Origin of the sequence: Clostridium sp. CX1 (assembly GCF_025398335.1) — a bacterium.
Taxonomy (GTDB): Bacteria; Bacillota; Clostridia; order Clostridiales; family Clostridiaceae; genus Clostridium_AM; species Clostridium_AM tanneri.
Genome location: NZ_JAODOO010000015.1, coordinates 57,672 through 107,313, shown reverse-complemented (window position 1 = coordinate 107,313; position 49,642 = coordinate 57,672). Strand labels below are relative to the sequence as shown.

Here is a 49,642-nt window from a genome sequence, read left to right as displayed (position 1 = left end):
CCTGAGCCAGGATCAAACTCTCAATTTAAAAGTTTGTGACTCATTACTGTTTTGTTACTCTAAGAGTAACTCAAAGAATTGCTGGTTTATTTTAAAAACAAGTTTTACTTATCTTTACCTCTGTTTAATTTTCAAGGATCATGCCGCTTATCTTAGCGACTTTTACAGTTTAACATTTGAATTAAAGTTTGTCAAGAAGTTTTTTCATTTACTATATTGTTCCTGACAGCTTTATTATATTACTACAAATGATTATTAGTTGTCAACACATTCTGTTTTCAACCTTTTGCCGCTTGCCTCAGCGACATGTGTTATCATACCACTATTATTTCTACTACACAGATATAATTTGCTTTCTTATTTAAAATTATACTTATATTATTAACTTTTTCTCATAATTACTTTAACTTTATTATATTGACACTCCAGACTCAGTTTTCCTTGTAATTAAGATGAGAAATACATTTTAAGCTTTGTTCTGTCAAATAACTTTAGTAAAAAGAAGGCAGTAATCCTGCAAACTGCCATTCTCCTTTTCTGTTTTTAATACACTATTAAATTAATTTGTAAGTTGTTAACGCTCTATATTATTTGAAATAAAACACTAATGGCTAACAGCTATAACCCTTATGATTCATTCTGCAGCATTTTTAAGTAAACTATTAAAGTTTACTGTTGCTTTCTCTAATTTCCTGACGCATTATTACATTAGTTATTATTTGCAACCAGTGTTAGCTCTAGATATATATATCAGAGAACTCAATATTTATTCTTTCTACTTTGCTAGTATTTTCTATATTGTTTTCTTTTTGATTTTTATGATCTAAAACCTTGGCAGGGAGTTCAACATAAAAACAACTTCCTTTTCCAGCTTCACTTTCTACCCACATCTTTCCCTTATGTAGTTCCACTAAAGACTTAATTAAAGCGAGTCCTATACCACTGCCTTCTCTATTTCTTTTAAAGGATTTATCCACTTGAACAAACCTTTCAAATATTAATTCCTGTTTTTCTTTTGGTATGCCAACCCCAGTATCCCTTACTAAAATAACTATCTTATCCCCCTTATCATGTATATCAACATAAATAGTTCCTTTTTCTTGAGTAAATTTTACTGCATTAGAAAGTAGGTTAAGCATTATTCTTTCTATGCTATTTGGGTCGCAACTTATAACTTTTTCCTCAATATCAGTATCAAAAATAAGTTCTATTCCCTTATTTTGAACATATTCACCTACAGAAAGTGTTATGTCTTCAACAATGCTTATAATGTTATAGTTTCCAAAAGTCACATCAAAGTGACCAGAATCAATTTTAGTTATATCTATAAGATTATTTACTAGTCTTATTAGCCTATACACATTTTGATACATTAATGATATGTAGTGTTTTAACTTAGAACTATTCATACTCTCATCGCTGCTAATAACTAATTTGCACATCTGTAGTGCAGTAAATATTATATTTAGTGGTGTTCTAAATTCATGAGATAAATTAGCAAAAAATTCTGTTCTTAGGCTCTCATACTCAATAGCATCCTTTAATAACTTAGTCTTTTCTGCAATATCTCTACTAAGTTCTTCCGCCTTTCTTCTTTCTGATATATCTCTTGATACCACTAGTATAGAATCTTCTCCGTCATAGGGGTATATTGCAGCGGTAGTTTCTATATCTAATAATTCATTATTATATTTTTTTATAAACTTTTCTTCAGTTAAAGGCATACTTCCCTTTTCATATATCAAATCAAACTTTTTATCAAATTTTTCTTTATAATCTGGATGAACTTCTAAAAAATCAGAAACACTCTTTCCTATTAAGTCGTCTACACTACTTGCACCTAAACTCCTTGCCCCTGCCGGATTAGCGTATAAAAACTTCTCTCTAGTTCTTATGTATATTGAATCTGGAATAAGTTCTACGAGACCTTTATACTTTTGTTCACTTTCTCTCAGCTGGTTTTCAACTGCTCTCCTTTTATTCATATCCCTTATAAGAGTTTTATTTATATCCGTCAATTCCTTTGTTCTGCTTCTAACTATATACTCTAAGTACTCATTATTTTTTTGAAGAGCTGCTTCTGTAGCCATTTGTTTAAGCCTGCTAACTGCCATATCTGACATTAGCTCTGTTAAACACCTAAAGTAATCCAGATAATCTTTAATTTTTTCTTCTGTTACAATTGGTATTTCCTCAACAGCATCCAAATAATCTTTTTTATTAACTCCTAATTCATCAGCTTGTCTTTCAAAATATTCTAAATCAGGTTTACACTTAAGAAACTGACCAAAACTTAAGTTACCTATATACTCTCCCCTTATCATTATAGGGGTACAAGCTTCTACTAGTCCATTTCCACAGATGTATTCCGTATAGCTGCCTTCACTATAATTACAATCTACAGCTTTTTTATTTCTCAAACAATTCATTAAAGCCTTTGGATTTGATGAATGAAAACAAGTGCAAATTCTAGTTTGCCCTGAACTTATGATGGTATTGCCATTTGCATCTAATATTGCATATGGAACCTTAGTCAAATTGTAGAACTTATCCATAAGCTTTTGTAACTTTTCCATATCTAGTAAATTATCTAATTTATACATCAACTTGCCCCCAATCTCTATAAAAGCAGTTTGTATTCTATTTTTTAGTGTCTCATCATTGCTTATAAGTATATTGTTTATCATCACCTGACTTTATTCAACCTTTTTAAGAAAATATCCTTCAATTTTTTATACAAATTATAAATCAATTTATTGTCACAGCCTAATGATAAATTGATAAACTAAATATATAAAGATAAATAGGGTGTGGTTCAATGGAAGATATTAATAATTCAAATAACAGTAATACTAGTTCAAATATAATCAATAACAACATTGACAATACTCATAAAAATATACAAAACATTAATAACATCATAAAGACTAGTAGCAACAGCGATACTAGTGGTGAAGATAATAACAGTAGCGATACGTCCAATAGTGATAAATGTAGTAGTGATGATACAAAGCCCTGTCAGAGATCACCAGATAATGATTCTAATAATAATAATAATAATAATAATAATAATAATAGCCCTTCCAGTATCTCCAACGAAAACACCGTTAAAGATACTAATACAAATTTACAAAACATAAATACTATCATATTATCTGGTATCGAAAGTGCAAAAAATCTTCAAAATGGAATCTCACAAGGAACTTCAGAAGATCAAACTTCTCAATCCCCTGATACTTCTATTAGCGATAGCATTGATAAAGCTTCCTCAACTCTTCAAAATATCAATAATATTAAAGAGCAACTAGCTAAATTAGATTTAAATCCTAGAGAATCTCTTTACTTTGACAATTGCATTAATCCATTGCTAACAGTGTTAAATCAGCTTAGCAGCACTTCCGTTAATCTGGCTACTAGCTCTTATTACTTATCAACCTCTATAATTACACATGGTAAAGAGTCAAAACTTAAAGATACTATACACCTAGTTTATGATATTAATAAAGAATGTGAGGATGTTTATGACGTTCTGGAAAAAAGAATAGATGCGCTATTAGAATTGGCTAAAAAATGCTCATGCTTAGATCACTTTTAAGCATGAGCATTTTCAACCTTTTTTAAACTCATTTTTAATATACATCCTAATTTATTTTTTAGTTGTTATATTCTCTGCTTTATACTCCTAAATATGCCCTTTTTACCTCTTCACTTTCCTTCAATTCTTCTGTAGTTCCCTGGAGCGTAATTTTTCCAGTCTCTAAAACATATCCTCTATCCGCTATAGCTAGTGCCATTTTTGCATTCTGCTCCACTAGAAAAACTGTAGTTCTTAATTCTTGATTTATTTTTTTAATAACCTGAAATATCTCCTTCACAACTATAGGTGCCACCCCCATAGAAGGCTCATCTAAAAGCAGCAACTTAGGCTTTGCCATAAGCCCTCTTCCTATTGCAAGCATCTGCTGTTCCCCACCACTTAAAGTTCCTGCATACTGTTTTTTTCTTTCTTCAAGTCTAGGGAATATATTGTATATTTCTTTTATTTCATTTACCAGTTTGTTCTTTTTTTCCTTTCTGCAATAAGCTCCTATCTGCAGATTTTCCTCTACTGTAAGCTTAGAAAAAACTCTTCTTCCTTCTGGCACTAAAACAACTGATTCTGAAACCACCTTATGGGCAGGAATTCCTGTTATATCCTTCGAATTAAAGATTATTTTTCCCTCTCTTGGTCTTAACAGTCCTGCTATAGTCTTTAGTGTAGTGGTCTTCCCTGCTCCATTTCCACCTATCAGTGTGACAATTTCTCCCTCTCTAATTTCTAAAGATACTTCCTTTAGTGCCTGTATATTCCCATAGTAAGTTTTAACATTCTGAACTAAAAGCACTTTCATCTACCTCCTTGCCTAGATAGGCTTCTATAACTTCTGGATTACCTGCTACTTCTTCTGGTTTTCCATCTGCAATCTTAATGCCGTGATTTAAAACCACTACCCTATCAGATACATTCATAACCAAATTCATATTGTGCTCTATAACTAATACAGAAATACCTCCACTTCTTATAGCACGAATTAAGTTCATCATTCCCTTAGTTTCTTCTATGTTCATTCCAGCAGTAGGCTCGTCGAGTAATAAAAGACTAGGTTCGTTAGCTAATGCTCTTGCTATCTCAAGCTTTCTTTGGTTTCCATAGGAAAGGTTTTTTGATATTTCATCCTTATACTGTTCAAGTCCTACAAATTTTAAAAGTTCTATACTCTTATCTGTAATATCCTCCTCCTCCTTAATTACCCACTTGGGCTTTAATATAGCATTCCAAACACCGGCCTTTGATCTTGTATATCTTGCCATCTTCACGTTATCAAGCACAGATACATTGCCAAAAAGCTTAATATTTTGAAAGGTTCTAGCTACACCCTTATAAGCTATTTTATAGGGCTTAATACCAGTAGTTTTTTCTCCATTGATAAAAACTTCTCCAGAAGTAGGTGTATACAAGCCGGAAATAATATTAAAAAAAGTGGTCTTTCCTGCACCATTAGGTCCTATAAGGCCTACAATTTCCTTTTCATCTATATGAAAATCTACCTCCGATACCGCACATAAACCACCAAAACTCTTAGTAACATTTTTTGTTTCTAATATAGCCATTAAATCACCTCTAAATATTAATTAGAAACTCTGAGCTGGCTTTAAAATAGAGTTTCTTTCTTCATTTAACTCTACATTTCCTTACTAACATTGCCACTAACCTTTTTTCTCTTTAACTTAAATAATGAATTATCTCCAAAAAGTCCTTGAGGCCTATATCTCATCATCATAACCATAAGCAAGCCATAAATAAGTATTCTATAATCCTTAAGTCCTCTCAAAAGTTCTGGTGCCATACTTAAAATTACCGCTCCAATTATAGAACCTTTTATACTTCCTAAGCCACCTATCACCACCATACTCAATATTGTTGCTGACTCCATGAATCCAAAGCTGTCTGGACTTACATAAGTAAAATAATGAGCAAAAAGAGTACCTGCAATTCCTGCATACATAGCACCTATTGCAAAGGCTAAAACCTTATATTTAGTGGTATTAATTCCAAGGGTATCTGCTACAGTTTCATCCTCTCTTATAGCAATTAGTGCCCTTCCAAATCTAGAGTTAACCATTCTCTTCATAACAAAGATAAGAATTACTATAAGAGCAACTTCAAAAACAAAAAATCCAAACATTCCCAAGCTATGATTAAATAATGACACTGGCTTTATGTTTCCAATTCCCATTGGTCCTCCAGTTATTTTTAAATTTAACACTAGAGATTGAATTATGAGACCAAGTCCCATTGTTACTACTGCCAGAAAATCTTCTTTAACTCTGAGACTTGGCAAGCCTAATAATGCACCAATAACCCAGGTAACCACTGCTGCAATAGGAAGAGTCATCCATATGGAATAACCAAACTTAGAAGATAATATAGCTGCAGTATAAGCACCGATAGCATAAAAGGCTGCGTGTCCTAAAGAAACTTGTCCCGCAAAACCTATGGTTAGGTTTAATCCTAATGATAGTATTACGTATATTCCTGCTACCACTAATACATTGATAAAGTAAGAGTTAAGTATATCCATGAATTGTCACCTACACTTTCTCTATCTTCTTACCAAAGATCCCTGATGGTTTAATAAGAAGAACTAGAATCAAAATAATGAAGGCAAAAGCATCCTTGCCTACAATAAAGTTTCCTAGATATCCATCTGCAAAGGATTCAACTATACCAAGAAAAAGTCCACCGATAATTGTTCCTGGTATACTTCCAAGTCCGCCTAGTACAACGATAGCAAAAGCCTTCATTCCAGGCATAGAGCCCATGGAAGGATACACTGCATTAAAATACAAAGCAACTAAGGTTCCAGCAACTCCAGCTAAAGCAGAGCCTATTATAAAGGTTACAGATATGACCTTATTTACACTTATGCCCATTAAGCTAGAAGCATCAAAATCCATGGATACAGCCCTCATTGCTATTCCACTTTTGGTCTTTTTTAAGTATAGATGAAGAATAATAACAAGTACTGCTGCAACTACCATTATGTATATTTGATAGTTTGTTATAGAAACCCACTGTGAAATATTATAGGTTTTTATGGGAGCTATCCCCTCTTGTGGAAAGGCTCTTGTTTGAGATCCATAAATAATTCTATATACATTTTCCAAAACTATAGCCATTCCAATACCGCTTATCAATGCAGTAATCTTAGGTGAATTTCTTACCGGTTTATATGCAAAAAATTCTATTAGCCATCCAAAAAAGGCTGATACAATCATAGCAGCAATTACTGCAATAAATATGCTGCTGTGAAGTAAAGTAATGCAGCTTACTGCTGCAAAGGCTCCAGCCATGTAAACTACACCATGAGCAAAATGGAGCAATTCTAATACCCCATAGATCATTGTGAGACCTATAGCTATTAGTACGTAAACACTACCAACGGTTATTCCATTAAAAAGCTGCTGAAAAAACATATACTCCCCCCTTTTTAATGGGGAATAAAGTATGAAAAATCTCCTTCATTCCCCATTAAACTATACCTGTAAAATCAACCTTTATTTCTAAGCATATATCCTATCTGTACTCTATTTAGTGTATTCCTGACTCTTTACATAAACAAATTTTCCATTTTCTACTCTGCTAAGTATAACTGGTTTGATAACTTCGTTCTTTTCATCAAAAGAAATTTTTCCTGTAACTCCTTCAAAACCCTTTGTTTCTGAAAGAGCTTTTCTTATAGCTTCTTTATCTGTACTATTTGCTCTCTTTATAGCATCTGCAAGCACAAGTACTGAATCATAAGCTTGAGCTGAAAGCATATCTGGCTCTTTATCAAACTTTTCCTTATAAGCCTTTATAAAATCCTGTACCATAGGTCTTGGCTCTTCTCTAAAGAATGGAGTTGTAAATACTACACCTTCTACATTCTTTCCGCCAAGTTCAGTTAACTTTGGAGAATCAAATCCATCAGAACCAAAGATAGGTACTGCTATTCCTAACTGCTTTGCCTGAGTACAAATTTGAGCAGCCTCATTATAATAGGAACCTATATATATTGCTTCTGGGTTCTTTTCCTTTACTGCTGTAAGCAATGCCTTAAAATCTTTTGTTCCATCTACAAAATTTCTACTGATAACTACCTCTCCACCAAGTTTCTTAATCTGATTCGTAAAACCTTCTGCATTTGTATTACCGTAGTCATTATTTACATTAAGTACTGCTACTTTCTTTAGATTTTTTTCTTTAACTGCATATTCTGCCATAGCAGCTCCCTGTGCTGGTCCTGCATATATAGTTCTAAATATATAGTTTCCGCCCTCAGTTATTGCAGGATTTACAGCATATGCAACAACCATAGGTATTTTATTTTGTTGTACTACCGGTGCCACCGTTTTACTTGGAGTGCTATAAGAACCACTTACTAATGCAGATACCTTTTCCTGCTGTATCATCTTAGTAACCACATTCATTGCCTCAGGCGCCTTAGCTTGATCATCCATTGCAACTAGCTTGATTTGCTTTCCAATTACTCCACCTTTTTTATTTATTTGTTCTACTGCAAGCATTGCTCCATCCCGTGCTTGGGTACCATCTGTAGCAGCGTCTCCGGTGTATGGGCCAAAGGTTCCTATCTTTATCTCCCCTCCTCCACCGGCTGAGGAACTTGTACTAGTTGAACATCCTGCAAAAGTGCTTGCCAAACCTGTGATTGCTAAAACTGCAATCACCTTTAATAGATTTTTTTTCATTAAAATCCCCCCTATTTTCAATCCATTATATATATTCTAAAGGAATCAGAATAATACTTAAGATATACTATAAATTCTATATATTACTTAATTTTCCTCCAGTTATTTTAAAAATATTTCAAATTATCAAAAAACTTTTAAAAAATTATTATAATAATTTAATCACCAAAAATCTGATTTTTCATATACTAAATATATAAAGAAATAATTTTAGGTTATTAGTGGAAGACTAACTTAAGCATTAATATTTTATTTGCAATACTCTATTATTTTGTATATATTACCCCCACATAGCTTTTCTTAATTTTCCCTATCACCTCCAAGCTTTAAGTACTGTATAGTACTTAAAACCCTATTCTAAATAATTTAGCCTGTATTCTCTCCCCAGTGAATACAGGCTAAGTTTTTTAATTATTATTTATCACTAACTTTTTCTTCAATCTTCTGCCATATCTCTTCATCACTTTTTTCATTCAGAACCCTATACTTATTACCCCTGATGGATGTATCAAACTGACATATGGCTGAATATACACAGTACTTACAAGAATCTCTATTTTTACTCTTGCAAGGACTTAAATCTATGTTTCCTTCTAGTATCTCTTCGCAAAGAGAAGCAATAGTATCTTTAACATACTTTCTTAAAAGCTGAAACTGTTCTAAGGTAGCCACAGAAGATTTAGATTTTGAAATTGTCCCATCTTTTTTTACTGTTACCGGTATAATATCTGAACTTTTTTCTAGCTCCTTATCCATTTCTCTTATAACCTCTAGGTTATCTAGCAAAAGACCGTTCATCTTTAAACTTTTCATTATTCTTTCTTCTATTTCATTATCTGATAACTCCCCATTTACTTTTAGTATTGGATCATCTAGCTTAAAGTAAAAAATCCCCCCTGGTAGAGCTTCCTTATCTATTCTTTCTTCAAGTTCTGTAAGTATAGCATCTAAATATATCAAGAGTTGCATTTGGAAACCATAGTATACATCAGATAGCTTAAATTCTTTAGCTCCTGATTTATAGTCTATTATTCTTAAGTAGGTAGCGGCTTCTTCCTTCATATTATCAACTCGATCCACTCTACCAATAAGACTAACAACTTCTCCTGAGTGAAGTTCTACAGAAATAGGAGGAAAGTCCCCTGAGTTACCAAAGGATAGCTCATAGCCAACAGGTGTAAACCCTCCTCTTTTTATGTGCTCTGTAATAAGCCATACTGACCTAGTAAGTATTCTTTTTAAACCATTAGTAACATGACCGTATCTTTTTGAACTATTAAGTATTGACCCTGGAATTTTTCTTAAACTTTCATTTACAATTACTGAAACTTTCTCTTCACACCATTGCCTATTTATATCATTCCAGTCTAATTCCTCTTCTTTAAGCTGAGATGAGAAATTCTGAAGTATGTTATGCATGAAACTTCCTAAATCTGGTGACGTTAAACTATAGACCTTTCTCTCCTTTGCCTTAAGTCCGTATTGTATAAAATATTCAAAGGGACATTCTACAAATTTTTCAAGTCTCGAAACACTTATATTCATATGTTTGCCGTAAAGTTTTCTCACCTTTTTAGTATCTGAGATCTCTGCTTCGTTTTTGTAATTAAAGCCACTTAATACCCTTTGAAGGTTATCACTCCATTCCTCATGATTTCTATACCATCTATAAACCTCAAGCCATAGAGGGGTTATATAACTTCCCTCTCTATTCTTCCTAAGGCTTGACACAAACTGACTAAAGGTAGCTTTCGGACCAGCTATAGCTCTCATAATATCGTAGTCATCATTTTTTTCCATTAAGCTGCTTTCCTCTTTTAAGTCTGGAAATATCTTTTTTAGTCTTGATATTACAATGGATGGTCTTTTAGTTTTACCGTCTTCGTCTCCTATTGGATAACTTAACTTTAAATATTTACTGCTCATTGTTAATGTGGTATAAACTAAAAATTGTTCTTCAAAAGCTCTGCTTTTTGTATCCTTTACAATTTCCAATCCTCTTTCTCTTAAGCCCTCTCTATCACTGTCTGAAAGCACTCCTTCTGCAGGAATTACTGCTGGAAAAACTCCATCATTTACTCCAATTATATAAAGAGCATTTATCTCATGACTTTTTAACCTTGTAACACTTCCTACAAGAACCTGATCAATAGCAGGTGGAATTACGCCTATCTCATATTCTTTAAAGCCTGTAGAAAGAATTTTTGAAAATAGATCAACACTTACAATTTCATCTCCAACAATCTCCACTATTTGATCCAGCATATCAACTACTATATCCCATATTTGGTTATATTCATTTGCCTTATCAAGCTCTCCAGCTTCCTTAAATTCTTCAATCCAACCTTGAACCTTTTCCGGAATGCCTAGGTTACATAAAAATCTATATAAACCTTCACAACTCTCTCTGCCTCTTTTTCTGCCCTTTATACTGAGACCTAGATTTATAAGAGGCTCTCTTACTTTTTCTCTTATAGTATTTATTCTTGCTAAAAATTCCTCTTCAGACTGAGATAGTTCATCATCTTCAAAACCATAATTCAATCTAAAATCCCATTTTTCCTCCAAGGTCCATCTGTTACCTTTAATACCATTGGAAAGCACATAGTTCTCCAAAATGTCTATTTCTTCATTTTCTAAGTTTAATAGTCCAGTTTTAAGGTATCTAAATACAGATTCATAAGACCAGTTTCTAGCTAATATTTCTACAGCTGATATTATTAGCACTACAATTGGGTTATGGTCTATTTCCCTTTTTTTATCTATAAAGTAGGGTATATTGTATTCTCTAAATACTGCTCTAACTAAACTCTCATAGCCATCTAGGTCACCACTTACCACTGCAATGTCTTTAAATCTAAATCCTTTATCCCTGCAAAGAGTAACTATATCCCTTGCTGTTTCCTCTATCTCAACATATTTATTTAAAGCTTTAAGGATATGTATATCCGCAGTTTCTCCTTTGCAAGCTTTATAAGGATAAGAAAATAGGTGAGCTTCTAAATGCTGAAGTTCATTGCTATCTTTAAATCTATAACAAGGACTACATTTTAAAGCTAAGGGTTTTTCATATTTTACATTATTATTTTTCACTAGTTCTAAAAGCCTTTTTTCAGTGATTTTAGTTTGAGAAAATACATCAGTGTTATCTACTACACCATCCTTTGTTAAATCATCTTCACATAGAGTTATGCTAACTCTCTTAGCCTTCCTTAAAAGTTTTTCCAAAATACAATATTGTTGTGGTGTAAAGCTAGAAAACTCATCTACCCAAATTTCTGCTTCATCAAATATAGGACACTTATCCAACTTCTCTATTAGCATGGTTAACTCGTCTTCTTCATCTATGTATTTTTCATGCAGTGTTTTTTCAAACTGATTAAAGATTAAAGTTATATCCTCAAGCTTATTTCTCAAATATTGATTTTCTATCCTCTCTGCAGTGCTCTTTAGAGTATCTGTGGTTATATTGTATCTTTTAAATTCAGTTATAATATCAGAAACTGTAGTAATAAACCCTTGCTTTTTAGCTGCCTTTGAAAAAACTTTAAATTTATCATTGTTTTGCTCCATTATTCTATGAATAAGCATACTTTTCCCTGCATTGTTTATATGCTGTCTAGTTAGTCCTCCTACCTCGTTGAAGACAATGTGAGCCATTCTTTTAAAACTCAGAACCTGCGCTTTAAGCATTCCTTCTTCTCCAACGGCCTTTATAAGGTTTTTCTGAGCTTGAAAGGAGAACTGCTCCGGCACTAAGAGTATTAGAGGATCAGTACACCCCTCTTCTATTCTCTTTTTTATACTATTTAAACAATAATGGCTTTTACCACTGCCTGCTCTTCCGTATATAAATTTTAATCCCACCTGTTTTGCCTCCCAACAATCTTGTTTCTATAAGTATTAATAATATTATACTCTAAAATTCACCACAGCACTTTTATTAATTTATAAGTAAACTAAAACATCATTCTTTTGTTAAGCACAAAAGCAGAGCATGTAATTTTTGCTCTGCTTTTTTCATTAAACACTACTTTTCTCTTCTTCAGTTATTATTTCTATTCTTTCTAAAAGTTCTTCTGTGAGTTTCATCAATTCATCTGAATCCTTTGACTCCGCATAAACCCTGCAAAGCGGCTCCTCTGCATCTGGTAAAACTAGAGCCCATCCCCCTTCATAATTCAGTTTAACACCTTCTATTAAATCTACTGACTTAGAATTATTCTCCTCTATCAGATTTCTCATTAATCTTCCCTTCATGTTCCATGGACATTTTACTTCTTTTTTAGCTATATGGTACTTAGGAATTTGTGCTAGTATACTTGAAAGAGGAAGATTACTTGAAGCCATTAAATTAAGGATTAATGCACATACGCTTATGCTGTCTAAGGTCATTAAATAAGCAGTAATTATTTCCCTTTTACTTATATTTTTTTCATTCTTTAGTAAAGTATCAATGATACATTTTTGTGATGTTTTAGTTCTTATAAACTTACACCCGCACATTTCAGCTACTTGCTCCATTGTTGACGAAGCGGTAACGGGCACGACTAAAGTTTTAATATTTGAAGACTTTAACATAACAAGGGCATTTACTGCATCAAATAGCTCATCCTTTATTATATTACCTTTCTCATCTACTAACACTGCCTCTTCACACTGATCATCAATTTTTATTCCCAGATTAGCATTGTTCTCAACTACTTCTCTTTTCAATCCTAAAAGATTATTATATTCATCATAAACCTTAACATTTACCCTAAGCTCCTGGAGCAGGTCTTTAACTATTCCTAGTACCATAGGATTTTTAATACTTAGAATAACTTTATATTTTTGATTTCTTATATTGTGAACTCCTAATATATTTATAAGCTGTCTTGTATAGTACTCTAAGCAATTGTACATATGGTTTATCTGTTTAAAAGTATCTGTTTTCACTCTTCTGAAATCTTCTCTTATAAAACTATTTTCAATTTTTCTTTTTAAATTTTTATCTATATCAAGCCCTTTTCCGTCCATAAATACTATATGAACCTTTTCAGCATTATCACTATCTATTGAAACATGAATGCCGCCTTGTGCTCCAAAGAACATAGTAGCCTGCCTGGTTAAAGCTCTCGGCATTCTCTTTAAATCAAGAACCTCCATTCCCATAGACTGCAGTCCTGTAGCAAGAGAATATTTAAACATCTGGGAAGCACCATTATCACAACAAGCTATAGCAACCTTTGAATCTGCTTTTAACAAAGATCCATAGGCAGATCCAAGCTTTGACACAAATTCTGGTGTTATATCTACGTTAACCTCTCCAGTTATGCCTCTCTTACCAAATAAAGAACTTGATAACTTTTCACCCCAAATTACATTTTCTTTAACCACAGTACTAGCTTCAATCACTTTATTAGGCCATATTTTAATACCTGGTTTGATAAGAGCCCTTTCCTTTACCAGAGTATCATCTCCAACTGTTGCTTCTTCAAAAACTGAAGCCTTTGCCTCTAATTGAACCTTCTTGCAAAGAATAGCCCCCCTTACCTGAGCATTTTCTCCTACATAACAATTATCAAAGACTACACTTCTTTTAATAGTTCCATTGCTAGATATTATGTTATTTTTACCTAGAACGGTATAAGGTCCTATCTTTGCTCCACTATAAATTTTTGTTCCACTGCCTATATAAACCGGTGTAGATATTTCAGCTTCTTCACTGATTTCGCAATTCTCACCACGCCATATGCCGTCCTTATATTTTTCTCCTTTTATTTTTACTTTTACTAATCCTTTTAATATATCAAAATGACATCTTATATATTGTTCAATATTACCGATATCGCACCAATACCCCTCTGCTACATAGCCAAACATAGGCTTTTTATCATTTAAAAGTAATGGAAATAGGTCGTTGCTAAAGTCAAACTTCTGATTTTGTTCAAAATAACTAAATATTTCTGGTTCAAGTATATATATCCCCGTATTAGCTTTATCACTAAAAACTTCGCTCCAGCTTGGTTTTTCAAGAAATCCCTTTATTCTCCCATTATTATCTGTCACAACTACACCAAATTCAAGCGGTACCGCCACTTCTTTTAATACTAAAGTAGCTATAGAATTATTTTGTTTGTGGAAAGCAATAGCCTTAAATAAATCTATATCTGTTAAGGCATCACCACTTATAACAATAAAGGTATCATTTAGGAAGCATTCTGCATTTTTAACACTACCTGCAGTACCTAAAGGCATTTCTTCTATAAAGTACTTTATATTTACTCCAAAATCTCTTCCATCACCAAAGTAATTCATAATTTCATCTGGCAGATATTGAAGTGTTACGCCTATATCAGTTATTCCACTATTCTTTAAAAGCTCTACAGCATATTCCATAACAGGCTTATCCATAATAGGCATCATAGGTTTTGGTATATTACAAGTCAATGGTCTTAATCTTGTGCCTTCTCCTCCTGCCATTATAATAGCTTTCATAAACTCTCATCCCCTCTTAAACATCATAATTAAAATCTATGTCTCTTGCTCCAAAGGCTGCCTCAAAACTCTTCTCAGTAGTCTCCTTCATCTTATTCTCTATTTTATCCTTAGCATTAATAATACTATCTTCTGTTTCTATAGTCTTTGAAGGTATACTATCTACCTCATCTAGCGTAACATTTGATTTAATCCTTAGGTTTCTCCTTAGCTTCTGAATAGTATATACCTTTCTCTCTTTGGTGCCTTTTATCTCCCATTCAGTTCCTTTAGTTTCCTCTCTAACCCAGTTATACATAGCTTCTGTAGTTTCAGCTACTTTGCTCCATGTATAGTTCTCATATACTGTTTTTAAAGCATTTTCTCTAAGATCCTTTGAAATTTCCTCATCATATAGAAGTGTAGTTATATTATCTGCTATACTTTCAGAAGATCCATTAATAGTCTTTAATCCATTTATTCTATGCTGTACTATTTCCCCAAGACCACCGGTATCAGAAACCACTACTGGACAGCCTGCTGCCATAGCCTCTAGCGCTACTATGCCAAAGGGTTCGTAAAGAGATGGAAATACTGCTGCATTAGCTACCCTATAAAGTTTATCTCGATCTTCATCACTCATGTATCCAGTAAATAGAACCTTATCCTCTATCCCCATCTGTCCTACCCTGCTTTTCAATTCTTCTGTCATTGGTCCCATTCCCGCTATAACAATCTTGGTGTTATTATACCTGTTAATTATTAAAGGAGCGGCCTCTATAAGAAGATGTATTCCTTTTTCAAATACGTGCCTTCCTATGTAGAAAACTATCTTTTCTTCATCTCTAGCATAGTTCCTTCTAAAATTCAACCAATCAAAATCAAAATTGAACTTCTCTGGTTCTACTCCATTTGGAATAACCCAAATTTTTTCCCAAGGTACTGCAAATAAGTCACTTACTTGATGTCTCATATAGTTACTGCAAGCTACTGTCTTCCAAGATTCATAAGTTAGAAGCCATTCGGTGGAAGATATGTATCTCTGCATATCTGTTCTTATACCACCGTTTCTGCCATATTCTGTAGCATGAATAGTACATACCATTGGAATTTTAAAGGACCATTTTAAACTTTTAGCACTATAGGCTGATAGCCAATCATGAGCATGTATCATATGGAATTTTCCCTTTGCCATGATAAGTCTTGTAGCCTCTTCTATCATTGCAAAATTAAGCTGCATAACCCATTTTGTAAAGTCATTAGTATCTATTTTATAAGGTGTAACCCTATGCACAAAAACTCCCTTGTCATTTTCCTCTACAGGAGCTGTTCCCTCCTCACAGGTAATAACATGTATTTCATGTCCCATATTGCTTAAGGCATGAGATAAATAGTAGACATGGTTAGATAATCCCCCTACATTTTTTGGCGGGTATTCCCAAGAAAGCATAAGTATCTTCATTTTTAAATCCCCCTGAAACTTTAGTTTAAATTTATAATATTTTTTAAATAACTTATTTATGAGAGGAAAGGAGAGACTATTTTCTTCCCTTACCTCTTGCATTCTATTCCTTATTGAATTTTTTGTGACATTATTTATATAACTTTTCGTAATATTCCTTTATCATTCTGTCTGCTGAGTACCTATCAACCATTCCATTTATAGCTGCTGCCATCATATCAGTCCATCTTTTACGGTCATTATAGTAGGTCTTTAATACCTTGTTAAATAATACATCATATAAACTTTCTGCATCATGCTTATCTTGAAGTTTTATGTCGTCAGAAACAAAGCCTCCTCCTATCTGCCAACCGGTAACTTCATCCCAGCAAGCTTCAGGCCACCAACCATCAAGGGTACTTAAATTCAGAACACCATTGATTGCAGCCTTCATACCAGAAGTTCCACAGGCCTCCTTAGTGACCCTAGGGTTATTAAGCCACACATCTACTCCTCTAGTAAGAAGTAAAGCTTTATTCATATTATAGTTATCTAAAAATACTACGGAATTTGGGTACTTTTTTTCTATACTTAGAATGTGTTTTATTATTTCTTTACCTGAAAAATCTAAAGGATGGGCCTTTGTAGATATTATTATCTGTACATCTCCAGTGCTTAATAGAGGTGCTATTTTTTCTTCATCTGTGAATATTAAATCTCCTCTTTTATAAGGAGCAGCTCTTCTTGCAAATCCAATTAATAACTTGTTTTTATCTAATTTTATACCTTTTTCTTCTTCTATAAAATCTATAAGTTTTTCTTTGTTATCCATGTGGTAGTTCCAAAGATTCTCTCCTCGTCTGCAGGCATCAATTAGTACTTTATCTCCCCAGGTTCCTAGATGTACTCCGTTAGTAATACTAATTATTTCACTTCTTCTATCAATAGATTTCCACATTTCATTAGCAGTTCTCCCATGAAGCATTGATACTGCATTAGATTTTTTCGATAATCTAAGTCCTGCAGCTGTCATATTGAAGGGTTCTCCTCCTATTTCTTTAACTAAATATTTATCAAGACCGTTAAAAGCTCCCATATACTCTAATATATTAAGACTGTGAAACTCATTTCCTTCCCAAACCGGTGTGTGTGTTGTAAAAACAATTTCCTTTCTTGATTCATTCCATGCGTCATAAGGATTATATCCTCTTTCCCTTTTTTCTCTTATGAGCTCAAATCCTGCGAAAATTGCATGACCTTCATTGAAATGAAAAATATCAACATTTTTATTTAACGCTCTTAAAGCTCTAATTCCACCTATACCAAGAATCATTTCCTGAGCTATTCTTTCTTCCTCAAACCATCCATATAATTGACCTGTTATCCACCTATCTGCATTTTCTGGCAAATCAGTATCTAAAAGATATAGTTCCGAATTTCCATAACAATCAACCTTCCATACCTTACAGCAGACATCTCGACCTCTTATATTAACCTTTATTTTAACGCCAGTATCCTGCAAAAAATCATACTCATTATTATAAAAAGAATCTACAATCCTTCCATCTTTATCGATGTGTTGTTCTACATAACCTTGTTTCCATTTTATCCCTATTCCTACCACTGGTAAGTTATTTTCTTTAGCAGCTTTTAGATAATCTCCTGCAAGTATACCAAGACCTCCTGCATAAATCTTAAAGCTTGGATCTAAACCAAATTCCATGGAAAAATATGCAACCTTTGGATTACTATTTTGCATTCTTATAACCACTCCTTATGCTACTATTTTTTATGAATTATTTTCCATTTATTTATAGCCATATACATAATTATAAAGATTTTATTACTAAAATCAACCATTTTTACGATATTTTCTTTTATATTTCTTTAAAATAGACTTTTATCCTTAAATAAGACTCGATATATTTTAATTGCTTCATTTTTCTCTTAATTGCTCATTTTTATACCGATGTATATTTACAATATATGACTATTTTTTTTAGCATTTTATGTTTTTTATTGATATATAATAGAGTTTTTTATCCTGTAAACGTTATGTAAAAATACTGAAATATGAAAGTTTATTTTTAAAACATAATCATTTAGCTTAAAATATATAAAAATAATACAGTGTATCTTATATTGTGATTATAGTTATCTTTTTTCGACTACTATATCTATAATAGGAAATGCAAGTTTTCCACCATAAAATAATAGAATATTGGTTTCTCCTAATCTGTTCTTTTATAAACTCCAGCTAACTTTCTTATGTTGCTCTTATGGTTATATTTACTGTAAATAAAAAAGAAAGCGATGGAATTTATATTTCCTTCACTTTCTTTTCAGTATTATACCTTATTCTAATGTTTTAAAAACATAACCGTTAGCTTTTAAATATTCTATAATTTGAGGCAGAGCTTCAACAGTTGTCCTTTTGCCAGGAGCATCATGCATTAAAATAATTAACTCTTTCTGTCCCTGGGTAGTTTCCTTAAGCCTTGATATTAATCTTTCTACAGAGGCTGATTGAACTTCCGCATCTCCATTTAAAGCGTTCCAATCTACATAGTGATAGCCATGATTCTCTGCTGCCCGTTTATAGGCTTGTCTACCAAATGATCCACCTGGAAATCTAATTAGAGTTTTATTATGTTCTCCAATTATAGAATTCACCACTTCAGTGCCCTTCTCTAAGTCTTTTATAAAAATTTCCGGTGATGAATAAATGTAACCATAGTTATGAGAATAAGTATGGTTAGCAATAACATGTCCTTCTTCTTTTTCTCTTTTCAAAAGCTCTGGGCTCTGTTCTGCCATTTTTCCAATAACAAAAAAAGTAGCCTTAACATTGTTATTTTTTAATACATCTAATATATGGGGAGTTATATTTTGAGTTGGACCGTCATCAAAGGTTAAATAAGCAATCTTATCGCCTTTTGCTGGTGCATCTTGAGGTTTATTCTCCTTGACCTCAGCTGTTTTATCTTGTCCACTTTTCTTATCACTGTCACCCTTATTTTCATTTTTTGTCTTGCCTGCTTGTCCATTATCCTTAGAAGCCTGGATATTAGAACTTACATCTGACTTATTAGATGTAGATACTATGTTAATACTTGATTTAGACCTCTCAGCAAATTTAAAACCTGCAGCAGAAGATAATGAAAATAATATTATAATACCTAATACAATTCTAATAAAGCCTCTTTTGTTTTTTTTCATACTGCCCATCCCCTTAGATTTTATGTATTCTATACCTACATTTTATCAGTTATAATTCCATAATTCTACTAAAGAAAACTACAAAAGACTACATTTACACTGAGGTTTCGGTACTAAACTATACTATGTTTATTCTTTTCCCAGTTATACTACTTATATTGAAAATAACAATTTTAAAAGAGCACCCTTAAAATAATAATCAAGGTTGCTCTCTATACTTAAATTTCTAACTTTAATACTTTTGCAACATATTTAGCAGTACTCGCTTGAACTCCTAAGGTTATGATTATAGCCATGAAAGTTACTGCAGATATAATCTCTGAATTATTAATTTTCATACTAGCCAGCATTCCAACTAATGCTGCTGGAATTACACCTGTTTCTCTAGTCCACATAAGATACAGTATCTCCCTAAAACTCCACTCTGCCTTTTTATCTAGAATAACAGAAAAAATTACACTAACTGGTCTCGCTATAAATATAAATAATACAACTACAAGAAGTGCCTGTGCCCAATACCTTCCTAAGACTGCAAAGTTTATCTGGGTTCCTAGAATTACAAATATCATTATTCTGATTATCATAATTAAAACTTCTTTAAAACTAATGTGGATGTTCTCCTCTTCTCCTTTTATGGATAGTCTAAAAATATCCTTATTTCCGCATACTATCCCAATTATAAATACTGCCATAAATCCACTAAAATGAAAGTGCTCTGCAATAATATATCCTCCTAAAACTGCAGCTACTGCAATCTCTCCTGGATAACCAGTTAAGAAACTATGTTTTTTTTCACCTACTAAAAATGTAGCAGCATAACCAACTATTAATCCTATAACTACACCTCCACCTGCCTTTAAAAGTAGTTCCCAAGCACTTCTGCCAACAGAAAAAGTACCACCTTCTATTATTCCTAAAATAGTAAAGGTCATAATAGCCCCTGCTGCATCATTAAAGGCTGATTCAGAAATTATGGTCTGTTTTAACTTGTTACTTATATTCATGTTTTTAAAAAGAGGGACAAGCACCGATGGATCTGTAGATGCTATAACTGCTCCCAGTAATAAAGCATAGATAAGGTCTATTTTCAATATCTTATAGGCAAAGTACCCAGTAATAAATGTTGATATCAATACACCTATGGTTGCTAGTAGCAAAACAGATATCTTAACTTTATTTAATATCCCAAGTTGTACCTCTCTTCCTCCATCATAGAGTATATATGCTGCTCCAAAAGTTAGTATTAGTTGATTTTCTACTGAATAACTCTCAAAACCTATTAAGTTTAACCCTTGAGGTCCTAAAAGAATTCCAGCTACTATGAATAAAACTACATCTGGAAGCTTTATCAACTTACTTAACCTAGCACAGATTACGCCAGAAACGATAGTTATAGATAATATTTTCATTAAATTATTTGCTAATAAAACTGTATTTTCCTCCATGTTATTCCCTCCATTAAAGTATAGATAGCCTTATTTTTCTGCATTTATGTATTTCTATTCAGAAAGCTCGTATTTACTGTAATTATGTTAGTATTATTTATAGGACGAGCTGTTAATGGGAGAGTTATATAACTTACCTAACATAGATAGTAAATTAGAGAAGTAACTTAATAGCCTGTATATCCAGATAGATACACAGGCTACTAAGTTTTCATTCTTATTTTTAGTTTTCTTTTTGCTATGGCTATTCTGCTGCTAGCACCTACTAAACTTATCATATAGCTTTTTAAATATTCTTAGATGAACTTCTTCATCAGCTATAATCCTTGCAAGCAGCTTTCTAATATATTTATCCTTAATTACACTCATATGATATCTGTAGTTCCTAATAGCTTCTGTTTCAGCCTTAATGTCCTCTATAAGCATAGCTTTAATCTTATCAGCAAAATTAACATAGCCTGCATTCCATACCTTACCACAAGGACAAACTGAGCTTACAAATGCAGGTTTAACTCCTAAAAGCTTAATAGTCTCCCCTAATAACTCAAGATGCTTCATCTCAGTTATAGAAATCTGTCCTATAATTTCCGCAAATTCTTTATATCTATCATCACTTACAAAGTGTTGATAGGAATAAAGAGAAACTGCTGTAAACTCACTGACTGCACCAGCGTAATCCTGAAGAAGTAAATTAGCGTAATAAATATTTTTTCCCTCTACCTTTGGTTCTGGATAACTTCCTTCAGCCTTATATTTGGTATGTTTAGAAATATCTCCAGGCATAATACCCCCTAAAATATAAATTAATACTTTATATAATATGAGGAATTTCTTCTACTTATTACCCTTTAGCATCTCTGCTATTGCTGAAATACTTCCTAGAGATGATACTGCCTCATTTGGAAGTATTAATTTATTTGCAGGATTTTTAGCCATTTCTTGAAGGGCTTCAACTTGTTTTAAGGCTATTACTGTTTCATTTGTACCAGATTCTATAATAGATTTATTCACCACTTCTATAGCCTTAGACTGCGCCTTTGCCACTTCTTCAATGGCTCTTGCCTTACCTTCTGCCTCAAGTAACTGAGATTCCTTTAAACCTTCTGCTCGTCTTATATTAGCTTCCTTCTCTGCTTCTGCTTGTAGGATTTTAGCCTGCTTTTCACCTTCTGCTCTAGCAATTTCACTTTGCTTTTGTCCTTCCGCCTGAAGGATTGCTGCTCTCTTATCACGTTCAGCCTTCATTTGTTTTTCCATAGCCTCTTGAATTTCTGCTGGAGGCATTATATTTTTAATTTCAACGGATAGAATCTTAATTCCATAGGCATCTGTTATGTCATCAACTACTCTCAAAAGCTCTGAATTTATCTTATCTCTACCGGATAAAACTTCATCTAAACTCATATTACCTACAATATTTCTCATATTAGTTATAGCGGAATAGATTATACCAGACTTATAATCTTCTATATTATATATAGCATCCCTTGGAGACATTACCTTATAGAATATAACATTGTCTACCGAAATCTTTACATTATCCTTGGTTATAACACTTTGTGGTTCGATATCTAGTATTTGCTGTTTTGTAGAAACCTTCCTTCTGACAAAGTCTGCAAAAGGAATTATTAAATGCCAACCTGGTTCTAACACCCTGTGAAACTGACCAAACCTTTCAACGATATTTACATATCCAGTATTTACAATCTTAATGGATGAAATCAACGTAGTAATTGCCATTATCAAAATAACCAATAAAAGAATTTTTCCCATTCTTAAACACCCCTTAAATTTTTTTAATAATAATTCTGTTTCCTTTAACCTCGGTAATTTTTACTTGGTCACCCTTTTCTATTGTCTCTCCATCATTTACTGCCTGCCAGTAAACTCCGTCAACTCTTATCTTTCCCTCTTCTAAAATATCCTCATCTACTGTTAGTATCTTTCCAACATAAGTTTCCTCTCTAACTGGAGTTCTTTTAACTGAGCTCTTTATAGTTCTTCTTGCTATAGGATAGCCCACTGCCATTGATATTCCGCTGACAACTATAAAGGTTATAAGCTGTGCTATAAAAGAAAAATCAAGGGTCTGCATAATAATTGCTGCTATAGCTCCCACAGTAAACCATACAAATAAAAAAGAACTTGTAGCAATATCTATAGCTAATGCTGCTCCTCCAACAATGAGCCATAGAATTATAGAACTAATCATAAGATCCCCTCCTTTATTAAATAAGTTATGAACTCCACCACTAACTAATTACTACACTATACTAAAACTAAATCACTACTTTTTATAATTTCCATCACTATTCTTATTTCCCCAATAGGCATCATTATAGTTAATCATTATATGCCCAGCAAGTAATATAAGTACAATTCCTCCTAAGACTTGAAATGGCATAGAAGTAGCTAAATCTTTTAAGTATTCCATGATTCCTTCTCCTTCTTAGACCTTGATATAATTTTTCTTAATAGATTAATCTATATAATAATCATACAGCATGTCTTGTAATAAATAAAGTTGTAACTAATCACAATATAGGTTATTTAATACCATATAACATTAATTTGTACACTTTTTTAAAGACTATCTTTTATTATCTTAAGTTTATAGTTATTTACATTATAAACCATCCACTTTTATAGCATAAAATATATCTTCTATGCTGTGATGACTAAATGCTGATTAAGAACTTTATTTTTAATAGTATGTATACCATGTAATATTGCTTGCAAAAATAAAGTCTATAGATGTCTCTATTATATTAATCTATAATTTGACAATTACTACTTTATACTCGATAATTGAATTAAATAATGATACATTAATAGTAAAATCTATTATGGTTGTTTAATATATATTACATACTAAGGGGATGATATTTTGTCAACAGATGGCTTTATAAAAGTGGCTGCTGCATGTCCTGTAGTAAATGTAGCGGACATAGAATTCAATGTAAAAAATATAAAAGAATGTATAAATAGGGCTTTAGATCAGGAAGCTAAATTAGTAGTTTTTCCGGAATTAGCCGTTACTGCCTATACTTGCGCTGATCTTTTTACTCAAAAACTCTTATTAGATAAATCCTTAGAGGCTATTGAAGATTTATGCATTTATTCCAGAAAAAAGGATTTGCTTATAGCAGTAGGAGCTCCTCTTGTGCACAAAAACTGCCTGTATAATTGCGCTTATATAATTTTTAAAGGAACAATTCTTGGAATAGTTCCTAAAAGCTACATACCAAATTATACTGAATTTTACGAAAAAAGATGGTTTACCGAGGGAATAAATATAGTTAGTAAAAGAACTGATTTATATTTCCAAGAAAATATTCCCTTTGGCACAAATCTAATCTTCACTAGTGGAATTTTTAAATTCGGTTTTGAAATATGTGAAGATTTGTGGACTGTAATTCCTCCAAGCAGTTATTTAAGCTTGATAGGTGCTAATATAATAGGGAATCTTTCTGCATCTAACGAAATTGTAAGTAAGGCAGATTACAGAAAGGATTTAGTTAAATCCCAAAGTGCTAGATGCATTTCTTCTTATATATACTCTTCCTCTGGAGTTTTTGAATCTTCTACAGACTTAGTTTTCAGTGGAGATTTACTTATAGGAGAAAATGGCGTTCTTCTAAAACATAATGATAGATTTCAAAGGAAAAATGAGGTTATTACTTCTGTTATAGATGTAAGCAGACTAAATAATCAAAGATTAAAGAATGTAAGCTTTAGAGATAGTGTAAAATTACTTCCTTTTGAAGCTTTAGAAATAAACTTTAAATTCAGCGATACAAAAATTACAAGCTTTGATAGGTATGTTGATAAACATCCTTTTGTACCTTCTGATGAGGCTCAAAGAGAAGTACGTTGTAGAGAGATATTTAACATACAGACTGCAGCCCTTGCTAAGAGAATAACTCATACAAATTTAAGAAAAGCAGTTATAGGTATTTCCGGTGGTCTTGATTCCACCTTAGCTCTCTTGGTTATTGTAAAAACCTTTGATATGCTTAATATACCTAGAGAAAATATTATCACTGTAACTATGCCAGGCTTTGGAACTACAGACAGGACCTATAATAATGCAGTAAACTTATGTAAACACCTAGGTACAGAATTTAGAGAAATTAATATAGTGGATGCCTGTCTTCAACATTTTAAAGATATAAAACACCCTGTGGAAAAACACGATGTAACCTATGAAAATGTTCAGGCTAGAGAAAGAACTCAAATTCTTATGGATATAGCAAACAAAGAAGCTGGTCTTTTAATTGGAACTGGTGATTTGTCAGAATTAGCCTTAGGCTGGTGCACTTATAATGGGGATCACATGTCCATGTACAGTGTAAATTGTTCAATTCCTAAAACTTTAGTAAGATACTTAGTTCGCTATGTAGCCCAAAAAGAAGTGGAAAAAGATATTTCTGATATACTTATGGATGTATTAGATACTCCTGTAAGCCCTGAGCTTCTTCCAAAGGATAAAGAAGGAAATATTGCCCAAAAAACAGAAGACATAGTAGGACCTTATGAGCTTCATGACTTTTTCTTGTATCATTTCGTAAGACAAAGTGAAACACCTGAGAAGATACTATTTTTGGCAAAGGAAGCCTTTAAAAATGACTATGATGAAGATACCATTAAAAAATGGCTTGATATTTTTATAAAAAGATTTTTTACTCAACAATTTAAACGTTCAGCTATTCCCGATGGTCCTAAGGTTGGTACTGTAAGTCTCTCCCCTCGAGGAGACTGGCGAATGCCGTCAGACGCAAGTTATAAACTTTGGCAATAATTGTAAAGGCACTAGTGAAACACTAGTGCCTTTTGTAAAAGGGAGAACTTTATATAAAGCTCATTCAGCGCATAATACTATGCTACAGTAAATTTATGTAGTAATTATTTAGTTTTTAATAACATTTTGTAAACTTTTTAATGATGCCTTAGCTTTTATTTTTCCTTCTTAATGCAAATATACTAAATATGGCTAAAGGCATAATAAGATAGCCTACTAAGCATAAAAAGCTATAGAAGTTTAAAAAATTAAATAATCTAATTAAATTTTCACTTTCATAATAGGCAACAGCGTAGACCACAAGGGTAATGCTATAGGGTAAAAAATCCATATTATATAACTTTTCTGCTTTTAGCTCTTTCAGTACATTTATCAAAGCAAAAAAGGTTACAATATACTTTGCAAACCATCCCGCTAAAACCTGAAATATTACATAAAATTCACCACTGGCTATAAAGCCAAAATAAGATATTAACTGTGTTTGAATTAGTTTAGGGTATACAAGCAAATTTCCTCTCTCTATGGCAAAGGTTGTAATTATTCCATTTGTAGATGCTATAATCATTTGTACTACAAAAGCACTACTTATAAAGGCACATCGTCTTAAATTCTTGGTGCTTTTTATTTCCTTTAAATAAGCTATAGCTATAAAAATAGAACTGTAAAGCCCTATAACCTTAATTACTGCTAATATAAATCCATAGGTGATTCCATTCTCCATAATTGGAAATAACCTTCTATAATCCTTAAAGGGTGCAGTTAAAAAATATAAATTAATACCGTTTATTATAGAAATAACTATAGCTATCATTATCACAACTATTGCAGCGTTTTTGCCTTTTTTAATTATATATAAACCTGGCAGAGATACAAAAAATAATATGTACCATTGTGGACTTTCAATAAATAGATTGGTATGTATAACACTAGTTTCTACAGCAGCACATTCTACCATTGTTATAAATAACATAATTGCAAATAGAAACAGAAAAAGATTTCCAACTCTCTTACCTAATGCCCCTTCAAATACCTCCTTTAGACTACTACACTTTTTCTTTGACCATACCTTCATAACATAATCACAACTTATAATTATAATTAATCCAGCTGCTGCCACTACCAACCAGCTGTCTCTTCCCGCATTTTTCATAAATATGCCTGGGTAGGTTTTTAGTGAAACGATACCAGAAGCACATATTATAAAGAGCAAGTGCTTGTGACTGATTTTATCCATAGGCTACCTTCACTCCTTATGCTAAATATTGTCATAGCCATATTATTTACTAAATAGCGAATGTTATCCTCAAAATAACAAATACTAAAAAGGGTGATGTTATGGATGAATATTTAGAATATATACTAGATAAGCTAAAAGATAATATTGACTTAAATCACAGACAAGTTCTTTGCAATAAAGGGGTTATACATATGTTTTATATTGATAATCTCTGTAACGGTAAACTTATAAGTGATACTATAATCGCTCCTTTTGTAAGAAATAAAAATATAGAAGCAGATATTGACTTTATAAAAAAGGATGTAATATACAGCAGTTCTGTTGGAGAGATAAAATCCAAGGATGAAGCATTAATTCATATACTATCTGGTGACGTAGTTATCCTCTTTGATTTTATATGCGATGTAATATACTGCGAAGCTAAGGGTTTTAGTAAACGAAGCATTACTACTCCAATAACTGAAGCAGTTATAAAAGGACCTAGAGAAGGCTTTAACGAAGCAGTAGTTGACAATGTTTCACTAATAAGGAGAAAAATTAAGAATCCTGACTTAAAGATTGAAAGCCTATATGTTGGAGAAAAATCCAATACCATAGTTATGATAGCTTATCTTAAGGATGTTGCACCAGAAACTCTAGTAAAACATATAAAGGAAACTATAAATAACACAGAGATAGATTTTGTATTAGATGTAAATTATATAGAAGAAAGTATTAAGGCGAAAGGTACTTTTTTTGATACTGTAGGCTATACTGAAAAACCTGATATTGCTGCTTCAAAGATATTTGAAGGCAGAGTTGTAATATTAGTAGATGGAAGTCCTTTTGCTTTAACAGTTCCTTATTTTTTCTTTGAAAACTTTCAAATGGCAGACGACTACTATTTAAACAAATATTATACTAATGCAACAAGATTAATAAGGTTAGTAGCCTTCTGTTTAGCAGTATTATTGCCTGGCTTCTATATAGCAATAAACTCCTATCACTTTGCCCTGATTCCACTAGTATTTATATTTAGGCTGGCTTCTTCTAGAGCAGATGTTCCTTTTCCCTTGGTACTAGAGGTTTTCATAATGGCCTTCTTTTTTCAGTTGTTAAGAGAGGCTGGTATAAGACTTCCCCAACCAATAGGTCAGGCAATGAGTATCGTAGGTGCTTTAATATTAGGTGACGCTGCAGTTGGTTCTGGTCTTGCCTCTCAGAGTACAGTAATTGTTGTTGCTCTTTCTGCAATATCTTCCTTCTTAATACCTAAACTTTACTCTGGATTGTACCTATGGATTTTTATTGTAACAATATTGTCCTCATTGCTAGGGCTAATGGGGTTCTTTGCATCCTTTTTTATGTTAATTGCTCACATTGCTTCTTTAGATAGTTGTGGTTATCCTTACTTTATGCCTTTTGGTACCTCTAATGACTTTAAGTATAAAGACTTATTTATGAGAAAAGACCTTAAAAATATATCTAAAAATATTTTATATAAGGATGATAAAAAATGAAAAAAATTCTCTTATGCTTTCTTATACTTACCACAGTTTTATTTAGTGGATGCTTTAATTATAGAGATATAGATAAGGTTCTTTTCGTAACAGCTGTTATCGTAGATATAGATGGTAATGGCGATCCTGTACTTTATATAGAGGCCTTCAAACCAAGCAGAGGTGGTCAGGGTTCCTCTGGAAAAGGAGAAAGAGTGCTATTTGAGGGAACAGGTAAGACTATCTTTGAAACGGTAAGGGATATAAATCTATCCTCAAGCTATAAACTAAACTATACCCAAAATAGAGGTATTATTTTTACTGAAAAAGCTGCCGAAAAAGGTTTAGAAAATTTTATAGATTTTTTTGATAGAGACCAAGAACTGGTTATAAGAGCCGATATTGCAATTTTCAAAGGTGATCCTAAAAGCCTGCTAAATTCCAAGCTAAAGGAACAGGAGTATATTGGTTTATTTATACATGACTTAATTTACAATATATCTGCTTCATCTAGGGGAGTTGTTCTGAGACTTAATGATTTTCTAAATAAAATGTACACCCGTAATAAAATTGCAGTTATTACTACTATAGCAATAAAAAAAGATCAGCCAGAGGATAAAATAGAGGTTTCTGATGCAGCTATACTCCGGGATTGTAAACTAGTAGATATGTTAGACAGACGTCAAGGAGAAGGTTATAACTTTCTAATGGATAACATAAAGGGAGGCACACTGGAGGTTACTAATCCAGATGCTCCTGACAAATTTATAACTCTTGAAATATTAAATAGTAAAACAATTACCAAGATAAATTTTGACGGTAAAACAATCCATTTAAAAAAGATAATTAATACACGAACCAGCATTGGAGAGGCTCAGGATAAACTTATATTTTCAAAGGATAAACTTAATAAAATAGGTAATAATGCAGAAAAAAATATATCTAGAGAATGTACGAGAATATATGAAGAATATAAAAAGAAGAATTTAGATATCGTTAATATAGAAGAAGAATTTACTAGAAAATACCCTAAAAAAAAGATAGATAATGTACTGTTTAATAGCCAATTAGAACTGGAAGTGCATGTGGAGGTGGAAGGCTCTGCAGATAAAATGGACTTTAGATATGGAGGGAAGTAATCACTTCCCTCCATAACCATTATTACTTGTAAATATCAACCAAAAGTCCTGATATATCGTCGATAGTTGCTGCAACATTTAAGTTATCCTTTTGCTCATTTACAAGCATCTGGGTAAGTTCTTCAAGCTTTTGATCGATGGTATCTACAGTTATAAAATACTGTGTCTGCCAAAAACTTATATCTTTTTTAACACCATACATAAAGCTTAAAACAGAATCTAAATACTCTTTTATCATTTTTTTATAGGCCTTTACATCAACATAGGATTTAGTTATAGCTAATCTATTTCCCTTCTTTTTTATATTATCAAACATCTCCTTAAGCTGTTCTTCTGACTTTTTCTGCATCTGTGAATTAAAGCTTTGAGAAAAGTCTTTTTTTACAGATAAATTCTTTTTCTCAGACGGCACAGAAGCACTTCTTCCAACTCTGGATATTTCCATAACTCTACCTCCATACTTCATTATGTATATAAATTGTACTAATTTTCTTATGAAATATCTATATATAAATATTCGTATTATTATTGGTTATAGTTAAATATTTTTTCTTCTGAAAAATAAGTTAAAAAATAAAGGTCAGATAGACTTAATCTATCTGACCTTATTATTCTAAATTCAAACTATACTAATCCTTTTTCATAAGCTTCTATCATCTTTTTAACCATGTTACCACCTACTGAACCAGCTTCTCTTGCAGTTATATCTCCATTGTATCCTTCTTTTAAATCTACTCCAACCTCTCTAGCTGATTCCATCTTAAATCTGTCTAATCCTGCTTTAGCCTCTGGTACTAATACTCTGTTACTTCTGTTTGACATAATAACATTCCTCCTTTTATCCACCTATTATTTAATCCATCTTAATCTATTTTTTCTAAAGTCAAATTATAATGTTGCTTTTACAACTTAACTTTATGTTATAAGTTTGCACAGTTTGAGAAATAATACTCCTTTTAATTGAAGGTAAATATGTAAGTCTTTATTTAATTAGTATAAAAATAACTGCTATATTTTCTCTTAATTTGTACACCCTACTTATTGAGGTGAGTATTAATGGAAAACACAAAGAACAACAGAAATAATTATAACGAAGAATTTGCTACTGAACAGGATGTTTCAGGAGGAAATACTCTAGAGAATCAAGTATCTAATGAGGAAATGCTTTACAGAAAAAAGGAAGAATATGATGCCAAATTTACCCTTTATAAAGGCTCAATACTTCCAGAGGACCAGCGTTAACAACCTTTTTTCTTAAAACCTCCAAAATTTGAAGATGACTAAGTAAAGAAGACTGATGAAAACTCAGTCTTCTTTACTTTTTTAATCTTATGATATAAAGTAATATTATGCAAAAAATTCTATAACTTAGTTATATATAATTTTAAAATATAAAATGAGGTGATTTGCTTGAAAAAGCTTTTATCTATGTTTTCCAGCTTCTTTAAAATAGGAGCTTTTACCTTTGGTGGTGGTTATGCAATGATTCCATTAATTCAAGCGGAAGTAGTAGAAAACAAAAAATGGATTGAAAAGGATGAGTTTTTAGATATTCTCGTTATAGCTCAGTCTTTTCCAGGTGCTCTTGCAGTTAATACTTCTATATTTATAGGTTATAAAGTAGGGGGAGCAGTAGGGGCTATACTAGCCTTACTGGGGACTGTTCTGCCTTCCTTTTTCATAATACTGCTTGTAGCTTCTTTTTTTATGCAGTTTAGAACTAACTACTATGTGGATTTAGTATTCAAAGGTATAGGTGCTGCAGTGCCAATGCTAGTTTTAATCGCAGTAGTTAGTCTTTCTAAATCAGTGGATAAAAATTATACAAACTTACTAATAGTCATTATAACCGTTGTCTGTATTACCATTATAGATATTCATCCGGTACTAGTCATAGTTGTATCTGGTCTGTACGGTTACATATTCTTCAGGAAGAAGGTGAAATAAATGCATACTATGTTGCAGATATTTTGGTCATTTTTCAAGATAGGTGCTTTTAGCTTCGGTGGTGGATATGCTATGCTTCCTTTAATAGAAAGAGAAATCGTTACTCATAGACAATGGATTAGCTATAAGGATTTTATCGATATAATAGGCATTTCTCAAATGACACCGGGCCCTATTGCCATAAACTCTGCTACCTTTGTAGGGTATAAAGTTTCAGGATTTCTTGGCAGCGCCGCCGGAACCATTGGAGTAACAGCTTTTTCCTTTATTCTTGTTTCTATCGCTACCCACTATATAATTAAATTCAAGGAATCGAAAACTATGAAAGCAGTGCTCCTTGGAATGCGTCCTGCACTAATAGGACTTATAATCTCTGCCTTCTTATCCCTTGCTAAAGAATCTTATCATGATATAAAGAGTATTATTATAGGTATTTTCATAATGGCTATCCTTTTATCTAAAAAAGTGCATCCTATTTTAACCATTGTGATTGCCGGTATTGCAGGCATATTACTCTACAGATAAAATATCTTACAGTTATACGTATAAAAGCAAAAATAAGGTTAAGTCCACTAGTTCATAAATCCTGTGAATTATTTATGTAGCTTATATACGTTGCCAATCATTCCATGAGCATACTATGAATTACAGAATGTATAAAAGTGGGATGAAAAGCCTTATTTTATCGACTTTTCATCCCACTTTTGTAAAGAAACAAGGGCAGTTATTTATTTAATTTTAAACTCTCCAGTAAGTCTCTGCAAATCTACTGCAATACCTTTTAATTCTTCTGCAGTTTCCGAAACACTGCTAATTACTATACCCTGATTTTCTATAGTTGCAAAAACTTCCTCTGACGCAGCAACTGCTTCCTCTGTTATTGATGATATTTCCTCAACAGAGATTACAACTTTACATTTACTTTCATCTATTTTTTCTATACTTTCTGCAAGAGAATTTATTTTGCCGAAGATATTTTTTATTTCTTTATCTATTATTTCAAAATACTCACTTGTATTCTCAAGAGCTTCATTAGATTCTCCTAAAATTATATTAGCCCTATTCATTTTATTTTCAGTATCTATTATATCCTTTTGAATTTCAGCTATAATTTTTCCAATGTCCTCTGTTGATAGGGAGGTTTGCTCTGCCAGCTTTCTTATTTCCTCTGCTACAACTGAAAATCCTCTCCCCATTTCCCCAGCACGAGCTGCTTCTATTGCTGCATTTAAAGCTAACAGATTGGTCTGTTCTGCAATATATTTTATGGTGCTTACTACATTACTTATGGAGCCGGATTTATTTGATAGTAACCCAATGCTGGATGAAACACCCTTAGTAATATTATTATTGATTTGAAATTTATGTTTTAAATTATCAACGGACTCTGACATTTCTTTAGTCATATTATCTGTTTTATATACATACTCTCTTACCTTATTGGAACTATTTACTACTTTGTCAATATCTTCTGCAAGGTCCATTAATTTACATAATCCCTGCTGAGCTGTCTGCGACTGCTTACAAGCACCTTGTGCTAACTCATTTGTAGCTAAGGATATTTCAGAAGATGATTTAGTTGTTTCATTCATTGCATAGGCTAAATTATTAGAATACTCTGCTGCCTTAGAAGAGTTATTTACTAAAGTCTCTACTATATTTCTTAAAAAAGCTCTCATATCCCCTGTTGATTTCGCAATTACTCCTATCTCATCTTTCCTGTAAGACAATTTTTCAAAACTTTCATCATAAACTAAATCTAGTTTTGCAGTTTTATCTATAAGTTCTGTAACCTCCATAATGGGATTAGCAATTACCTTTCCTACAATTCTAGCAACTATTACAGCTGTCACTATACCAATGATAATAAATAAGATAACCAGTAAAATTACAATATTCATCTGCTTAAGTACTTCCCTTTGAGGAACGTCTACTAACATAATATATCCGTTAACTAGATGTGTATAAACTAATATTTTATTATTATTTTGATACTTATAATCAACTATTCCTGATTTGTTTTTATTAATTTCCTCTGTTAAGAATTTTAGGCTTCCATTATCTATTTTAGCAAAATTATTATTCTTCTCTTGATTTTTTGAGGCTTCAGTTACAGTATCCACATCTCTATTTGCCTCTTTCTTTAAGAGTTTAGCCTTTATTGTACTAATGAAACTACTCTTCTCTACTTCTCTAATTTGTGGCTCTACCAAAAAATCATAATTTTTATTTACTAAAGCAACATATCCGCTGTCATATATTCTTGTTGATTTTATTTCTTTCTGAAAGTAATCAAAGTTAATATCTATTCCTACTACGCCAACTAAAACATTATTCTTATATATTGGAATAATGTATGATGTCATTGATATGTTAAGCTTTGAATCAACGTAAGGATCAATCCATATTGGCTTTTTCTCTTTGATAGGCTTATAGAACCACTCCATGTCATTGTTATCCTGTGAAAATTCTTCTAGAGACTCCAGCTGCTGTGCCTTAAATTCACTATTACCTTTCTTTTTTACAAACCACGCACCGTATACCCCTTTGGCAAGCTCCGGGTTAATATAAAAATACACACTTTGGGCTCCATTGGTAGTTTGTCCAAAACCTTTTACTATGTTTTTTATACTATTTTCATATTCCTTGCCATAGTTTATGTCTAAATTTAACCTTTCTATATCAACAGAAGAACTTATAGTTGTTGCTAGGTTTTCAACGGAGTTTTCCACATTTTCAATGGTTCCATTAAGCTCTATTTCCTTGTTTTCTGCTACTAAAGAAAGATTTTTTTTAGCTAGGTCTTTTATAATTGTACTACTTTTTACTATGCTAATTCCTCCAACTATAATGGCTACCATAGTTGAACAGGTAACAATAGCCGCTATAATTTTGTTTCGAATATTTTTTCCTAGAAAACCTTTTAGTTTCATCCTTTGTTCCCCCTGATAAAGTTGCAATATGCTTTTTTAGACACTATTCTATTTTATTAGACAATTTATGCAATAGCAATATATTCTTATGGAAAATACGAAATAACTGTAAACTGCCACCTACTTAACAAAATAGATTTTAATTTTGCTATGTAGGTGGCCACTGTACTTATTCAATTCTCACATTAATTCCATCCTTTGAGCCTCTTATAAGTCCATTTTTTACAACTACATTTCCATGAAAATCTGTTCTAAATATGGTAGTACCCTTGCTATTTATTCTTTTTAAAATCTTCAAATCAGGAGTTCCTACACCATTGCAGGTAACTACTGCAATTTTTGCCTTTACTTTATTTAAAAACTTATCAGTACTGCTGGTATTTAAAGAATGATGAGGTACTTTTAAAACGTCACACTCTTTAAGCTCTCCGCTGTTAATCATATCTTCTTCCTCTGCCTTTTCACAATCTGCTGCAAATAAATACTTTATACCATCTATTTGTCCCTGTAGTACTAAAGAATTATTATTCTCTATTTTTTTATCTTCCCTAAAAGGTGCAATAGCTTTTAAGTTAACCTTACCCTGTTTTAGTTTAAAGTCTCTACTTATATATTTTACCTTTATCCCTTTTTCCACTAAGCTCTTATACAAATCATATTGCATTTCATTTTGGTGAACAGGAAGAAAAACCTTAGCTACCTTTTTGCTTTCTACTATTTTTAACAATCCACCATAATGATCATCATGATAATGGGTAAGTATAATTGCTTCAATATGATTTATTTCATTTTTGTTTAGATACTCTATTACCCTATTTTTATAGTAAGGTGCACCTGTATCTATCAAATAATTTTTATTGGGACTTCTTATTAAAATACAGTCACTTTGCCCAGTATCTATAAAATGCACTTCACATTCGTGGTGACCTGCAAAGGCAGTACTGCCGGTGAATAATATTACAATAAAAAAAATAAATGTAATTGCTTTCCTTCTCATTTTTTCACCTCCAGAAAGTCTATTACATTTATTTTCTGTATTATATAGAACTTATATCCTTTTTAAAATTTTCCATCTAACCATTCAATTTTAAGTAATCTATCTCACTAAAAGAATGGTGTATGTTGCTGCTGTATCTTGCCTAAGTTATATATTTTTTACTACTTTAATCTAGTTCCTTCTTCATCCTGTACAATTAATCCTTGTTTCATTAGTCCACCTAATGCATTTTTAAAGTAGTTTTTACTTTGATGGAATACCCTCTTTATATCCTCTGGAGAGCTTTTATCATTAAAAGTCATAAATCCACCATTCTTCTTCAAATAATTTAATATCTGCTCTTGAAGCTCTGTTCTTTCCTCTACAGCTCTTTTTCTAGGAGTAAGACCAAGCCTTCCATCGTCGTATATCTTTTTTACTCTTAATTTTAATTCATGGCCTTCTTTTAGCTCTGAAAAGTATTCATTAACTAGTATAACTCCTTTATAACTTCTATCTACAGCTATCATTGCACTACCGTTTGTTTGAAAGCCATAGACTACACCTGTAACTTCATCTCCAACCCTGTATTTATTCTTTTGTATAGCTTCTGGATCTTCTGTATCTAGAGTATCTAAATATCTATCAATATCCGTGGTTGCAGCTATTCTTCCAGTTTTATCTAGGTATATGTAAAACAGATAACTATTTTCAACCTCTATGTCATATTTCTGCTCTTTAAAAGGAATAAGAACATCTCTTTCTAACCCAATGCTTACAAAGGAACCAATCTTACTCTTAGCTGCTACCTTTAAATAAGCTATATCTCCAACTTGAGCTAGAGGCTCTCCTAAGGTTGCTATTATTCTATCCTTTGAATCTCTATATATAAATGCTCTAACTTCTTCTCCTTCTTGTAAGTCCCTACCTAACGCACTTTTGTTGGGTAAAAGTACATCGTCACCAAGTCTTCCAGTACCAGCATCTAAATAGTATCCAAAGTCTGTTCTTCTAGATACTTTTACAGTATTAAATTCTCCTATGTTTATCATTTAGTTTTCACTCCTTACATTTCACCATTATCGTAATTACCGCTCCTTATTATATACTATTATTACCATAGTTACTATAGTTTATAAACCTTAAAATAGAAATTTCAAATCAAATCTAGCACAAAAAGCCGGCAAAATAATGCCGGCTAGTTAAAAATAAATATTAAAAGAGTTCTAACCTCTAAATTACTGCTGCTAACAGTAGTAACTCCTCATTATCTCTGTAAATCTTATTAAACTGACTTATTGGAAGTGGATTTCTTCCTCTGCCCACTTCTATAGTATACCCTGGTCTTCTATACTCTTGAATAAACCAATCCTTATATCCTGAATAAGAGGTTATCCCTGTTGTTTCTGATAGGGCATAGCCGCTTACCTGTGAGAATAGATTTCCTATTCTTCTAGCTTCAGGAGGAGTAAGTGCCCCATACTGCCAGTATATAACCTCTCCCTGGCTGTGGTATGCAAGTACCAATCTAAAATTATGACTTCTTGTAAAGTTTACTACAGTTTTAGTTTCTGGTTCAGATTCAGGGAAAGGACCAGAATATCTGGTAGGCCCCGGTCCAAATACACCATAACTTGCCTCTGCCTGCTTTGATAACTCCCAGGATGCATTATAATTATGATTTAAATCTACTCCTCTTGTATTTGCCTGCCAATTTTGTGAAAAATCTGTGCTGCCTTTATTCCACTTTATCAAATCATTATAGAAAGGATTACTTCTCTTTAAGCCGTTCAGCACCAAGTCAATTCCATCTGGATTTACCATTGGCATTATATATATACTACTTCTGTTCCATATATCTGCTATGTTGTATCCGCCTATACTACGACCTTCTGAATAAGCCTTAGCAAAGTTTTCTGTAAACTTCATTAATAGAGGAGTAGTAATCCACTCTAATGCATGGTGAGACCCATTATAGAAAACCTGATTTGGTCCTGTACCAAGTCTTATATAATAAAGGTTTCTTCCAAGTACGCTTTTTCCTGCAACTCCAACAGTGATAAATGGATACCTAGCCTTAAGTCCATCTAAATCTTTTCTTAAAACCTCATAGGTATAATTAATGTTTGTATCTACCACATCAATACCATAGGGAACAATAATAGTACTGCCTAGAATAAGAGCAAAGGGCTCTATACCTGGGTTTGCTACTATTATTTTATATACCTGAGTATAGTACCTTCTAGCAATATCATACAAAGTATCTCCAGGTCTTATAGTATAAACATCATATCCAAGCATAAATCTCTCTAAAGCATTATAAGTAGCCGGGCCTACAATCCCATCAGCAGTTAAACCATTATCCCTTTGAAACTGCCTTACCGCTTCTTCCGTTTGCCTTCCATATACCCCATCAATTGGTCCTGGATTATAGCCAATCTTACTTAAAACTGCTTGTATTTCCATTACTTCTGTTCCTCTAGAACCTAATCTATAAACCGGCATAATAAACCACCTAAAAATTAATTATCAATATTATGTTATACTAATACTTACATTTAGGTGACTATCTGAGTACAAAATCCCTAATTATTTTAAATAAAAAACAGTTAGAACTCTGGGTTCTAACTGCTTACTTTAAGTTAAAACTATTTTACTTATACTCTTTAGCTTCATCTATATAATGCTGTGCTGCTTCTCTAATAGACATTCTTTCCTCTTCAGTAAGTTCACGAATAACTTTAGCTGGTGATCCCATACATAAAACTCCTGAAGGAATCTTTTTATTTGCAGTTACCAAACTTCCTGCTCCAATCATAACTTCTTCGCCTATCTCAGCTCCATCTAATATTATAGATCCCATACCTATCAATGAAAAATTACCGATTTTGCATCCGTGTAAAATTACGTTATGTCCTACAGTTACATATTCTCCTACCACTGTAGGAGTACCTTTTATATTAGCATGAACAGTGCTGTTATCCTGTATGTTGGAGCCCTTTCCTATATAAATAGAATTGCTGTCACCTCTTACTACTGCTCCAAACCAAACACTAGCATCTGCTTCTAGAGTAACCTTTCCTATAACCTCTGCAGTATCTGCTACAAAAGAGCTTTCATGTACTTCTGGTTTATTTTCCTTAAAGTTACGTATCATATCTTTCCCACCTTTCAACCAAATTAAATTAATAACTAAACTTTATACCTACTATTAAAATTATAACTAATTTTTATGTGAAATAAAACCAATAGTAATTGATTATATACTGCTTTTATGATAACTTACTAGTATACTTTGGTAAAAATACTAAAAATAAAAACTAGGAAGTTATGCTAGCATTTATAAAATAAATATTAAAATCGGAGGGGTTATATCTTGTATTTAAAATCGTTAGATGAACTAAAAAAGTATGTGAAAGACTTATCTGTAATGCCTGGTGAAGAGCTAATGATACTAACTGCTGAAAAATCATCAATTCACGTAAATGAATTAATAGAATACCTAAATGAAGAAGAGATAAACTTTTTTGGAGGCATATATCCAAGACTTCTCGTTGGAGACAAAAGCTTACAGAGTGGTTTTGTCGTTGAGAAATATGAACCTCTCTATTCTTCTATAGTACTTCCTTATTTAATGAGATTTAAATTAGATGTGAATACTTTAAAAGATTGCACGGCATTAGTTTTAGTAGACGGTTTATCAAGTCAAATGAAGGACCTAACAGATACTGTTTATAACAAATTGGGGAATAATGTTAGTTATATTGGTGGTGGAGCTGGATACTATGATTTAACACAAAGACCTTGTATATTCACTAATAAAGGAATCTTTCAAGATGTACTTTACGTTTGTATTATAAAATCCCCAGTTAAAATTGCAGTAAATCATGGTTGGAATAAGCTTGAAGGACCTTTTCACATAACCGAATCTAGATCTAATGTACTTTGCAAATTAGATAGTTATAATGCCTTCGATGTATATAGAGATATAATTGAAGATGAAGAAAAAATTACTCTTTATAAATCAGACTTCTTCATTTACGCTAAGGACCACCCCTTTGGAATTGTAAAAAGAGGACAAACTAACCTAGTTGTAAGAGATCCTATAGCCTTAAATGAAGATAATGAAATTATTTGTGTGGCAGATATACCTGAAGATAGTGACTTATACATACTTAAGGGAGATGTTAATTCACTTTTAAGTTCCTCACTAGACATTGCAACAAATTGTGCTTCAAATGCACCTGAAAAATATATTCCTCTACTATTCGACTGTATTTCCCGTGCAATGTTTTTGGAGGAGCGTTTTGAAGAAGAGCTCACAAATATTCAAAGCAAATTTAAATACACTGTTCAAGGAGCCTTGTCCATAGGTGAAATCTCCTCTAGTAATAATGGTCAATTAGTAATTCATAATAAATCTACTATATTAGGACTTCTTTCAATTTAAAGATTTAAAAGGCTAGATGAAAAATAAATTCATCTAGCCTTTATAGATTTCTATTTTAGGTTTATATCATAAATGTTACTTACAAATTATGCTACATTTTCATTGTTAAAATTTCTTACATCCTTAAGTCCCTCTTCATCCTTTAGTCTCATATATAGGTAGAAAGGAACTCCAAATAACATAAGCAAGAAACCATACAATACTGTTTCTGCACCGGAACCATAAATAGCCCATACTGAATAAGTAAACCCTATTAGGGGTACAATAGAACTTTTTATGAACTTCCAAACATTAAAGCCTTTTTCCCTTTTTACCAGAAGAATTATCTCCGCTGCAGCAGTACTTGCATACACTGGAAGATAGGATAAAGTTGCTAATAAAATCATGAAATTAAAAGCAGAAAGTAATGACTGCGTATAGTTCATTAATAAAAGTATATTTGTAAGCACTGCATTTATTATTAATGAAACATGGGGTGTTTTGTACTTTGGGTGAACTTTAGCAAATATCTCTGGAAAAACTCTGTCTACTCCAGCTGCATAGGACATCCTCGCTGTTGTTAAAAGCCAGCCTACAACGGAACCAAGTACACTTACTATAGAAGCTAATAATAAAGCTTTGGTAATACCATTTCCAAAATATTGAGCTAATATATCAATTATTGGCGAAGTACTCTTTGCTAAAGTTTCTTGAGGCATAGCTCCCATAGCAAAGAAACTTATTAGCATATAGGTTATAACAGCAATAGAAATTCCTAAAATCGTACTTAATTTTATGTTTCTCTCAGGATTTTTTATCTCACCTGCTGTCACTGTGGCAGTTTCAAAGCCTGTAAATGCCCATAAAGTTGCCGCTGCTGCTGCTGGAAGGGTACTTATTCCTTTCCCTTCTGGAAATGCCGGTGTTAAAAACTCTGGATTAAAATGATAAGCAGAAACACCGACGAAAAACATAAATAAAAATAGCTTAAATATGGTTATAACTGTTTGAAAAAAAGATGCTTGCTTAACTCCTACAATATTTAATATTGTAAATATCCATAAGATACCACTTGTATATAAAAATGCATAGAGACCATTATTATGTATAGCAGGAATCACCGTCGCCGTATAGCTTGCAATAGAGGTAATTATTGCAGCATTACCAATCCAAGAAGCTGTCCAATAAAGCCATGCATTTAAAAAGCCCATAAAACCGCCAAGAGCCATTTTTGAATACTCATAAGGCCCTCCTGTCTTAGGTATTTTAGATCCTAAATTACCAAAGGAAAGTGCTAAAAATATAGAACCTATCCCTGTAAGTGCCCAAGCCAAAAGAGTAGAACCTGGACCAGCTGCATTAGCTAAGGTTGCTGGAAGCATAAATATGCCGGAACCTATCATGTTTCCTGCTACCAGAGTAGTGGCCACTAGAAGTCCCATCTCTTTCTTTAAACCTGCCTCTTTTTGCATTTGAATCCTCCTCTTTGTATAAAATCAAACAACGTTGTCACTTTATCATAGCACATTAAGTGAATCAATAATCTTTCTACATTTTGTTACAAAACAATACAGGATTTTTCCTCTAATTATTACATTAAAATATTTCCCTTATAAAGTCGTAAATATACCTTTTACATTTTTTATCAAAAGCCGTATAATTTCTAAAGCCTATATTCAAAATGTATATTAGTAGTTCTCATTGAATTTCTGTTAAATCTGCTTTATAATAATAAAGACACTATATATAGTGTGCAGAAATTAACTACACTACTATATATAGTGATTGTTGTAAATACTTACATACAGGGAGGTAGACTTCTATTGGATTCTATAAAGAGTTTATTTAAAAGATATTATACAAAAGAACTAGAAATACATAGTGATAAAACAGTTTACGATTTGTTTAAGTGGAAAAAGGTTGATGTATTTTTAAAAGACCATAAAACAGATAAAGTATTAGTTGATATGAAAGAATTGGAGTTTCCAGAAAATTATTCTCAAAATGCCTGCGATATTATAGCTTCAAAATACTTCAGAAAGGCTGGAGTTCCAAGTGAAACTGGCTATGAGAACAGTATGAGATCTATAGCAGATAGAATGGTTAATTTTTGGTGTCAGTCACTAAAGGATGAGGCAATAATTAAAACAGAAGAAGAAGCATCCATTTTTTACGATGAAGCCGTTTATACTTTATTGAACCAAATGTATGCACCTAATTCTCCTCAGTGGTTTAACACTGGTCTTGCTCAATCCTATGGTATAAAAGGTACTAAACAAGGTCATTTTTATTTTGATGAAAAGGAAGGAAAGGTAGTAGAAAGTTCGGATAACTATTCAAGAACTCAAGCCTCAGCTTGCTTCATATTATCTATTGAGGATAAGCTTCTAGGTCCTCATTCCATATCGGAGCAGTATGTAACAGAAACAAAGCTTTTTAAAGGCGGTTCTGGTACTGGTACTAACTTTTCTCGTATAAGAGGAAAAGGTGAAAAACTTTCCGGCGGCGGTGTATCTTCAGGACTTATGAGTTTCTTAAAAGGTCTTGATAGAAATGCAGGAGCTATAAAGTCTGGTGGTACTACAAGAAGAGCTGCAAAAATGGTATGCCTTGATGTAGATCATCCTGAGATCATGGATTTTATAACCTGGAAAGCAAAAGAAGAAAATAAAGTAAGAGCCCTTGGAAAGATGGGGTATGATATTGATATAGACGGAGAAGCATATGAAACTGTATCAGGACAAAACAGCAATAATTCTATAAGATTTTCAGATTACTTTATGAAAAAGGTTGAGGACTTAGAAAAAAAATCCGATGAAACAATAGATCTAAAAGGAAGAGTTGATTCAAAGGTAAATAAAACTGCTAAGGTTTCTGATATATGGGAAGCTTTTAACTCCTCTGCTTGGAACTGTGCTGACCCTGCTCCACAGTTTGATGATACCTTTAATGCTTGGCATACTTGTCCAGCGGGAGAGGATGGTGTTGTAAATGCAGATTATAACAAAATTAACTCTACAAATCCTTGTGGAGAATATGCCTTTTTAGATGACTCCTCCTGTAACTTAGCTTCTATTAACATATATAAATTTTATGATGTAAATACTAATAAATTTGATATAGAAGGATACCTACATGTTATAGGTCTTACTCAGTTAATTCTTGAAGCATCAATTCACTGGGGGCAGTTCCCGACTGCTGATATTGCAAGAAAAACCTACCTGTTTAGAGCAACAGGACTTGGAGTTGCTAATATAGCTTCCTTATTCATGGTTATGGGCTACCCTTATGACTCAGAGGAAGCTAGAACTTTGGCTGCAGCTTTAATTGGTACTCTTACCGGTTATTCTTACTATGTATCCTCACTTATGGCTAAAGAAGTGGGCTCCTTTGCAAAATTCGAGATAAATAAGCCTCACATGATGAGAGTTATAAGAAATCATGCTAGAGCAGCTGGAGTTAACTTAGATTTCCTAAGTAAGGCTAAGGACGCTAGGTTTAACCCTGAATTTGAAGGTTTAAACTACGAACCTACAAAGGTTGACCATGAGAACTTAAATAGAGAAGGATTGAATTATATAAGTTCCGCTTTAAAAGACTCTTGGGTTAAGGCTCTTCAATCCGGTAGTGAAGCTGGATTTAGAAACGCTCAAGTTTCTGTTATAGCTCCAACAGGAACTATATCCTTTGCTATGGACTGCGGTGCTACATCTATAGAGCCATTTTTCAGCCATATCGTATATAAGAAGCTTTCTGGCGGTGGATTTATGACAATTATAAATCCTGTTATAACTATAGCCCTAAAGAAGCTTGGCTACACTAAAGATCAAATAGAAGACATTTTGAATTACGTTCTTGAAAAGGAAACAGTAAATGAAAATGGGTTTAGTTATGAAAAGATTTTAGATGGCAAAATAGAGGGTGCTCCCCATTTAAAAGAAGAACATCTTCCTATATTTGATACATCAAATCGTTGTGGAAGTGGTGAAAGATACATAGCACCAATGGGTCATGTGCTTATGGTAGCAGCAATAACACCATTAATATCTGGTGCTATATCTAAAACTGTAAACCTACCTAAAACTGCAACAGTAGAAGACTTTAAAAAAGTAATTTTATCTTCCTGGAAGCATGGGGTAAAGGGAATAACCTTATATAGAGACTCCTCCAAGGCAGCTCAACCTTTAAATACCAGCTTAGGAGATAACAATGATACAAAACTTGAGAATCTAACTTATCAGCAGCTTCTTGCTAAAACTAGAGAGCTGCAAAAGGGAGTAAAGTATTCAAGACGGGATAAACCTGTAGGCATTCGTCAGGGTACTACTCATCCTGCTCAAATTGATGATGTTAAGATTTATACTACAGTGAATAGACGCCAAAATGGTGAAATATCAGAAATATATATAACAACGGATAGAGAAGGTACAATAATTACAGGACTTCTAAATTCACTATCCAAGTCAATTTCTGTAATGCTTCAATATCATGTAGCTCCTCAAGATATAGCTAGAATGTTAAGAGGACAAAAATATGAGCCTTATGGCTTTGTACAAAAGCACCCTTATATAAAATATGTATCATCTATTTCAGATTTAATAAGTAAGGTTATTGACATTGAGCTTGGAGATTTCTCAAGGTGTCAGGTTAAGCCTGAAAATTATAATGAAGATACAATAGGTTCAAATACTGAGGCTGCAGTAGATTCTTTAACTTCCAAGGACGGCGAGGTTAAAACTAAAAAGGTAGATGGCGAAAGAGTTTATGGTTCTACTTGCTCTACCTGCTCCAGCACTAGAATGGTGAGAAACGGAACCTGCATGGTATGCTTGGACTGTGGATCTACTACTGGCTGCAGTTAGGAGGAAAAGCATTAGCCTTTACTGATACAATTAGAAGCTTTACTAAAAAGAGAATATTTATCCATTAATATTCAAATGATTCAATAAAAAATCACTACTTAAAAATATAAAGTTAAGTAGTGGTTTTTTGTAAATCTCCAGCATCAACATTGTTTACATCAAAATTCTTTAAAGCCATTACCTCTTCAAATCTCTCTATTAATTTGGGCATTCTTTCTTCAGGTACCATTCCTTCCAATGAAGATAAGTTTCCAACTTCAATAGCTTTATCTGCTGCCAATACTACTTCATCTATAGGAGTTCTTACTGGCCTTAAACCTTCATAAAAATATAATTTAATCCTTAGCACAAAGCTTTAGTTTTGCACTTGATTAAGTATGATTTTATTTTAAAGATTTATTTTGGACTATATAGGGACTATTTGTGAACTTTTTCGTTCACTGCCTTTCTTTAACAGGTAAACTAAAACTAAAAATAGAACCTTTTCCTGGGAAACTTTCTGCCCATGCCCTACCTCCTAAAAGTTCCATTAGTTCTTTTACTAAAGATAGTCCTAAACCTGACCCTTCTTTAGATAAAGGTCTTGCATCATTAATTTTATAAAACCTTTTCCAAACATTAGGTAATTCTTCCGGAGAAATTCCTATACCTGTGTCTATAACATGTACATTAACCTTACCGTCACTTATATCTGACTTAACTAATATTCTTCCGCTCTTTGGAGTAAATCTTACAGCATTTGTAACATAATTAATAATTACTTGTTCTATTAAATCTTCATCTCCTATTACTTTAGGTAAATCCGCTGATTTCTCTAGTTCTAAAGAAAGATCATTTTCCTCAGCTAATGGTTTTAATCTATTAACAGCTTTTTCAATAACCTCATTAATAGACAACTGTCTTTTATTTATCTTAACATGTCCAGCTTCCATCCTAGATAAATCTAAAAGACTATTTACTAGCCTGTGTAATCTTAATGTTTCTTTAAGAACAATTCTGAGATATTTCTTTTCCTGTTCTTTTTTATTTATAACTCCATCAAGAATTGCCTCAATATATCCTCTCACTGAAGTAAGGGGAGTGCGAAGTTCATGAGATGCATTTGCTACAAACTCTCTTTGCATCCTTTCCATTTCAATCATTTTATCTTTTTCATGTTCTAAGTCTCTTAAGGTTTTATCTAGCTTTACTGTCATATAGTTAAATGTTTCAGCTAATTTTCCTATTTCGTCATTAGAAGTAAATTTAACTCTCTGAGTAAAATTGCCTTTAGCCATTTCCAAAGATATTTCTGTTATTTCTTTAATAGGTTTTGTAATGTTTCTTGATATAAAAAAACTTACTGAAGCTAAAACAATAACTGCTATAACACCAGCAAGAATCACAATTTTTAGAGCTTGAGAAATGCTATTATTAATGTCTGAAAGTGGATTACAAACAAACACCGCTCCTCCTATATTACCTTCAACATATATCGGCAAAGCTACAGACAGAACTGGGTCAGCTGAATATCTTATATTCCCACGATTTATAACTATTTCTCCATTAAGTGCTCTTCTTATCTCCTCACTTTCCGGACATTCATTATCAGGATTATCAATCTTACTTGGACCACTAATAATATTTCCTTCTTTGTTAACAATCCACATACGTGAAACATTGATTTTATTATAAACCTTTATTGTCTCATCCATTTGAGCAAAATCCTTATTTTTTATGTTAGTACTTACAACTTTGGATATTTCTTTCCCTTGAGTAAGAAGCTGTTGTTCTCTAATTCCATAGTAATAGTTATTAAAGAAAATATAAAATAGTGAACTTACTATTCCAATAGCAAGTAATATTAATAAAAGATAAGTTAAAAAAAGTTTACTAAATAGATTTCTCTTCATTTTTCACTACCTCAAATTTATACCCTACTCCCCAAACTGTTTGTATATAGGTGTATGGATGATTGTTTTCCATTTTTCGACGTAACCTTTTTACATGAGTATCAACAGTTCGTGAATCACCTAGGTAATCATAACCCCAAATTTTATTTAGTAGCTGATCTCTTGTAAAAACTCTACCAACATTGCTTGCCAATAACCATAGCATTTCAACTTCTTTTGGAGTGCTTACTATTTTAACCCCATTAATAATAATTTCATATTTAGAAAAGTCAATTATAAGATATGGAAAGTTCAAAATATCTTTTTCTTGTTCCTCGTTCCTCACTCTTCTTAAAATAGCCTTAACTCTTGCTGCTACTTCCCCTGGTGAAAAAGGCTTGGTTACATAATCATCACCACCTAAATTAAGTCCAAGAATTTTATCTGATTCTTCTCCCTTTGCAGAAAGCATTATTATAGGTGTATCCATATCTTTTCTTAGTTCTTTAGCCACCTGCCATCCATCCTTAAGAGGAAGCATAATATCTAATATAATTAAATCTGGTTTGAATTTCCCAGCTAACTCTAGAGCCTTTAACCCATCACCTGCTGTCTCTACTACAAATCCCTCTGCCTCTAAGTATAGCTTAAGAAGTTCTGATACATTTTCTTCATCATCTACAACAAGAACTTTTTTATTTTCCATATAAAACCTCCACGATTAAATATATGTTTTATTCTCTATACGATTAACTGCTATAACAGTTTCAATCTGTTATCTTTACTATAATATCATATTCCATAAAAATATCTGTAACTTATGTTACAGTTTAGTTTCAACCTATTTAATCAACTTGAAATGTACTACAAATCTAGCATTTTCGAACTCATAACTGCAAGTTGACAATGTAAGAATTACATCCTTTGAATTTAGAGTTGTGTCATTTACATACAAAGATTTCTCTTTTATACTCTTTATAAATTCATTGACCTCAACATCATCTTTAAAATCAGTTTTTATGTAATTAAAATCTGTGCCTGTTACGTAGGCAGAAAAAACCTGCCATTTATATTGTTCACCTAATATGTTAAAGGTGATAATCTGATTGTCCTTAAAGAATTTTTCATCTTTATACAGCTTTAAATCACCAAACATTGTTCCATCTTTCATATGATGACCATATATAATTATATTTTTTTCACCGTTAACAAAGTTTTCAAGATTCTTGTTACGGTAATCCACAAAAATACTTCCATAATTACTGGATTCTTTTTCAAAATTATGATTAAGGTAATACTCATTATCCTTACCCTGAACTACAGGATAGTTAATTCTAGTGTTATTTATATTAAGCCATCCTACAGCATCTTTGTTAACTTTTAAAAGAGGCTCCATAAACTGTTGACCTTTATCCTCATTCTTACTTACTTTGCTTTCATTATAAATTGTAGTTATGCTTTTATTTAATTTATCATTACGGTATTTATCTACCAATCTATACCCTGTCATAATAGCAGAATAACTAAATACTATAAGCAGCGTAATGAAAAGTATTCTTTTAAAAATTTTTAATTTTAAATTCATAACCTTACCTCTTATTATTGTGTATTACTAGTTATAAAAAAATTTCCCTCACCGAATAAACATCGAGGAAGGAAATATTATAGTACTTATTAGGATTATGTTTTCAAAATCCTACTAGAATAGGTTCATGTAATTGATACAGTTATGTTTATTTAGATTTTTTCTTTAATCCTAGAGCAAGAGTTGCAAGCCCTGTTACTGCTGAGGTAGCAACAAATGGTATTGTTCCCATATCTGCAGTTTTCGGATTGCTAACTTTTTGGCTTTCTCCAGCTTCAGCATGTGCACTCTCTTTAGCTTCACCATGAGCAGCATGTCCTTCTTCTTCACCTTCAGCAAATTTAAAGAAACTTACATAAGCTTCTATATATTCTCTTCCAGCATCAACATTGTTTACATCAAAATTCTTTAAAGCCATTACCTCTTCAAATCTCTCTATTAGTTCGGGCATTTTTTCCTCAGGTACCATACCTTCTAATGGCGATAAGTTTCCAATTTCAATAGCTTTATCTGCTGCCGCTACCTTTTCATCAATAGGAGTCCCTACAGGTTTCACACCTGTGAAAGGAGCACCTTCTCCTGCTCTGTGAACTTTCACTAGCTCTTCAAAGAACTTCTTATCAGCAAGATCCTTTGCTTCAGCACTTACTTCCTTAGCTTTTATAGCTTGTTCAAACACCTGTGTTATTTCTTTTTCATTTTCCGGTTGAACCCATTTTAATGCATAATTAACGTTATTACTCTCCAACGCCTTTTTTGCATCTGAAATAGTAGGTCCCTCCATAGTATCACAATGAGCGCTTGCCATTACAGGCAATGCTGCAACAATGGAAAGAGCCATTAAAGACCTTCCAATAAACTTAGCTGCTTTTGTTCCTGTTTTCATAAAAAATTTCCTCCTTAAAATATACTAGGTTATTACGTTAATATCTCGTTGGGTATGTTTTTATTTTATGGAGCAAATTTGAACTACATAGGGACTATTTGTGAACTTTTTTGTCCATGTATTATTAACAAACAAATCTTAATCACTGGCTCTTTTTTCGGATTTAATTATAAAAACGACCAACTTTTTAGGTGACATTTCAATTATCATACGTATCTACTATTTGAAATGTACTGCATTACATAAAATCTTAGAAACAGTTATGTTGTTTATAGGAAATGATGAGAAGACTAAAACATACTTTCACAATAAAATCACATAATATGACATAGTGTTGTCAAGTTATATGATTTATATTTTTAAGTGAGGTGATGTTATGCAGATAAGTAGATTATTTCAAATCATATATATTCTGCTTGAAAAGAAGTCCGTAACAGCAGGCGAACTGGCTAAACATTTTGAAGTATCTGTGAGGACTATATATAGGGATATTGATGCACTTAGCCAAGCAGGTATTCCTATATATGCAAGCCAAGGTAAAGGTGGAGGAATCTCTCTGCTTGATAATTTTGTGCTTGATAAATCACTGCTTTCAGAAAAAGAACAGGATAAAATTCTGCTGGCTCTTCAAAGCTTGTCGGC

At 32.5% G+C, this 49,642-nt stretch carries 40 protein-coding genes (1 of these 40 running past the window's edge); 10 read left to right on the top strand and 30 right to left on the bottom strand.

The window, feature by feature from the left end; genetic code table 11:
• Positions 1 to 737 precede the first annotated feature (737 nt).
• Positions 738 to 2,603, bottom strand: a complete 1,866-nt coding sequence (locus N4T77_RS15675; RefSeq protein WP_261672776.1) for a PocR ligand-binding domain-containing protein — start codon at positions 2,601 to 2,603, stop codon at positions 738 to 740.
• Between the two features lie 215 nt (positions 2,604 to 2,818).
• Between N4T77_RS15675 and N4T77_RS15670 the strand changes: the two genes are divergently transcribed.
• Positions 2,819 to 3,595: a hypothetical protein gene (locus N4T77_RS15670; protein WP_261672775.1), complete on the top strand. Its 777-nt coding sequence runs from the start codon at positions 2,819 to 2,821 to the stop codon at positions 3,593 to 3,595.
• Positions 3,596 to 3,674: 79 nt separating this feature from the next.
• Here the strand turns inward: N4T77_RS15670 and N4T77_RS15665 are convergent, their stop codons facing one another.
• From N4T77_RS15665 to N4T77_RS15595, 15 genes are all read right to left on the bottom strand, one after another.
• The gene (locus tag N4T77_RS15665; RefSeq protein ID WP_396125144.1) at positions 3,675 to 4,385 is read right to left on the bottom strand and encodes an ABC transporter ATP-binding protein; all 711 of its coding nucleotides are present in this window, start codon (positions 4,383 to 4,385) and stop codon (positions 3,675 to 3,677) included.
• Entirely contained in the window at positions 4,363 to 5,151 is a 789-nt protein-coding gene (locus N4T77_RS15660) for an ABC transporter ATP-binding protein (protein ID WP_261672773.1), read from the bottom strand. Before N4T77_RS15660 ends, N4T77_RS15665 begins: the two co-directional genes overlap by 23 nt.
• A gap of 71 nt (positions 5,152 to 5,222) precedes the next feature.
• Positions 5,223 to 6,122: a branched-chain amino acid ABC transporter permease gene (locus N4T77_RS15655; RefSeq protein WP_261672772.1), complete on the bottom strand. Its 900-nt coding sequence runs from the start codon at positions 6,120 to 6,122 to the stop codon at positions 5,223 to 5,225.
• 10 nt (positions 6,123 to 6,132) lie between these two features.
• The gene (locus tag N4T77_RS15650; RefSeq protein WP_261672771.1) at positions 6,133 to 7,017 is read right to left on the bottom strand and encodes a branched-chain amino acid ABC transporter permease; all 885 of its coding nucleotides are present in this window, start codon (positions 7,015 to 7,017) and stop codon (positions 6,133 to 6,135) included.
• Positions 7,018 to 7,128: 111 nt separating this feature from the next.
• A complete protein-coding gene (locus tag N4T77_RS15645) occupies positions 7,129 to 8,292 on the bottom strand; it encodes an ABC transporter substrate-binding protein (protein WP_261672769.1) in 1,164 nt (387 codons plus the stop codon).
• 414 nt (positions 8,293 to 8,706) lie between these two features.
• A complete protein-coding gene (gene addB, locus N4T77_RS15640) occupies positions 8,707 to 12,159 on the bottom strand; it encodes a helicase-exonuclease AddAB subunit AddB (RefSeq protein ID WP_261672768.1) in 3,453 nt (1,150 codons plus the stop codon).
• Between the two features lie 156 nt (positions 12,160 to 12,315).
• Complete coding sequence (locus N4T77_RS15635) at positions 12,316 to 14,772, bottom strand: sugar phosphate nucleotidyltransferase (protein ID WP_261672767.1); 2,457 nt, start codon at positions 14,770 to 14,772, stop codon at positions 12,316 to 12,318.
• Between the two features lie 16 nt (positions 14,773 to 14,788).
• On the bottom strand, positions 14,789 to 16,213 hold the full coding sequence (locus N4T77_RS15630; RefSeq protein ID WP_261672766.1) for a glycosyltransferase family 4 protein: 1,425 nt from the start codon (positions 16,211 to 16,213) through the stop codon (positions 14,789 to 14,791).
• Positions 16,214 to 16,343: 130 nt separating this feature from the next.
• The gene (glgP, locus tag N4T77_RS15625) at positions 16,344 to 17,951 is read right to left on the bottom strand and encodes an alpha-glucan family phosphorylase (RefSeq protein ID WP_261672765.1); all 1,608 of its coding nucleotides are present in this window, start codon (positions 17,949 to 17,951) and stop codon (positions 16,344 to 16,346) included.
• A 596-nt stretch (positions 17,952 to 18,547) separates the two neighbouring features.
• Positions 18,548 to 19,411 carry a polysaccharide deacetylase family protein gene (locus N4T77_RS15620; RefSeq protein WP_261672764.1) on the bottom strand — a complete coding sequence of 288 codons (864 nt, stop codon included), beginning with the start codon at positions 19,409 to 19,411 and terminating at the stop codon, positions 18,548 to 18,550.
• A 218-nt stretch (positions 19,412 to 19,629) separates the two neighbouring features.
• A complete protein-coding gene (locus tag N4T77_RS15615) occupies positions 19,630 to 20,856 on the bottom strand; it encodes a sodium:proton antiporter (RefSeq protein ID WP_261672763.1) in 1,227 nt (408 codons plus the stop codon).
• Between the two features lie 255 nt (positions 20,857 to 21,111).
• Positions 21,112 to 21,639 (bottom strand): ferritin family protein, encoded by a 528-nt coding sequence (locus tag N4T77_RS15610; protein WP_261672762.1) that lies wholly within the window; start codon positions 21,637 to 21,639, stop codon positions 21,112 to 21,114.
• Positions 21,640 to 21,690: 51 nt separating this feature from the next.
• Complete coding sequence (locus N4T77_RS15605; protein ID WP_261672761.1) at positions 21,691 to 22,629, bottom strand: SPFH domain-containing protein; 939 nt, start codon at positions 22,627 to 22,629, stop codon at positions 21,691 to 21,693.
• Positions 22,630 to 22,642: 13 nt separating this feature from the next.
• A complete protein-coding gene (locus N4T77_RS15600; RefSeq protein WP_261672760.1) occupies positions 22,643 to 23,068 on the bottom strand; it encodes an NfeD family protein in 426 nt (141 codons plus the stop codon).
• Between the two features lie 75 nt (positions 23,069 to 23,143).
• A complete protein-coding gene (locus N4T77_RS15595) occupies positions 23,144 to 23,290 on the bottom strand; it encodes a hypothetical protein (RefSeq protein WP_261672759.1) in 147 nt (48 codons plus the stop codon).
• A 453-nt stretch (positions 23,291 to 23,743) separates the two neighbouring features.
• Here N4T77_RS15595 and N4T77_RS15590 point away from each other — a divergent pair, with 453 nt between their 5' ends.
• On the top strand, positions 23,744 to 25,657 hold the full coding sequence (locus N4T77_RS15590; protein ID WP_261672758.1) for an NAD(+) synthase: 1,914 nt from the start codon (positions 23,744 to 23,746) through the stop codon (positions 25,655 to 25,657).
• Positions 25,658 to 25,805: 148 nt separating this feature from the next.
• On the opposite strand, the gene N4T77_RS15585 is transcribed toward N4T77_RS15590, so the two are convergent.
• A complete protein-coding gene (locus tag N4T77_RS15585; RefSeq protein ID WP_261672757.1) occupies positions 25,806 to 26,891 on the bottom strand; it encodes an endospore germination permease in 1,086 nt (361 codons plus the stop codon).
• A gap of 101 nt (positions 26,892 to 26,992) precedes the next feature.
• Between N4T77_RS15585 and N4T77_RS15580 the strand changes: the two genes are divergently transcribed.
• Positions 26,993 to 28,393, top strand: a complete 1,401-nt coding sequence (locus N4T77_RS15580) for a spore germination protein (RefSeq protein ID WP_261672756.1) — start codon at positions 26,993 to 26,995, stop codon at positions 28,391 to 28,393.
• Positions 28,390 to 29,511 carry a Ger(x)C family spore germination protein gene (locus N4T77_RS15575; RefSeq protein WP_261672755.1) on the top strand — a complete coding sequence of 374 codons (1,122 nt, stop codon included), beginning with the start codon at positions 28,390 to 28,392 and terminating at the stop codon, positions 29,509 to 29,511. The genes N4T77_RS15580 and N4T77_RS15575 overlap by 4 nt, the downstream gene beginning before the upstream one ends.
• Before the next feature lie 22 nt (positions 29,512 to 29,533).
• Here the strand turns inward: N4T77_RS15575 and N4T77_RS15570 are convergent, their stop codons facing one another.
• Entirely contained in the window at positions 29,534 to 29,956 is a 423-nt protein-coding gene (locus N4T77_RS15570; protein ID WP_261672754.1) for a YaaR family protein, read from the bottom strand.
• Between the two features lie 179 nt (positions 29,957 to 30,135).
• Positions 30,136 to 30,333 carry an alpha/beta-type small acid-soluble spore protein gene (locus N4T77_RS15565; protein WP_261672753.1) on the bottom strand — a complete coding sequence of 66 codons (198 nt, stop codon included), beginning with the start codon at positions 30,331 to 30,333 and terminating at the stop codon, positions 30,136 to 30,138.
• Between the two features lie 234 nt (positions 30,334 to 30,567).
• On the opposite strand from N4T77_RS15565, the gene N4T77_RS15560 reads away from it, so the two are divergent.
• The 3 genes from N4T77_RS15560 to N4T77_RS15550 all read left to right on the top strand — a co-directional run bounded on the left by N4T77_RS15560 (position 30,568) and on the right by N4T77_RS15550 (position 31,983).
• On the top strand, positions 30,568 to 30,753 hold the full coding sequence (locus N4T77_RS15560; protein ID WP_261672752.1) for a hypothetical protein: 186 nt from the start codon (positions 30,568 to 30,570) through the stop codon (positions 30,751 to 30,753).
• A gap of 168 nt (positions 30,754 to 30,921) precedes the next feature.
• Entirely contained in the window at positions 30,922 to 31,458 is a 537-nt protein-coding gene (locus tag N4T77_RS15555) for a chromate transporter (protein WP_261672751.1), read from the top strand.
• On the top strand, positions 31,459 to 31,983 hold the full coding sequence (locus N4T77_RS15550; protein ID WP_261672750.1) for a chromate transporter: 525 nt from the start codon (positions 31,459 to 31,461) through the stop codon (positions 31,981 to 31,983).
• A gap of 203 nt (positions 31,984 to 32,186) precedes the next feature.
• Here N4T77_RS15550 and N4T77_RS15545 read toward each other — a convergent pair whose 3' ends face one another.
• The 5 genes from N4T77_RS15545 to N4T77_RS15525 all read right to left on the bottom strand — a co-directional run bounded on the left by N4T77_RS15545 (position 32,187) and on the right by N4T77_RS15525 (position 38,524).
• Positions 32,187 to 34,391 carry a methyl-accepting chemotaxis protein gene (locus tag N4T77_RS15545; RefSeq protein ID WP_261672749.1) on the bottom strand — a complete coding sequence of 735 codons (2,205 nt, stop codon included), beginning with the start codon at positions 34,389 to 34,391 and terminating at the stop codon, positions 32,187 to 32,189.
• Between the two features lie 169 nt (positions 34,392 to 34,560).
• A complete protein-coding gene (locus N4T77_RS15540; RefSeq protein WP_261672748.1) occupies positions 34,561 to 35,388 on the bottom strand; it encodes a ComEC/Rec2 family competence protein in 828 nt (275 codons plus the stop codon).
• 161 nt (positions 35,389 to 35,549) lie between these two features.
• Complete coding sequence (locus N4T77_RS15535; RefSeq protein WP_261672747.1) at positions 35,550 to 36,419, bottom strand: S1 RNA-binding domain-containing protein; 870 nt, start codon at positions 36,417 to 36,419, stop codon at positions 35,550 to 35,552.
• Positions 36,420 to 36,600: 181 nt separating this feature from the next.
• Positions 36,601 to 37,872, bottom strand: a complete 1,272-nt coding sequence (locus tag N4T77_RS15530) for a M14 family metallopeptidase (protein ID WP_261672746.1) — start codon at positions 37,870 to 37,872, stop codon at positions 36,601 to 36,603.
• A 148-nt stretch (positions 37,873 to 38,020) separates the two neighbouring features.
• Positions 38,021 to 38,524: a gamma carbonic anhydrase family protein gene (locus N4T77_RS15525; RefSeq protein WP_261672745.1), complete on the bottom strand. Its 504-nt coding sequence runs from the start codon at positions 38,522 to 38,524 to the stop codon at positions 38,021 to 38,023.
• 219 nt (positions 38,525 to 38,743) lie between these two features.
• Here N4T77_RS15525 and N4T77_RS15520 point away from each other — a divergent pair, with 219 nt between their 5' ends.
• Entirely contained in the window at positions 38,744 to 39,817 is a 1,074-nt protein-coding gene (locus N4T77_RS15520) for an FIST signal transduction protein (RefSeq protein WP_261672744.1), read from the top strand.
• An 86-nt stretch (positions 39,818 to 39,903) separates the two neighbouring features.
• On the opposite strand, the gene N4T77_RS15515 is transcribed toward N4T77_RS15520, so the two are convergent.
• Positions 39,904 to 41,268, bottom strand: a complete 1,365-nt coding sequence (locus N4T77_RS15515; protein ID WP_261672743.1) for an APC family permease — start codon at positions 41,266 to 41,268, stop codon at positions 39,904 to 39,906.
• A 351-nt stretch (positions 41,269 to 41,619) separates the two neighbouring features.
• Between N4T77_RS15515 and N4T77_RS15510 the strand changes: the two genes are divergently transcribed.
• Positions 41,620 to 44,658, top strand: a complete 3,039-nt coding sequence (locus N4T77_RS15510; protein WP_261672742.1) for a vitamin B12-dependent ribonucleotide reductase — start codon at positions 41,620 to 41,622, stop codon at positions 44,656 to 44,658.
• Between the two features lie 112 nt (positions 44,659 to 44,770).
• On the opposite strand, the gene N4T77_RS15505 is transcribed toward N4T77_RS15510, so the two are convergent.
• The 5 genes from N4T77_RS15505 to N4T77_RS15485 form a co-directional block, all read right to left on the bottom strand.
• On the bottom strand, positions 44,771 to 45,007 hold the full coding sequence (locus N4T77_RS15505; protein ID WP_261672741.1) for a DUF6448 family protein: 237 nt from the start codon (positions 45,005 to 45,007) through the stop codon (positions 44,771 to 44,773).
• Positions 45,008 to 45,095: 88 nt separating this feature from the next.
• Positions 45,096 to 46,550: a cell wall metabolism sensor histidine kinase WalK gene (locus N4T77_RS15500; RefSeq protein ID WP_261672740.1), complete on the bottom strand. Its 1,455-nt coding sequence runs from the start codon at positions 46,548 to 46,550 to the stop codon at positions 45,096 to 45,098.
• Entirely contained in the window at positions 46,531 to 47,235 is a 705-nt protein-coding gene (locus N4T77_RS15495; RefSeq protein ID WP_261672739.1) for a response regulator transcription factor, read from the bottom strand. Before N4T77_RS15495 ends, N4T77_RS15500 begins: the two co-directional genes overlap by 20 nt.
• Positions 47,236 to 47,370: 135 nt before the next feature.
• Complete coding sequence (gene srtB, locus N4T77_RS15490; RefSeq protein ID WP_261672738.1) at positions 47,371 to 48,114, bottom strand: class B sortase; 744 nt, start codon at positions 48,112 to 48,114, stop codon at positions 47,371 to 47,373.
• Between the two features lie 148 nt (positions 48,115 to 48,262).
• Positions 48,263 to 49,000 (bottom strand): DUF6448 family protein, encoded by a 738-nt coding sequence (locus N4T77_RS15485; RefSeq protein ID WP_261672737.1) that lies wholly within the window; start codon positions 48,998 to 49,000, stop codon positions 48,263 to 48,265.
• 376 nt (positions 49,001 to 49,376) lie between these two features.
• Here N4T77_RS15485 and N4T77_RS15480 point away from each other — a divergent pair, with 376 nt between their 5' ends.
• Positions 49,377 to 49,642: the beginning of a YafY family protein gene (locus N4T77_RS15480; RefSeq protein WP_261672736.1), read on the top strand. It continues 649 nt past the right edge of the window; 266 of the gene's 915 nt are visible here — the first part of the coding sequence; it begins with the start codon at positions 49,377 to 49,379; its stop codon lies beyond the right edge, outside the window.

Bases quoted from the DNA above. Each gene is read 5' to 3' on its own strand.
- N4T77_RS15575 (WP_261672755.1), top strand. From the start codon at position 28,390: ATGAAAAAAATTCTCTTATGCTTTCTTATACTTACCACAGTTTTATTT.
- N4T77_RS15515 (WP_261672743.1), bottom strand. From the start codon at position 41,268: ATGCAAAAAGAGGCAGGTTTAAAGAAAGAGATGGGACTTCTAGTGGCC.
- N4T77_RS15605 (WP_261672761.1), bottom strand. From the start codon at position 22,629: ATGGGAAAAATTCTTTTATTGGTTATTTTGATAATGGCAATTACTACG.
- N4T77_RS15610 (WP_261672762.1), bottom strand. From the start codon at position 21,639: ATGCCTGGAGATATTTCTAAACATACCAAATATAAGGCTGAAGGAAGT.
- N4T77_RS15535 (WP_261672747.1), bottom strand. From the start codon at position 36,419: ATGATAAACATAGGAGAATTTAATACTGTAAAAGTATCTAGAAGAACA.
- N4T77_RS15550 (WP_261672750.1), top strand. From the start codon at position 31,459: ATGCATACTATGTTGCAGATATTTTGGTCATTTTTCAAGATAGGTGCT.
- N4T77_RS15675 (WP_261672776.1), bottom strand. From the start codon at position 2,603: ATGTATAAATTAGATAATTTACTAGATATGGAAAAGTTACAAAAGCTT.
- N4T77_RS15660 (WP_261672773.1), bottom strand. From the start codon at position 5,151: ATGGCTATATTAGAAACAAAAAATGTTACTAAGAGTTTTGGTGGTTTA.
- N4T77_RS15595 (WP_261672759.1), bottom strand. From the start codon at position 23,290: ATGGAATACTTAAAAGATTTAGCTACTTCTATGCCATTTCAAGTCTTA.
- N4T77_RS15540 (WP_261672748.1), bottom strand. From the start codon at position 35,388: ATGAGAAGGAAAGCAATTACATTTATTTTTTTTATTGTAATATTATTC.
- N4T77_RS15485 (WP_261672737.1), bottom strand. From the start codon at position 49,000: ATGAAAACAGGAACAAAAGCAGCTAAGTTTATTGGAAGGTCTTTAATG.
- N4T77_RS15630 (WP_261672766.1), bottom strand. From the start codon at position 16,213: ATGAAGATACTTATGCTTTCTTGGGAATACCCGCCAAAAAATGTAGGG.
- N4T77_RS15655 (WP_261672772.1), bottom strand. From the start codon at position 6,122: ATGGATATACTTAACTCTTACTTTATCAATGTATTAGTGGTAGCAGGA.
- glgP (WP_261672765.1), bottom strand. From the start codon at position 17,951: ATGCAAAATAGTAATCCAAAGGTTGCATATTTTTCCATGGAATTTGGT.
- N4T77_RS15620 (WP_261672764.1), bottom strand. From the start codon at position 19,411: ATGAAAAAAAACAAAAGAGGCTTTATTAGAATTGTATTAGGTATTATA.
- N4T77_RS15635 (WP_261672767.1), bottom strand. From the start codon at position 14,772: ATGAAAGCTATTATAATGGCAGGAGGAGAAGGCACAAGATTAAGACCA.
- N4T77_RS15585 (WP_261672757.1), bottom strand. From the start codon at position 26,891: ATGGATAAAATCAGTCACAAGCACTTGCTCTTTATAATATGTGCTTCT.
- N4T77_RS15670 (WP_261672775.1), top strand. From the start codon at position 2,819: ATGGAAGATATTAATAATTCAAATAACAGTAATACTAGTTCAAATATA.
- N4T77_RS15525 (WP_261672745.1), bottom strand. From the start codon at position 38,524: ATGATACGTAACTTTAAGGAAAATAAACCAGAAGTACATGAAAGCTCT.
- N4T77_RS15495 (WP_261672739.1), bottom strand. From the start codon at position 47,235: ATGGAAAATAAAAAAGTTCTTGTTGTAGATGATGAAGAAAATGTATCA.
- N4T77_RS15650 (WP_261672771.1), bottom strand. From the start codon at position 7,017: ATGTTTTTTCAGCAGCTTTTTAATGGAATAACCGTTGGTAGTGTTTAC.
- N4T77_RS15545 (WP_261672749.1), bottom strand. From the start codon at position 34,391: ATGAAACTAAAAGGTTTTCTAGGAAAAAATATTCGAAACAAAATTATA.
- srtB (WP_261672738.1), bottom strand. From the start codon at position 48,114: ATGAATTTAAAATTAAAAATTTTTAAAAGAATACTTTTCATTACGCTG.
- N4T77_RS15530 (WP_261672746.1), bottom strand. From the start codon at position 37,872: ATGCCGGTTTATAGATTAGGTTCTAGAGGAACAGAAGTAATGGAAATA.
- N4T77_RS15570 (WP_261672754.1), bottom strand. From the start codon at position 29,956: ATGGAAATATCCAGAGTTGGAAGAAGTGCTTCTGTGCCGTCTGAGAAA.
- N4T77_RS15560 (WP_261672752.1), top strand. From the start codon at position 30,568: ATGGAAAACACAAAGAACAACAGAAATAATTATAACGAAGAATTTGCT.
- N4T77_RS15600 (WP_261672760.1), bottom strand. From the start codon at position 23,068: ATGATTAGTTCTATAATTCTATGGCTCATTGTTGGAGGAGCAGCATTA.
- N4T77_RS15565 (WP_261672753.1), bottom strand. From the start codon at position 30,333: ATGTCAAACAGAAGTAACAGAGTATTAGTACCAGAGGCTAAAGCAGGA.
- N4T77_RS15500 (WP_261672740.1), bottom strand. From the start codon at position 46,550: ATGAAGAGAAATCTATTTAGTAAACTTTTTTTAACTTATCTTTTATTA.
- N4T77_RS15580 (WP_261672756.1), top strand. From the start codon at position 26,993: ATGGATGAATATTTAGAATATATACTAGATAAGCTAAAAGATAATATT.
- N4T77_RS15615 (WP_261672763.1), bottom strand. From the start codon at position 20,856: ATGGAGGAAAATACAGTTTTATTAGCAAATAATTTAATGAAAATATTA.
- N4T77_RS15645 (WP_261672769.1), bottom strand. From the start codon at position 8,292: ATGAAAAAAAATCTATTAAAGGTGATTGCAGTTTTAGCAATCACAGGT.